This is a genomic window from Gluconobacter sp. P5B12 (genome assembly GCF_018812035.1).
In the GTDB taxonomy this organism is placed as follows: Bacteria; Pseudomonadota; Alphaproteobacteria; order Acetobacterales; family Acetobacteraceae; genus Gluconobacter.
This window is the reverse complement of sequence record NZ_JACRVV010000001.1, coordinates 406201-463871: the sequence shown is the minus strand read 5'-3', so window position 1 is coordinate 463871 and position 57671 is coordinate 406201. Positions and strand designations below refer to the sequence as shown.

Genomic DNA, 57671 nt, shown 5'->3' with positions numbered 1-57671 from the left:
CACAATGCGGACCTGCGTCGTATCCGTTCCAACCCGGACTACTGGTATCCTGTCGCGTGGTCTCATGAGCTAAAAAGTGGGAAAACCATAGGCACGCGCTACGCTGGCCAGCCAATTGCGCTCGTTCGCCCTCTGGACGGCAGTGTGTTTGCTCTGGAAGACCGTTGCGCACACCGTCAGGTTCCTCTCAGCCTTGGCCGTGTGAGTGGTGAAGCGGTACAGTGCTGCTATCATGGCTGGGCCTATGGCCGCTCCGGTCGGTGCATTGACGTCCCCTATCTTGGGAAGAACAAGCTTCCGAATGGTGTGCGAACCTATCCCTGCCGGGAGGAAGGCGGCCTGATCTTCATTTTCCCGGGTGATCCGGCAAAAGCAGAGACCACGCCCTTCCCGTCACTCGGCTCCGTTCGTGACCCAGCCTACAAGACGCGCCGTTTCGGCAAGAAAGTCGCCTGTCACTACAGTTTCATGCATGAGAACCTGATGGATATGAACCATCAGTTCATGCACATGAAGCAGATGGGCCAGATGAAGCCTCGCTTTTTGGGTGGCAAGGACGAGCCCACCCTCGTAGAGGCTCGCTACAGCTTCGCGCGGACAAGTGGCAAGCAACCCTGGGGCGAAGCGCTGATCTTCGGTGAACGGCGGGACGCAAGCGAGCGCTACGCTCACCGCGACGTCATGACGATCCGGACAGAGTATCCTTATCAGACCTTGAGGATCGCCACGGGTGACGAACCGCCCGTCATGGATCTGTGGATCGTCTACGTGCCGCAGGATGCAGAAGAGAAAACCTGTCGCGTTTTCGGCCTCCTCTCAGTGCGCAAACCGAAAGTCGGCGTTGTGCTGGATATGGCATGGCCTTTCCTTGTCGCCTTTACGGAACGGATCTTTAAGGAAGACCGTGATATCGTGGAACTCGAGCAGGCTGCCTGGAACGAACTGGGCGGAGACCACAATCAGGAAGTTTTCCCTGTCATCAATACGCTGCGCCGACTGTTGGCACGTTGCGGTGTTCCTGAGGAGCAGGATACAACAAGGCCGACATGACACCTGAACTGAAAGCGGGGGATTTTCTTTTACGTCCCCTTCGCCCGGAAGACGCGCCAGCCGTCCATCGCCTCGTGAACGACTGGAGCGTGGTCCGCATGCTCAGTCGTCTTCCCTTCCCTTACCCGCGTGACCTTGCTGAGAAATGGATTGCCTCCACGCTGGAGGACAGTTCCCGGGGAATCGCTCACCATTTTGCCATCACGCGCGACGGCATCCTTCTGGGAGCTGTCGGGCTGGTCCTGTCGGACGACAAGCGTTCTGCTTCTCTAGGTTACTGGGCGTCCCCCGCCACATGGGGACAGGGCATGACAACATCTGCGGCCCGGCGTGTCACGGAATGGGCCATTCAGGTGCTCAAGCTTGAGAAGCTCACGGCAGACGTCGCGGTTGATAACCCCGCATCCTCCGCCGTCCTCCGCAAACTTGGCTTTCGAGAAACTGGTCGTTCAAGCCGTCGCTTTGTGTCACGTGGGGCCGAATGTCCCATCATTGTGCACGAATTGGCGCGGTCAACCTTCCTTCAACTCGACATACCGGACCCCGTTGAAACGGCTTCTCCGGCTGCACTGGAAGATCAACCGTCTACTCCCGCACCAACACGCAAACCACGGACTCTTCTGGTCGTCGCAGCAGCTCTGCTGGATGCGCAGGGGCGTATTCTTCTCGCCCGCCGCCCCGAAGGGAAACGTCTGGCTGGACTTTGGGAATTTCCTGGCGGAAAGGTCGAGCGGGACGAGACACCGGAACAGGCCCTCATCCGGGAAATGAAAGAGGAGCTGGATGTCGACCTGACAGGAGCCTGCCTCGCCCCTTTCACTTTCGTCAGTGAAAATGCAGGCCCGTTTCATCTTCTGATGCCACTGTATGTTGTGCGGCGGTGGCGCGGCGTTCCTGCCCCACGGGAAGGGCAGGCACTGGCGTGGGTGGAGGCAGCCGATCTGGCAAAATATCCAATGCCAGATCCGGATCTACCACTCATCCCACTCCTTCAGGAACTTCTGGGATAAACAGCCGGAACCGCTTCAAACATTCCGGCTGCCCGTTAAGGATCAATCGTTCAGCTGAAACTGATTCTGCGGCACACCTGCAATGTCGGTACGAAACGCAAACAGCGATCCGGCCTGCGGCTCCTTGGCAAGAGCGTCCTCATCCAGACCTTTGCGCGCCGTTGTCACAAAGACCGTCTTGAGATCATCCCCGCCAAACGCAACCTTCGTTACGTTCGTCACGGGCATATCAATGGATGGCAATTCTGTGCCGTCGGGACGGAAACGCGCGACGCGACCGCCTCCCCAGGTGCCACACCACAGATTGCCTTCGCTATCCGTGACGATTCCATCCGGGTAACCCTTCGCCAGCGTGGCAAAGATGCGCTCGTTCGAGAGATCTCCGTTCTCATCAATATCGAAAGCATAAATCGTCTGCTTCGGGCTATGACAAACATATAAGACACGCCCGCATGGCGAGACAGCCGGACCGTTCGAGACAATATACCCCTCGGTATGGTGCGTGATTTCCAGCCCCTCTTCCGTATGGATCACACGATAGATGGAGCCAGTCGGTTCTTCTTCTCCGTCATCCATCGTACCAAACCACACACGGCCCAGCGGATCCACACAACCATCGTTCAGACGGTTCCCTGGCATGTCAGGCTCAATCCTGGGGCCAGCTTCGAAGTCTCCGCTTTCAGGATCAAAACCATGCAGGCCATCGCGAAGGCCTGCAAGAAAAGTGCCGTTGGCAACAGGCAGCAGGAAGCCCAGACGGTCCGGAGCATCCCATGTCTTGTGATCGCCTGTTTCCGGCGTAAAGCGATGAACCTTGGCGGCAATGATATCGACGAAATAAAGCGACTTTTCAGCCTCACTCCAGACGGGTCCCTCACCCAGCGTTGCACGCAGATCGAGAATACATTCAGGGAGATGGTGCTTCAGAGTGCTCATGGGTGTCCTGTTTGAAATGAGGCATGGCCAGACGTTCGGCCCTGCTCGACAACGCTGCACAACGCGCTACGTTCGCTGCACAGACTATCAGGACGAGACTCATGCTTCAAAAAAACGCCTGCCTGCTCGTCATAGGCAACGAGATCCTTTCCGGTCGCACACAGGATGCCAACACGCAGGTTCTGGCGCGCGCGCTGAACGCCCAGGGTATCCGGCTTCTCGAAGTCCGTGTCATTCCGGACATCGAAGACCACATCATCCGAACCGTCACGGAATGTCGGGAGCGATTCGACATACTCTTCACATGCGGTGGCATCGGCCCCACCCATGATGACATCACGGCTGAATGCATCGCCAAGGCCATGGGCGTTCCGTTGCTGCGTCACGAGCCGACATTCCAGAAGCTTGAAGCCATCATGGGGAAAGAAAAGTTCAACGCAGCCCGCCAGCGCATGGCCATGCTCCCGAAAGGCGCAACACCCATTGAAAATGCTATTTCAGCGGCGCCCGGCTTCAGCATTGGCAACGTGCACGTCATGGCCGGAGTCCCGTCCATTTTCGCCTCCATGGTGGAAACGTTAGTTCCCAAGATGGAAAAAGGCCCACCCCTGACGTCCGTAAGCTGGCATGCGGCGGGATTGAAGGAGGGGGACTTCGCGGACGATCTGCGCCATTTGCAGGAACAGTTCCCGAAAATTGATCTTGGGTCATATCCGTATGGCCTGACGAACGGCACAACGGGGACAGCGCTGGTCGCCAAAGGATACGATGCGTCAGCAGTTAAGAATGCAGGCTCTCTCCTGCATGATCTGATCATGGCGCATGGGCGCGATCCGATCAGCGGAGATCCGCCTCACAAGGCGTAAAGACCAAAAAAAACCGCTGCTCCGAAGGGCAGCGGTTTTTCGTATCAGTTCAGAGACCCTCGGGTCATGGCCAGGAACTTGTCCCGCCGCTTCTGAACGAGAGCTGGGCCTGTCAGCTTCTGGAGTTCCAGCAGCTCTTCGGCAATCACATTACCCACCGCATGCACGGCGTCATCCGGAAGGCGCTGCGCCCCACCGATGGGCTCAGGAATGATACGGTCAATCAGACCAAGCCCCAGAAGATCCTGCGCTGTCAACTTCAGGGCTTCAGCAGCGGCCGGAGCGAGCTTCGGATCACGCCAGAGAATGGACGCTGCGGCCTCAGGCGAAATAACGGAATAGATCGAGTTCTCAAGCATCAGAACACGATCGCCCGCGCCGATAGCAATCGCACCACCGGAACCACCCTCACCAATCACGGTTGCGATCAGAGGGACAGGAGCCTTGAGGCAGATATCGATCGAGCGCGCGATAGCCTCGGCCTGGCCGCGCGCTTCGGCGTCGATACCCGGCCATGCTCCAGCCGTATCGATGAAGCTCAGAATCGGCAGCCCGAACCGGCCGGCCATTTCCACAAGGCGCTGTGCCTTCCGGTAACCTTCCGGGCGGGCCATGCCAAAATTATGAAGCAGACGCGTTTCCGTGTCGTGACCACGCTCCGTCCCAACCACGACGACCGGCTCACCACGGAATCGGGCAAGACCACCAATCATGGCCTTGTCGTCCCCGAAAGCACGATCTCCGGCCAGCGGCGTAAAGTCTGTTGTCAGAAGACGAACATAGTCCAGAGCCTTGGGACGCTGGGCGTGACGGGCAACCTGCACCTTCTGCAGCGGCGTAAGCTTTGCATAGGTTGCACGAAGCTGTTTGTCCGCCTTGTCAGAAAGACGGGCAACCTCGTCATCGATGTTGATGCCGCTGGTGCTGGAGTCCTTCTCCTGGCTGCCCATCTGGCGGAGTTCGTCGATTTTGGTCTCGAGTTCGGCGACCGACTTCTCGAAATCTAGGAATTGGCGCATGGCTGCCGGATAGCACGGCAACGCATCCGGAAACAGCCCCCCGGTTTTTTACGGGGCAGATCAGTCCCCGGACTGGATTTTCGCCAGTGGATGATGCGCCGTCACAAGCTGCCTCAGACGTTCCGCCATGACCTGTGTGTAAATCTGGGTCGTCGCGATATCCGCATGCCCCAGCAGCATCTGAAGCGCTCTTAGATCCGCGCCATGAGCCAGAAGATGGCTAGCAAAGGAGTGCCTGAGCACATGCGGGCTCACACGTTCAGGGTCAATTCCCGCCTTTAGCGCGCAGGCCAGCAGAATTTTGTCGAACCCCTGCCGGGTCAGTGGCTTGTCAGGATTTCTGCCTGGGAAAAGATACGGACTTCCCAAATCCCGGTCATAGTGAACCAGAGATTCAGCAGCCTCCCGCGCACTTTGAGACAGAGGAACCAACCGCTCACGGCCGCCTTTGCCTCTCACGAGAAGCATTTCACCCTTTGCCTTCACACATGTCGCAGGCAAAGACAGGAGTTCTGAAATTCGGAGGCCCGTTGTGTAAAGAAGTTCCAGAGCTGCACGGGACAGCAGATCACGCCGTTCGCTGTCGTGCCCTCTGGTGCCTTCTTCCAGAAGCAGTCGAATTTCTTTCTCATCCAGAGGACGAGGAAGAGAGGAACTGACTTTCGGAGCCTGCTGACGATCCGTTGGATCATCGGACCGAATCGATTCCAACATCAGGAATCGATAAAATTGCTTGAGACAGGACAGTCTGCGCGCTGCTGTACGGGCAGCCATCCCAGCCTGTGACAGAGATGTCAGGTAACTTCTGACCTGCTCTCCCGTCGCCTGCGCCAAAGACGTTGGAGCACAATGACGGGAAAAATCCGCGAGGTCAGAGGCATAGGCCTGACGCGTTTTCAGAGCTGCGCCCCGCTCTGCCGCAAGCATTTCAAGAAATGCCTCGACATGCCGATCAACCACCTCTGACATGCGTCAGGCCAACCTGATCAGTGCGCGGGAACGCCAGCAGGTGCTGGAGCAGCAGCCCCCTGCAGAGGAGCAGGCTTGGGTGCAGGCATTGTGGGCAGCGGCGTGGATGGCGTCAGAGCGGGAGCGGCTGGAGCCACGGGTGCCGCAGCAACCGGAGCCGGAACAGGCGCAGGCTGAGCAGCCCCCGCGGCAGGAGTGGTCGGAACCGGGGGCATCGCCGGGAGAGCCGCAGCAGCAGAACCGGACGTAGCGAACATCGCCGCTGGCAGCTCTTTGTGAACCTGTGTCTGCTCAGGCGGGACAACCCCCATCCCCAGACGCAGGAAAAGTCCGCCCAGAACCACCACCAGAACCAGAGCACCAGCTCCAGCAATCATGGGCAAACGGGAAGATGAACGATCAGATTGTGCCATTATGTTCAGGTCTCAAAGTGCGGGCAGGACGTGATGCCCTCTCCTATGATAGGTAGCAGAGCATGTCACCTCTGCCACCCTCACTTTCCGCCGATCCGGCGGTATCTCTTCCCGTCCCGACCTGCACTGTTGTTCTGGTTGGCATGATGGGAGCTGGAAAAACCACCGTAGGCCGCCGTCTGGCGCAGCTCTACCGCCTGCCCTTCGTCGATGCGGATGCAGAAATCGAACGCGCCGCAGGCTGCACGATTCCGGAAATTTTCTCCCGTCATGGAGAAGCCTATTTCCGTGCTGGCGAACGCCGGGTCATCGAACGCCTGATCAAAGGCCCTCCCTGCATTCTCGCCACGGGTGGCGGAGCATGGATGGACGCCCAGACGCGCCATCTCGTTCGTAAGCATGCCGTGTCGATCTGGCTTCGCGCGCCTGTGCACGTTCTGCTCAGACGCGTTCAGGGCCGCGGCGGCAGACCCCTCCTCGCTCAAGGCAGCCCGGAAGAGGTCATGACCCGACTGGTGGGCGTTCGTTACCCTGTCTATGCGGAAGCAGACATCATTATTGATTGCGGAGACGAAACCGTGGAGCAAGGCGTGCAGCGCGTCCGTGAAACCCTCGCAGAATACCAACATCCTCAAAAAGTGCCTGTGGCTCTTGCACAGCACAGCTACGATGTTCTGGTCGGGCCGGATCTGATTTCGCGGGCAGGAGCTTGGGTTGCCCCATATCTGCGCCAGAAGAGGGTTGTCGTCATCACGGACGACACCGTTGCCACTCTCCACCTCTCCCGCCTGCTTCTGTCCTTCCAGGAGACAGGCATCCAGGCAGACGTCATCTCTGTGGCCGGAGGCGAGGAGAGCAAATCCCTGCACTGCTACGGCGAGGTCATGACGCGCCTCCTGTCGCTGGGAATCGAACGTGGCACGACAATCGTCGCCCTTGGTGGCGGCGTTGTCGGTGATCTGGCCGGTTTCGTAGCCGCAACAGCTTTACGCGGGATTCCCTTCATCCAGATTCCCACGACTCTTCTCGCGCAAGTGGATAGTTCCGTCGGCGGAAAAACCGGTATCAATTCACCCTCCGGCAAGAATCTGATCGGCGCATTCCATCAGCCCGTCATCGTTCTCGCAGACAACTCCGCACTCGCGACTCTACCGCGCAGACAGCGAGTTGCGGGTTATGCCGAAATTGTGAAGTCAGGCCTGATCGCAGACCCGGATCTTTTCGCATGGTGTGAAACCAATGGACGATCTGTTCTTGACGGAGACCCGGCAGCTCTTGCGGAAGCGGTTCAACGTGCCTGTACTTTCAAGGCCGCTATTGTCGCCGCTGATGAACGTGAGCAGGCGAAACTGAATGGTCGCGCCCTGCTAAACCTTGGTCACACCTTTGGTCACGCCCTTGAGGCAGAGCTCGGTTATGACGGGCGCCTTCTGCATGGCGAAGGAGTTTCAATAGGTTTGCACCTCGCAATGGCTCTTTCCGTTCAGCTCGGATATGCGCCAGAGGAAGACCTTTCTCGCCTGGACGAACATTTACGCACCCTCGGCATGCCAGTCAGCTTTGACTGGTTTGATATTCCGTTCTCAGCGCAGGTACTTCTCGATCACATGACTCGGGACAAGAAGATGCAAGACGGGAAAATTTCCTTTGTTCTTCTGCACGGTATTGGCAAAGCATTCACAAGTCGTGACGTTCCAATGGATACCGTCCGTAACTTACTGATAAATGAAGGCTGCACAGCATAAGGACCGTTACAGTCCTTTATGGTTTAGCCTAACTTTTTGTTTTTTAACTGCATTTGAGCAGCACAAATTCCCGGAAGACGCTGGCGTCCCTGCAAGTGTTCAGCTATGGCAGCAGGGACGCGAGGCGTAGATCGTGAAGCGGGCGGAATGAAATGTGACTTTTTTGTCACTCCTTCCACCCGAGTAGGTCTGGAAGGCTCTGTCTGGCTTTGTCCTAGGGAACTCCCCGATCTATATGCGCTTATGCATCGCGCTGGGTCCGTTGGTTGAAGCAGTTTTTCCAACGGCTCGAAACGTTAGTCACTAAGAGGACGAAAACATGCGTCTCCGCACGGCACTCCTTGCCATGACGTCGATGGTCGCCGCACCGTCGCTTGCCATGGCCAGCACGATCACCGGCCCGTACGTCAACATCGGCGGTGGTTACAACCTGGTTCAGCAGCAGCACGGCCGCTTCTCACCAACCACGCAGGCTGACGGCACGTCTAGCAACAACGCTAGCAGCTCACGCCTCCGCCACAAGGACGGCTTCACGGGCTTCGGTTCGTTCGGCTGGGGCTTCGGCAACGGTCTGCGCGTTGAAGTGGAGGGTGTGTACAACTACTCCCAGATCAACCACCGCACGCCGACGGCCGTTCACGGTTCCACGAACGGTTCTGACCAGGCTTATGGCGGTTTCGTCAACGTCCTGTATGACATCGATCTGGCCCACTTCGGCCTGAACGTTCCTGTCACGCCGTTCGTTGGTGTTGGCGCTGGCTACCTGTGGCAGCACTACAACCCGATCACGACGAACTATGCCAATGGCTCCGTCAACCGTATCGGTGGCACGCAGGGCAGCTTCGCGTACCAGGGTATCGTCGGTGCAGCTTACGACATTCCGGGCGTTCCGGGTCTTGCTGTCACGACCGAATACCGCTTCATCGGTCAGCAGTTTGCTGATGGCCCGTACCGCTCCACAGCCTACAACGGCTCTGGCGTTCACAAGGGCAACGTGAACTTCGACCCGCGCTTCTCGCACCAGTTCATCCTGGGTCTGCGTTATGCGTTCGACACGGCTCCGCCGCCGCCGCCGCCGGCTCCGGTCATCGTTCCGCCGGCTCCGACGCCAGCTCGCACGTACCTCGTGTTCTTCGACTGGGACAAGTCTGACCTGACGGGCCGCGCTCGTGAGATCGTTGCTCAGGCAGCTCAGGCTTCCACGCACGTCCAGACGACACGCATCGAAGTTAACGGTTACACCGATAACTCCGCAGCCCACCCGGGCCCGCGCGGTGAGCGTTACAACATGGGTCTGTCCCTCCGCCGCGCACAGAGCGTTAAGGCTGAGCTGATCCGTGATGGCGTTCCGGCAGCTGCTGTGGACATCCATGGTTACGGTGAGCAGAAGCCACTGGTTCCGACCGGCCCGAACACCCGCGAGCCGCAGAACCGTCGCGTCGAAATCATCCTGAAGTAATTCAGTTTGAAAAAGACGCCGGAGCCTTCGGGCTCCGGGTTTCTGGAAAAGGCGTCCTTCGGGGCGCCTTTTTCTGTTTTAAGGCCTTTGCAGCGTAAATCTGCGCACGCTAGAGCAATACCTATAGCTTACCCGGAGACGCTCACTTGCGACGCACCCGAATTTTCTATCCACGTTCACGCCCGCAGGTGATTGATCAGTTCCTTCGATTTGGCGTCGTTGGGGCATTCGGCTTCTTCGTAGACTGGGGAAGCGTGGAGGCTTTTCGGCCAGAAATTGGCCTCATCGCTGCAACCATTGCCGCCTATTTTGTTGCCGCCACCGTCAACTGGATTCTGAACCGCGCCTGGACGTTTCGAACCTCGGCGGCCGATAACCAGCACCTGATCCTTCAGTGGCTTCGGTTCCTGATCGCGAATGCCTTCGGGTTCCTTCTGAACCGCGGAGCAGTCTTCCTACTCTACGCCTTCGTACCCTTTACCGTCCGACATCCTGTTACGGCGCTCGCGATTGGTGCGGGTTGCGGCATGATGGCCAATTTCAATCTGTCCAGGCGTCTGGTTTTCAGAGCCAAAATTCCCGAAACACCAATGGAACTTATGCAGATGGCTGTGGAGATCCCGGCAGCGGGGCTGACCTCTCCTGACCCGGAACCTCAAATGCCTATTCCACAACCAACCATGGAACCCTTTGAGCACAAGGCCCCCTGAGGCGCACATTTCCAAGCTGCTCACAATGGTCTAGGAGTAACGCTGGTTTTTCCCGTTTTCTCCGGAATCTGACGCTTCATCCCATGACCAGCACAAACGACATCCGCTCAGCCTTCCTCGAATATTTCGGGTCGAACGGCCATCGCATTGTTCCTTCAGCGCCCCTCGTACCGCAGAACGACCCCACCCTGCTGTTTACGAACGCTGGCATGGTTCCCTTCAAGAACGTTTTTACCGGCCAGGAAACGCGCCCTTACTCCCGCGCCACAACCGCTCAGAAGGTTGTCCGCGCAGGCGGCAAGCATAACGATCTCGACAACGTCGGTTACACCGCGCGCCATCACACATTCTTCGAGATGATGGGCAACTTCAGCTTCGGTGATTATTTCAAGGCCGAAGCCATCGAGTTCGCCTGGAACCTGCTCACGAGAGACTTTGGCCTCCCCAAGGAAAAGCTTCTCGCCACGGTTTACGCTGAAGATGAAGAAGCCGCAGATCTCTGGAAAAAAGTCGCCGGCCTGAGCGATGATCGCATCATCCGCATTGGTACGTCCGACAACTTCTGGCGGATGGGCGACACCGGCCCGTGCGGCCCCTGCTCCGAAATCTTCTACGATCACGGCGACAGTGTTTTTGGTGGCCCTCCAGGCACCCCGGACGAAGACGGTGACCGCTTCGTCGAGATCTGGAACCTCGTGTTCATGCAGTTTCTGGATCAGGCCGACGGTTCCCGCGACAATCTGCCGCGTCCTTCGATTGATACCGGCATGGGCCTGGAGCGTTTCGCTGCAATCATGCAGGGCAAGCGCGACAACTACGACACAGACACAATGCGTGCGCTCATTGAGTCCTCTGCTGACGTCATGCATCAGGATGCAGACGGACCGTTCAAGTCCAGCCATCGCGTCGTAGCGGATCATCTCCGCTCCACGGCCTTCCTGATCGCTGACGGCGTTCTCCCGTCCAAGGAAGGCCGGGGCTATGTGCTGCGTCGTATCATGCGCCGCGCCATGCGCCATCTGCACATCATGGGCGCCAAGGAACCAGTTTTCTACCGTCTGCTTCCTGCCCTGATCCAGCAAATGGGCGCAGCCTATCCGGAACTCGTGCAGCACCAGGCCCTCATCACTGAAACGATGAAGGGTGAAGAAGAGCGCTTCACAGCCCTTCTGGAACGCGGCCTGACCCTTCTGTCCGATGAGGTCAGCAATCTTGGAGACAAGCAGGCTCTTCCGGGAGACGTTGCCTTCAAGCTGTATGACACTTTTGGCTTCCCGCTCGATCTGACGCAGGATGCCCTCCGGGAGCAGGGTCGCACTGTCGATGAATCCGGCTTCGAAACAGCCATGGCTGAACAGCGCAAGCGTGCTCGCGCTGCGTGGGTCGGCTCCGGCGATACGGCGGCCGAAACCGTATGGTTTGACGCACGCGACAAGCATGGCCCCAGCGAATTCCTGGGCTATGTGTCAGAAAAATCCGACGCTGAAGTGCAGGGCATTTTCCGTGGAAACGACGAACTGGCCGAAGCGCCGGCTGGTGACGACATCATTGCCATCCTGCTGAACCAGACACCATTCTATGGCGAAAGCGGCGGTCAGGTTGGCGATCACGGCACACTCACAGCGAACGGTCTGCGGGTGCAAATCACAGATACCCAGAAGCGCAATGGTGATCTGATCGTCCACTATGGCAAGGTTGTCGAAGGCACACTGAAGCCTGGCATGGCCGTTCATGCAGAGATCGACCATGGTCGCCGTACGGCCGTCCGTGGCCATCACTCAGCAACGCATCTTCTGCATGAGGCTTTGCGTCGCCAGATCGGCACGCACGTTACTCAAAAGGGCAGCCTGAACGCCCCTGAACGCCTACGCTTCGACATCAGCCAGCCTCGCCCGCTGACGGACGCAGAACTTCAGGCTGTTGAAGCCGAAGTAAACGCCCGTATCCGCGAAAATGCGCCTGTCGAAACGCGTCTCATGACGCAGGAGCAGGCTGTTGCCGAGGGTGCAATGGCGCTCTTCGGTGAAAAATACGGCGACGAAGTGCGCGTTGTTTCCATGGGCGTCGGAGAGGAAGGCCGTCCCGCCTACTCCATCGAACTTTGTGGTGGCACGCATGTTGGTCGCGTGGGAGAAATCGGCCCGTTCCGGATCGTATCAGAAAGCGGTGTGTCTGCGGGCGTTCGTCGTATTGAAGCGGTCTGCGGAATTGCCGCAGAAAATCTGGCACTTGAAACTGAAAGCCGCCTGAAGCAGATCGCCGACCTTCTGAAGGTTCCTGTTTCTGAGGCCGTCACACGGGTCTCGGCTCTGCTGGAAGAGCGTAAATCGCTCAACAGCCAGATTTCAGAATTACAGCGGAAACTGGCCACAGGCGAAGGTACGGCTGCAACCGAAACCATCAACGGCATCACACTTTCAGCCCGCAATCTGGGAGACGTCAGCCCCAAGGAACTCAAAAGCCTGGCGGACAGCATCTCCAAGCAGATCGAATCTGGCGTTGTTGCTCTTATTTCGGAAGCGGATGGCCGGGGCAGCATCGTGGTTTCCGTCACGCCAGATCTCAAAGACCGACTGAATGCTGTCACGCTTGTCCGTGCGGCATCTGAAGTCATGGGAGGAAAAGGTGGCGGCGGACGGCCAGATATGGCGCAGGCTGGTGGCCCCAATGCAAATGCAGATGAAGTCTTTGCAAAACTCCGCGAGCACCTTGCTGCGTCATAAACCGTAACGACAACAGATGTCAGGGCAGTAACAAATCATGAGACTACCGTTTTACTGCTTTACCTGCCCTGACAAAGCCTCCTAACTGCTCACTAGTTTATAAAAAGGAGAACACCATGGCCTGTGGTCGTGATACTCTGGCAAAACTGCTGAGCGGTGTCCGTACATTTGAGACGGACGTCTATCCTGACAGTGCGGAGCTTTTTGAGAGCCTGGCCTCCAGCCAGTCTCCTTCCACGCTGTTCATCACCTGCGCCGACAGTCGGATCAGCCCGAGCCTCATCACCCAGACTGAACCGGGTGAACTGTTCATTGTCCGGAATGTTGGCAACATCGTGCCGGCTTACGGTGAAATGCTGGGTGGCGTTTCTTCTGCCATCGAGTATGCAGTTGCGGCACTCAAGGTAAAGAACGTCGTCATCTGCGGCCACTCCAACTGCGGCGCCATGAACGCCCTGCTGGATCTGAACGCGCCGAAGCTGGACGCTCTTCCAACCGTTCGCAGCTGGCTGCGCAACGCAGAAGCAGCACGCGCGGCCATGGGTGATCTGAAGGCAGACGATGCCGGCCCGGCGGACATCCGCCAGCTGGCAGAATACAACGTCCTGCTTCAGCTTGCTCACCTGAGAACACACCCGGCGGTCGTTCGCGCCCTTTCTCAGGGCACACTGACCCTGCAGGGCTGGTTCTACGACATTCCGAAGGGTGAAATTCTCATTCTGGATGAGAAAACCCGCACGACCCGCTCCATCGAAAGCGTTCTTTCGGAAATGGGCGCAACACAGAAAGAAGCCGTCTGAGGTTTCTTTCCGCACTGACCCTCGCCGCATGTTTTCTATGCGGCGAGGCTTTTCCAGCCCAAGCCAGAGACATCAAGCTCTCAACCTGGAATCTGGACTGGCTCTCCCTTCGCCAGACGGGAGATCCAGCACTCCCCGACGATGTTCACGGTCGTAAACCCCGCGACTTCATTCGGCTGCACCAATACGCGACCCATCTGAACGCAGATCTTATTGCCTTTCAGGAAGTGGACGGCCCCGAACCTGCCGCGCAGGTTTTTGATCCCCAAACCTACCAGATCATTCTGTCCAACGCGCCCGTTATCCAGCGTGTCGGCCTAGCCGTCAGACGCCCGCTGAACGTGACGGTGAATGAAGAACTCTCAGCCCTGGATGTTACCGCTCCCGATGCGCCCCACCATCTGAGAACCGGACTTGATGTCACGGTATCAGACGGGAAAAGCCATCTCCGTATTCTGGTTGTGCATCTAAAAACCGGCTGCTGGGATCAGCCTCTCACTCAGCGCAAACATTCCTGCCCGACCCTGTATCAACAGTTCCAAGTCCTGGAAGACTGGATTGCAGAGCGTCAGGACGAAGGAGAACCCTATGCTGTTCTCGGTGACTTCAACCGCCGCCTGACCATGCACGACCCACTCATGCAGCAGATCAAGCATGATGCGCCCGTTCTTCTCACCACAGCAGGCAAAGCCAGCCCCTGCTGGAATGGAGAGTACTTCATCGACCACATCCTCCTTGGTAACGAAGCCCGCAGTTGGCTCGTCCCGGAGAGTCTACGGGTTATGACCTATCAAAACGATAGTGCGCCGGAAGGATTGTCTGACCACTGCCCCGTTTCGGTGCGCCTGCATCTGCCTTGACCGAGGCGACATCGGGGAAAGTGTTTTCCAGAACGGAATTATGCCCCATGAAGGCATGTGCTTCCCGCCCATCGTTCAAGGTTCCAACATGTCGCAGTCCCTATCCTGGCCCATCACACCACTTCAGCCAGATGTACGGGTGTTGGCTGACCGCCCTCTCCCTGCCCTGACAACGGAGCAGGAAGAGGCTGTCTCGCGCGTCTGGGCCAAGGCACTTGCGGCGTATCCCAACCTCTACAATGGCCGCGTCTTCTGTGCCGATGAAATCACCCCAGCCCGCATTCACGGCCACTGGTCCGAATACCGTCGCGTTCTTGCACAGATGAAAGAGCCAGACATTTATGGACCGCACACCCTGCGACCACTAGCCGTTGTGGGGCTGATGTTTACGCCAGACGGCATTGTCATTGGCAGACGCGCTGAGACCTCGATCTACCTTCCCGGATACTGGCAGGGCGCTCCAGCAGGAAATGTTGAAAGCCGAGCGCAGGAGAGCACCATAGATCTCTCAATGCAGCTTCTGGCGGAATGTGAAGAAGAACTTGGGCTCGTCCCAGCGGAATGCAGGGTTGGACCGTCCCTTTTGGCCTGCGAGCATCCCTCATCGCATATCGTGGATATCGGGATGCGCATTGACGTCTCCCTGACTTTTGAGGACCTTCAGAAGCGATGCTGCGAACAGGGCAACGTCGAATACGGCGCACTGCACCTGATCCGCCCAGACCACACACCTGAAGGCCCAATGGTCCCGACCCTGGCCGCTCTGCTGGAACTGTCCTGATGCCTTATTTCACTCTCGATACTTCCAGCCTTCGACACTGGCTGACAGAGCATGCCGATCTTGCATCCCGCCTTGGTGGAAACCCGGCAGACTGGACGATCCGCGAAGTCAGCGACGGTAATCTGAACACGGTTTTTATTGTGGCCGGTCCGGATGGGCAGCTTTGCTGCAAGCAGGCTCTGCCTCATGTTCGCGTGGCACCAGAATGGCCTATGCCTCTGGAACGTGCGCTGTATGAAGCCCGTTATATGCGCGCGACGGCAGACGCGGTTCGCCCAGCCGCGCCAGAGCTGTATTTCTACGATGATGAAATGTTCCTGCTCGTCATGGAATGCCTGACGCCACATGAGGTCCTACGCTCGGCCCTGATCCGCGATGACGCGCAACCAGGTTTTTCTGCCAGCATCGGCCAGTATGTCGCCCGGGGCGTACATGCAACGAGTTGGATCAGTCGCCCCTTTGAAGTCGGCTCAAAACTCCTGGAGGAGTTTTCGGGCAACACGGCCCTAACCCGCATCACTGTCGATCTGATCCTCACCGACCCATTCTGCCCTTGCTCCCGCAACCAGGAGCCCGAAGCAGCTCTTCTGCCAGATGTGCAAGCCCTGCAGGCTGATAAGCTCCTTCACCGTGCAGTCGGCACACTTCAGGATCGCTTCCTGACGGCAAGACAAGCCCTTTTGCATGGAGACCTCCATACAGGCTCCATCATGTTACATCGCGATGATGTCCGCGTGATTGACGGCGAGTTCGCCACGATGGGCCCAGTCGGCTTCGATTGCGGGCTTTATCTGGGCAATCTGGCCCTTCACGCCTGCGCCGCACCACACAAGCAGGATTTCATTAGAACCGAGATCATCGCGTTCTGGGGCAGCTTTAAAAATGAACTCCGCGCTCTGCTGAAAACGGGCGGTGGAGACGTCTGGGGGTTATCAGACGATACTCAGCGCGAAGAGATGCTTGAAGATTTCCTGACGAACATTCTACGGGACACAGTCGGTTTCTGTGGTCTCGAAATGATCCGCCGGACTATCGGGTTCGCTCAAGTCGCGGATTATACGCTTTGCTCCACGCCAGAAAGTCGTACGGAGGCGCGTCGTAAAGCTCTTCAGGCCGGTCGGCGCCTCATCTGTGAAGCACCAAGCGTAACATCGCCAGAGGGTCTTCTGGCCCTTCTGAAACTTACATAAGGGTCATTCCTCCAGAGACAACTGACCTTCGATGCAGGTCACAACATGTCCGCCAATCCAGATATCATTGCCATCCTGGGTGACGTACACCGTCCCCTCCCGCCCTAAAACCGTTCCCTGCCGCGCCGTATAAGAAGACGGCGCAATTCCACTCTTGATAAGCCACTGCGCGATACCAGCATTCAGGCTTCCCGTGACCGGGTCTTCAAAGCCGGCGGCAGAAAACGCTCGAACTTCGAAGTCGGTATCTCCGGCCTGTACAGGCGCAACGATACCCACACGAATACCCGCAATCATTGCAAAATCCGGTTTCAGCGCCAGTGCTGTCGTGTGGCTTTTCAGAAGAAGAGCAAGCCATCCGGGGCCGTTATCCACCCACTGCGCGGCAACAACATCGGCATCCGACACTCCAAGACCCAACTTGATGCGCGCCAGTACATCCTCTTCAACGGCACCCGTTCGAATAAGGGGCGGCCCCGCGAAAGCAAGTCTACCGCTCTCTCGCCGAATCCTGACCAGCCCCGCACCGCACTCCTGAACAATATCTCGCCCTTCTGACGGGGCGGTGGAAGTCAGCCAGGCATGACAGCTCCCCAACGTTGGATGCCCTGCAAATGGCAATTCGCCAGATGGCGTAAATATCCGGACACGATAGTCAGCCTGCGGATTTATGGGCCGAAGCAGAAAGCTCGTTTCGCTCAGATTCATCCAGTTGGCAAAAGCTCCCATCTTCTGTTCCGGAAAGCCATCGGCCTCCAGAACAACAGCCAACGGATTACCTTTGAGGGGGCGAGACGAAAAAACATCAACCTGTCGAAAAGAGAATTTTCCCGAACAATCCGACAGATTTTCATGCAACATGGCCGCAGCCTCACTCTTTTCATTTTGCTTAAGCAAGGAGAGTAGGCACAGAAACCACGCGCGACAATCACGATAAAAAAACCTCGCTCCCTGTGCAGGAGCGAGGTTTGAAAATCAGACCGGTGCCAGACCGATCTGTTTGATGTCATGAAATGCCAGATCAGGGTTCATTTCGATGGTGCGACGCATCATGAAAGAGGAACTGGCGAGAAAAACCGGGTCCCCATCCAGATCGTCCGCCATGGATGAGCGATTCACCATCATGAACGCCTCGATTTTCTCGCGGCTACCCGTGATCCAGCGCGCCAATGTGAACGGTGTGCTCTCAAACCCGATGGACACGCTGTACTCTCCTTTCAGCCGAGACTGAAGCACATCCAGCTGTAGCGTGCCCACAACACCGACGATCGGCGGCAGACCATCCTGCGGACGGAAAAGCTGTACGACGCCTTCCTCAGCCAGTTCCACCAGAGCCTGACGCAGCTTCTTGGCTTTCATGGCATCATCAAGACGAACACGACGCAGAATTTCAGGCGCGAAGTGTGGTACCCCCGTGAAACGCAGTTCTTCGCTCTCGCTCAGCGTATCGCCAATACGCAATGTACCATGGTTCGGAATCCCAACCACGTCTCCGCCAAAGGCTTCTTCAGCCAACTGGCGATCACGCGCAAAGAAGAACTGCGGCGTATGAAGGGCAAACTGTTTGCCAGTCCGCACATGCTTCAGGCGCATCCCGCGCGTCAGACGTCCCGAACACACACGCGCGAAAGCCATACGATCGCGATGGTTTGGATCCATGTTGGCCTGAATCTTGAAAATCAGCGCCGTCACCTGCTGTTCACTGGCCTGAACTTCACGGGTTTCTGTCGGTTGGGCACGCGGAGCCGGGCCGTAAGCAACAAGCGCATCCAGAAGATCGGTCACACCGATTTCTTTCATGGCCGAACCAAAGAACACCGGAGACAAATGCCCGGCATCAAAGGACTCACGATCGAATTCAGGTAGAGCGGCTTCTACCAGTTCCAGATCTTCCCGGAGCTGCACCATCCGCGGATCCGTCTCATCAACCGCATCCTTGGTGTGAACTTCACGCGTGCGGATATCAAACGTGCCGATAAACGTCGCAGCACGGCCAATTGGCCACGTAGCAGGCGAAACGTCCAAAGCAAGAGAGTTGGAAATCTCGTCCAGAAGCGCAAAGCAGTCCTGCGCCTCACGGTCCATCTTGTTGATGAACGTGATAATCGGAATATCGCGAAGGCGGCAGATCTCGAACAGCTTGCGTGTCCGGTCTTCAATGCCCTTCGCGGCATCGATCACCATGACCGCACAGTCCACAGCCGTCAGTGTACGATAGGTGTCTTCAGAGAAGTCTTCATGACCCGGCGTATCAAGCAGGTTGAAAACGCAGTCACCGTATTCAAACGTCATGACCGACGTCACGACGGAAATGCCACGGTCCCGTTCAATGCCCATCCAGTCAGACTTGGTACGCCGCCGCTCACCCTTGGCACGCACGTTACCTGCAAGCTGGATAGCGCCACCCGCACGAAGGATACGTTCCGTCAGGGTCGTCTTACCGGCATCTGGATGGGAAATAATGGCAAACGTACGCCGACGAGCGATCTCGCGGGTAATTTCAGCGCTCAGCGCCTCTGACATGATGCCTCCGGCAACGTAGAAAAAATCCGGGACTGGAGCTTTCGCGACGTCCAGACAGACACATAGCCTGTTAGCAAATACAGAGGACAGCCCTCATGGAAGCCTTACCCATCGGGAGGCGCAATGTGCAGAAGACCGCTTTTGCCGTCAAGCATTCCCTCATCTAACGGGTCTTTTCCGCGAATTTTTGCTTCTACGAAGCGGAAATCAGTTCACAGTATTCCCATGTGGCGCAATCCCCGTTGTCCCCATCGGGCTGGATTGGGCATAGGCTTCCCCAAACTGTCCGATCGCACTCCCAGAAACGGGATCATGCACCGCAGGAACCCTGCCCACGCCCGCACGATCTGAACCATTTCCGGAAAACTGACGCCTCAGAAACTGGAACACCTTACCACTGGCCGTCCAGGTCAGAGCGGGTGGCACAATAATTCGAGGTTGAGGCGCTTCTATATACGCACCCGGCATGACTTGCCGTGATGTTACATCATAGCGCCTTGAAACTGGAGCATGGCAAAAGACGGAGGCACAAAGGTGTTGATCCCACGCGCGTCAGCCGGGCAGCAGACTACAGTACAGATCAGAACCACACCGAGCCCAACACGCATCTTCCATTGCCTCCGCTTCACGCGATACACGAGGCATCACTCAGAAATGTATTGATACATTTTCAAGGCAGGACAGCGCAATCCTGCGCAGTCTCTTTAATCTTCTCGAAACACAAAACAAAAAACGCCGGATGGGAGACCCATCCGGCGTTTTCCGGTCGCGTTCTGATCGAGGCCCGAAAGCCCGTGATCGGAATTAGCGGGAGTAGAACTCGACAACCAGGTTCGGTTCCATCTGCACCGGATACGGCACGTCAGAGAGAACCGGCGTACGCAGGAACGTACCCTTCATCTGGCGGTGATCGACTTCAACGTATTCCGGCGTGTCGCGCTCGCCCGTCTGCACGGAGTCGAGAACGATGGCGAGGTGCTTGGACTTCTCGCGCACTTCGATGACGTCGCCTTCCTTCACGAGGTAGGACGGAATGTTCACCTTCTTGCCGTTGACCGTAACGTGGCCATGGCTGATGAACTGACGTGCTGCGAACGGCGTGATCGCGAACTTCAGACGGTACACAACGGCGTCCAGACGACGCTCCAGCAGACCGATCAGGTTCTCGGAGGTATCACCCTTACGACGGACGGCTTCGTCGTAGTACTTGCGGAACTGCTTCTCGCTGATGTTGCCGTAGTAGCCCTTGAGCTTCTGCTTGGCCATCAGCTGGATGGAGAAGTCAGAAGGCTTCTGCTTACGACGCTGACCATGCTGACCCGGACCGTATTCACGACGGTTCACAGGGGACTTTGCACGGCCCCAAAGGTTTACGCCGAGACGGCGATTGATCTTGTACTTGCTCTCAAGACGCTTTGACATGGGTTAACCCCTGTTCATACATCAGGCTCGCCCCATGCTGCATGGCGAGCCGTTTTGTTGCACCGGTAGGCCTCTCCCCGAATTGGGAAAGACGGGCGCGCACCCAAAAACCGGAGCCCGCGGGGTACAGAAACCCGCTTTATTGGTCCGGCCGGTACGTCCACGTTTCCGGCAGTGGACCCGCGCCTAACAGGTCTCACTCTGTCATGTCAATGAAAGGACGATTCTGACCCTTGTTATTTTCTCACATCGGAGGCCTATAAAGCGCGCAACCCTTCCCTGGGGATTTGCGCTAACGGTCTGGTACTCCCCCTGAATCCGGGAGCCATGTCTTTTTGAGTTTGCCCATGAAAATCTATCGCTTCAATCCCAAGGCTGGCCGCATTGCCGAGGGTTCCCTCGAAGGGCTGATCCAGTCTCTGGATTCACCGCCCCCGCCCAAGCCAGGCGAGAGCGCCATCAAGCGCGCCTTCAAGAGATTCGGCCTCGCACAGATGCACATGTCGCATCTCGTGATTGATGACCGCACGATCTATCTGCGTGGCAAGGCCGATTCCGCCAAAGCCCGTGACCAGATGATCCTCACGGCGGGCAACGTCGCAGGCGTGGCTGCTGTCGAAGCGGAAATCCAGGTGCCCCCCGGTACGCCTGATCCGAAGTTCCTCGAAATCAAGACAAGTCAGAACCTTGATGAAGTGGCTGAGAAGCTACCGGAAGATATTTCTGGCGATGAGCTGCTTGATGCAAATCAACCGCTTGTCACGAGCAAGGATGACATCTATCCGGGCCAGACAATTCGCCTGCCAACGGAGAATTGAGCTGACCGGCCCGGACGCTTCCATGTGAGTGTGTCCGGCTAGCTTTTCAGGGTCCGGATGGTAGGTGGGTTTCCCCCTATTCCGGACCTTTTCCTTATGGAATTAATCGAACCAGTCGATGTCGAGCGGGTGCGCCCACCCCACGGTGTCGAGCCAGCCATGTTTGCTCTCATGCTGGCGACATTTACGATTGGGACTGGCGAATTCGCCATGATGGGCCTTCTGCCCGAATTCTCCCATTCTCTTGGTATTTCCATTTCCCGCGCCAGTTCCGTCATTTCAGCCTATGCGCTGGGCGTCGTGGTCGGAGCCCCCCTTATTGCGGTTGCTGGTGCAAAACTCCCCCGTCGCACACTCCTGCTGGCCATGCTTGTGCTGTTCCTTGTGGGGAATATCGGCACGATCCTGATGCCGAACCTGCTCGACATTGAAGTCATGCGCTTCATCACCGGGCTTCCTCATGGTGCCTTCTTTGGTGTTTCGGCTCTTGTTGGTGCGTCCATGGTTGAGCGCGCAAGGCGCGGTCGGGCCGTAGGGCGTGTTCTCTCAGGCATCATGATCTCCACAGTCGTGGGATCACCTTTATCCACTTACGCCGCCAATCATCTTGGCTGGCGCGTGGCCTATGGCGTCATATCGGTGCTCGGACTGCTCTGCTTCCTGGCACTCTGGTACTTCGCCCCACGCGACAAACCCCATCCAGACGCAAATGCGCTGGCTGAACTTAGCGCTTTCAAACGGCCTCAGGTGCTCCTGACACTTCTGACAAGCGCTATCGGCTTTGGCGGCCTCTTCGCAGTTTACACGTTCCTCACGACTGCCCTGTCAGACGTAACGCATCTCCCGGACTGGGCCGTTGCGCTTTATCAGATCGTCTGGGGGCTCGGCATGGTTGCTGGCAATTCATTCGGTGGCGCCATGGCGGACCGGAATATCAACCGAACGATCTTGTTCTCCCTCGCAGCCAGCTGCGTGTTCATGATCGGGTTCTGGCTGCTCTTGCCGTCTGCTGTCGCCATGCTGCTGATCACGTTCCTGATCCCGGCAACACTGATCGGCATTTCTCCCGCCATTCAGACGCATCTGATGGAAGTCGCGGGCGATGCACAGACCCTTGCGGCGTCGCTGAACAATTCGGCCTTCAACATTGCCAACGCCGCGGGCACATGGCTCGGGGCCTATCTGGTCAGTTCAGGGCACGGTCTGGGATCGATCGGCTGGGGCGCCGCGCTCCTCTCCGCAGCTGGGTTCGTGGCCTATCTGATTACGATGGCACAGGCTCGGCTTTCCGCATCACGCTGAAAAGCCGAACTCCCAAAGCAACAGAGCTGACTGTGAGCGCTGCCGCCATACCAACCCAAAGGCCTTCCGCACCCCAGTGCTGCTGGAAGGCCAACCATCCGCCAAAGACAAGGCCGATCAGGCCATAGTTCGTGACAGCAATTACCATCGGCCACACGGCATCACCGCAGCCTCGCAGGGCGCCACTAAACACAACCTGAAGTCCGTCCACAATCTGGTAGATCCCGGCAATCTTCATCAGCGTGATCACCAGCGCAGCCGTAGCCGGATCCGGGGCATGACCCGTGAAATAAAGGCTCACGATCTTCTCCGGCCAGATCAGCAACAAGGCTGACGACAGCACGGACCAGACCAGTACTACCCAGATCCCGGTCCAGGCAGCCCTGCGGCTCTGATCCATCCGGCCAGACCCACGCCAGTACGCCACGCGGACATTGGTGGCCTGACCAATCGCCAGACACACCATGAACAGCAGTGCACTGACGTTCACTGCAACCTGATGGGCCGCAAGGCTTTGGGTTCCAAGCTGCCCCGCCCGAAGGCTTGTGATCTGAAACATGAGAATTTCGGCCGCTGCTCCCATCATCATGGGCAAACCGAGCTTCAACAGCTCCTTCATGATAGGCCAGCGCACAGGGGCTGGCTTCATAACGGCCCGCACTCGCGGATGCATCAGACACAATCCGGTCAGGGCAAAACTGATCGCCCAGCCTGTCAGAGTTGTGGCTGTGGCGGAGCCATACATCCCCATCGCAGGCAGCCCGAACCATCCATGAATAAGCGCCGCATTGGTGATGCCATTGCAGATCGCCATGGCAGGCATGATCCACAGCAGAAGCGTCTCCGCACCAAGCGATGGGAGCGCCACACGCAGCACGCCGATTACGGCAAGATCCGGCAGCAGGGACAGCAGAAGAATGTGAATGAAGTGGCTGCCCTGCGTTACCACATCCCCAGGTTCCGCCAGCCACGCAAACAATGGCTGCACAAACCACAATAGCAATGCACAGGGGATGAAGATCAGGAGCGCCAGAACGAACGCGGCGCTCATGACACTGCGACCGTCATGAGAATCCCGGCCGTGATCTTCCGCCCCACGACCATGAGAGAGAAGAACGCCCGCTCCGCCCAGAATGGTCTGGCAGGTCACCATGGTGGTGAAGAAAAAAGTATTGGCCAGACCACCGACGGCCACTTCAGCTACCCCCAGACCACCCAAAAGAATGGTGTCCGTCACGCCCATGGACATTTCGGAAAGCTGGGAAAGTGCAAGCGGAAGAGCCACGCGCAGCAGGGCAAGAGCATGCCCGCGTGAGGAAGTCGGATCTTTGAAGGTTCTACACATAAGCCTCACTATCGCAGTGAAGATCATACAGACAAGAGTAACAAAGCCTGTTGCACCAAAACGGTGGCTGGCGCATTGATCCCATCTATGGCCGATCCCGTTCCTCACGTGCTCCGTCTGCACGACACCCACGCGCGCGAAAAGCGACTGTTCACACCACTCGATCCGCAGAATGTGCGGGTCTATTTCTGTGGACCCACAGTCTATGACCGGGCGCATCTGGGCAATCTGCGCGCTATGATGGGCGCCGATATCCTGATCCGACTGCTCCGTGTGCTGTATCCACGCGTCACTTACGTCCGCAACGTTACGGACGTGGACGACAAGATCACAGCACGCGCGAAGGAGAACGGTGAGGACATCTCTGCCCTGACCGCCCGTACGACTGAAGCCTTTCATGAAGATTTGGCGTCACTCGGGATTCTGCCGCCGGATATCGAACCCCGCGCGACCCACCATATTGGTGAGATGCTGGCAATGATCGGGCGCTTGGTCGAAAACGGGCATGCGTATGAAGCCGAAGGGCACGTTCTGTTCGCGGTCCGGAACTTCCCGTCTTATGGCGAACTTTCCGGCCGCTCGCTGGATGACATGATCGCTGGTGCCCGCGTCGAAGTAGCGCCCTACAAACGTGACCCCGGCGATTTCGTGCTCTGGAAGCCGTCCACCCCGGATCAGCCCGGCTGGGACAGCCCCTATGGCCGTGGTCGCCCCGGCTGGCACATCGAATGCTCCGCCATGTCTCACCGGTATCTGGGAGACAGCTTCGACATTCATGGCGGCGGCGACGATCTGCTTTTCCCACACCATGAAAACGAACGTGCGCAGTCTCTGTGCTGCTATCCGGGCAGCAAATTCGCCACGCACTGGCTCCATAACGGCATGCTGCTCTCCAATGGAGAGAAGATGTCCAAGTCTTTGGGCAATTTCTTCACCATCCGTGAAGTTCTGGAAAAATCCCCGGCTGAACCACTGCGCCTGCTCTATCTAGGCGCCCATTATCGTTCGACGCTGGATTTCACCTGGGAGAAGCTGGAAGAAGCACGTCGCGTTCTGGATCGTCTCTATCGCGCCCTTGAGCGCGGTGATGCCCAACAGGGCGCAGACGTTCCAGCAACCGTGCTGGACGCGCTGTGCGACGACCTGAACACACCACTCGCCATCGCAGCCCTTCACCCGCTGGCAGACGCTGCCATGCAAGGCGATCAGCAAGCTGCCTCTGGTCTTCTGGCCGCTGGCAAACAGCTTGGTCTGTTCCAGGTTTCCCCGGCTGAATGGTTCCGCTCAGGCGTTGATGCATCCGCCATCGAAGAGCTGATCGAGGAACGTCTGGCAGCCCGCAAAGCCCGTAACTTTGCCCGCGCGGATGAAATCCGGAACCAGCTTGCCGCAGACGGCATCACGCTGGAAGACGGCCCCGGTGGCACCACATGGCGGAAGGCATAATCCCATGACCGGACGTGATGGTGGCGCCGATCTGGAACCGATCGGCGAATTTGATCCCGTTGTCATTCTTGTGCGGCCACAGCTCGCCGAAAATATCGGTACAACAGCTCGGGCCATGGCGAATGGCGGGCTGTTCCATTTGCGCATTGTGGCTCCGCGGGACGGCTGGCCACAGGAACGCGCATGGCCTGCATCTTCCGGCGCCCATCGCATCCTCGACAACGCACAGGTTTTCGAGACGGTGGATGAGGCCGTGGCTGACCTGCACCGCGTCTTCGCCACGTGCCCCCGCCCCCGCCATGTTGTGAAGCCAGTCATGACCGCACGCGGCGCGGCAGCAGAACTCCGTGTGGCCTCTACGCGCGGCCTGCGCACCGGCATCCTGTTCGGGCCGGAGCGCGCTGGCCTCGACGTCGAAGACATGGCCCGCGCCGATACGCTGGTGCGTTACCCGCTCAATCCGAAGTTCATGTCTCTCAACCTCGCACAGGCCGTGCTCGTCATGGCCTATGAGTGGTATCTGACCGAAGACATGACGCCCCCGCGTGACCTCATGACCAATGAGACGCATGTGGCCACCAAGGGCGAGCTGGAAAACTTCATGTCCCATCTGCTGCGGGAACTTGATGACTGTGGCTTCCTGCGCAACGAGCAGAAGAAACCGGGCATGATCCGCAATCTGCGGCATTTCTTCACACGAGGCGAAGTCACCGAACAGGAACTTCGCACGCTCCATGGCGTGGTCAGCGAACTGGTCAGCGCCAGAAAGGCAAGACGGTAAGACCATGATCCACTGGCGACACAGGCACCGGATGCATCCACGGCCTGAGGCGCTGGTGGCGGAAACGGCCAACCGCATCCGCGCTCACGTCCTGGAAGAAAACGGCCGGGGCGACATTATCCGTACCGGTCTGAAAGATGGCTCCTTCGGAGACCTCTACCATCACCTGATGACCATGACATGGGGGACATTCTTCTGGGCGTCCCTCCTTTTATATCTGGTGATCAACGTTGCCTTTGCAGCGCTCTATTACATGATCCCCGGCAGCGTCAGTGGTGTTCCACACGGGGATTTTCTCGATGACGTGTTCTTCAGCGTCCAGACAATCTCAACAGTCGGATACGGGACGATGGCTCCCGTAGGACGCTTAACCAACACCATTGTTTCCTTTGAAGTTCTCGCAGGGATGATGCTCAATGCGCTGGCAACCGGACTTGTCTTCGCACGCTTCTCCCGTCCCAGGGCCCGCATCCTGTTCAGCCATGTCGCCGTCGTGTCCTATGATGACCTGATCCCGACATTAACCATTCGCATCGCCAACCGCCGGCGCACGCTGATCCTGTCGGCCAACATCGAGATGACCCTGACGCGCCTGATGCCAGACGATCATAGTCGGCTTGTCCGCCGCTTTGACCGATTGGCTCTGATCCAGTCACATATGCCGATTTTTCGGATCAGCCTGAACGCCACACACATGATTGATGAGACCAGCCCGCTTTATGGCCTGTCAGCAGACACGCTGATTGACCAGAATGCGGAAATCATCATCACGATGGATGGGACAGACGAAATCTCCTCCCAGACACTCTTCGCACGACATGCCTACGAGATCGGCCATGTGAAACACGGCTACCGTTTCTCGGACATGATCCATCACCGCCCGGATGGCAGGGTCGAGGTCGACTTCACCCAGTTCCATACAACTGAACATGGCGACCACGAGCCAATTGATCCGTCCACAGCGCATGAAAGGCACCCCCACCATGTCTGATACTCAACACAGCTTCGGCAAAAACGGCCTGACGGCAACGGTTTCCGCTCACGGCGCAGAGCTAACCTCTTTACGGACGGCTTCAGGACAGGACCTTCTCTGGACCGCTGGCCCCGCCTGGAAGCGTCACTCGCCCATTCTGTTTCCCATCGTCGGGAAACCGCCGGAAAACATGACACTCAACGGCAAACCAGTCACGCTAAAGCAACATGGCTTCGCACGTGACATGACCTTCCACTGGGTTGAGCGGACAGAAACCGGCTGCGTTCTGGAACTGGAAGACACGCCCGAGACCCGCGCACTCTTTCCCGCTGCCTTCCGCCTGCATCTCATCTACCGGATGGAAGAAACCGGCCTGCATGTCGGTTATGTTCTAACCAACCCGTCCGAAGATGCCCCGCTTCATGCCTCTCTGGGCGCACATCCCGCATTTATGTGGCCTCTCAAGCCAGAAGCGGAGCGCGCAGGTCATCGCCTGACATTTGAGAGGGTTGAAACCGATCAGATCCGGCGCATCAGCCCAGACGGGCTACTGCCAGATGGTGCCCCCTCCCCGATTAAAGATCGCGTTCTTCCGCTGGAAGACAGCCTGTTTGAAGCTGATGCCATCATCATGCTGGATGTACACAGCAAGGCAGTCGATTTTACAGACCCGGACGGAAACGGCCTGCGCATCCGCTGGAACGGCTTCAGAGATCTCGGGATCTGGACCAAGCCAGGCGCGGGTTTCCTGTGCATCGAACCTTGGTATGGCTATGCCACACCCGTTGGCTTCTCTGGCGATTTTTCGGAGAAACCAGGCCTGCTGCATTTGCAGCCCGGCGAAAGCTGGGAAGCTTTCTGGAGCGTCGAACCCGTCTGACGCTCCAAATTGGGAATGCCCGGATTACCGGCATTCCCAATCATAATTCAGGCGCCGATTGCGTCCTGAAGGCGGGACACCGTCCGCGCATGGCCCATCAGGCCCAGCAGCACATGCAGTTCCGGCCCGTTATCCTCACCCGTCAGCGCCAGACGGAGCGGCATGAACAGGGCCTTCCCCTTACGACCTGACTTTTCCTTCAAAGCCGTGGTCCAGTCCTGCCATGTGGTTTCGCCCCATGGCTCGGCAGGAAGGGTTTCAAGCGCCTGCTGAAGAAATTCACGGTCTTCCGGCTGTGACGGCGGAACAATCGTGCCCTGCGTCACATCCCACCAATGCGGGATTTCTGCCGTCAGATCGACATTGCCACGCACTGCATTCCAGAATTCTTCCGTCGCCTCGGCCGGAAGATGTTCCTTCGCCACCGAGAACGGCAGATTGTGCAGAGCCTTGCGGTTCAAAGCCAGAAGCTGGCGCATATCGAACCGCGCCGCAGACTTGGAGACGTGGGAGATCTCGTATGCCGCAATCGCCTCTCCCATCGTCATGACTTCCGGATCATCGGACGTCCCAACCCGTGCCAGATAAGACACGATGGACATCGGCTCGATCCCATCCTGACGAAGCGACTTCAGGCCCAGCGCATCGAAACGCTTGGACAGCTTTCCGCCATCAGAATCCAGCAGCAGCGGCAGATGCGCGAACGTAAAGCGATCCGGCTTTGCACCCAGAGCTTCGGCGATGTCTATCTGAACGCCAGTATTTGTGACGTGATCTTCACCGCGGACGATATGCGTGATGCCCATTTCCAGATCATCAACAACTGACGCCAGCGTGTAGAGGATCGTACCATCCGCGCGGATCAGAACCGGATCGGAGATTGCCGTCAGCTTGACGGAGCAATCGTCCATGACGAGATCCTGCCACTTGCGGCTGCCATCCGTCAGCTTGAAGCGCCAGTGCGGCGTCTTGCCATTGGCTTCCGCACGAGCCCGCTGGTCCGGCGTCAGCTTCAGCATGGCGCGATCATAGATCGGTGCCTTGCCAGCCCGGATGCGCATCTCGCGCTTGGCGTTCAGTTCGTATTCGGTCTCAAAACACGGATAGAGCCGACCAGAGGCTTTCAGCTTGTCGATGGCCGCCGCATAACGCTCCATCCGCGAGGACTGACGGGCCTCTTCGTCCCAGTCCAGACCGAGCCACGCCAGATCCTTACGGATCGCGTCCTCATATTCAGGCTTGCTGCGCCCGACGTCCGTATCGTCGATACGCAGGAGGAACTTGCCGCCATGGCGGCGGGCGAACAGGAAGTTGGCGACGGCCTGACGGGCGTTACCAACATGGAGATAGCCGGTTGGCGATGGGGCAAAGCGCAGTTTCATGCCGCCTTAATGCCGCATGATTGCGCGTCATGCCAGATGCATGAAGCATCGTGTTCAGAACACCCGACACTCTCCAGTTTCTCGACGCTCCAGCGGGCAAATAAAACATGGCCATTCTACCGATATAACATAACGGGAAACCGGAATACTTGCCCCACAAACATGGACTAAAAAGAAACGTTTTTTCCTTCAGTCCATCCTGTTGTATAAAGGCGAAGAACAGACACTCACGACTGACGATTTTTTCTGCGATCGGAGTGATGATCCGTTTTTTGATTTAAGAGGACCCCTGATGAGAAAACTTCTCATTCCTGCCATTCTGGTAATCGGCATTATTGCCCTGCTGGGATCAAGCTATAACCGTTTCATGGGAGCGGACCAGAACGTCAAGGAACAGATGGGTCAGCTTCAGAACGAAGTGCAGCGCCAGACCGACCTGATTCCCAATCTGGTCAACACAGTCAAAGGCTATGCCACCCACGAGCATGACACCCTGACGGATTACGCTGCGGCACGTTCGGGTGAAACGCCCCTGAACCGCATTGATCCCCGCTCGGTCAGCGATGAAGACCTTCAGAAGAAGATCCTGGATGCACAGACCCGTAACGCACAGGAAATCAAGGCCATCAACGTTGTGGCTGAGCAGTCCCCGCAGCTACAGGCCAATCAGAACTTCACAAGCCTGATGGTTCAGCTTGAAGGCACGCAGAACCGCATCACTGTGGCGCGCCAGCGTCTGCAGCAGGCCATTTTGGCTTACAACCAGACGGTCATGCACTTCCCGGGCAACCTCGCCGCCGGGATCATGGGCTACCATCAGCGCGTCTACTACGAGGCTTCCCCAGCCGCACAGACGCCGCCAGTCGTAGACTTCTCCAAGCATTGATCTGACCGAAGGACCGGATGAACGTGCCGACTGTTTCCCGCCTGCTTCTAACGCGCACCCTGCATCTGGTCCTTGCCGTGACTGCCCTGCTGTGCCTGTCCCTGACGGGGGCGGCAGGCGCGACCACACCCTTGACCGAACTCGTCACAGATCCGCATCAGAGCCTGTCCGAGCAGGAACAGGATCAGCTCGTCCAGAAACTGACGGATCTTCGGAAAACGCTTCCAAGTCACCCGCACATTCTGATCGTTCTTCCGGGCCATGTGGACGATATCGACCAGTATGCGAATGAAACGTTCCATGCCTCCGGCATTGGTCAAAAAGGTCAGGACAATGGTCTCCTGATCGTTCTGGATATTCCGGATAATCAGGCCCGCATCGAAGTCGGATACGGATTTGAAGGCGACCTAACGGACCTTCAGACATTCAATATCCTTCATGCTGCCCAACCGGACCTGAAAGCCGGCCACTATGGCGCCGCGCTGAACGGGATGCTGGATTCCATCGCCGACATCTTGCGCAAAAGCGAGACGCAGGTTCACGAGGAGCAGGCCACATCCGATACGGACTTCAACATCAACGGATTTGATCTCGCACTCGGTGTCGGAGGAATGGTGCTGTTTGCCCTTGGCTCGGGCTTTACCGTCCGCGCTCAACGCCGCGAAGCTCAGGGCCTGCCTCTTTCAATTTTTGACAGGTTTCTGATCAGCATTCCCTGGGACGTGATCCTGAGCCTGCTGATCAATATTCTATCAGCCGCCTCACGTAATAACGCCAACTCGTCCGGCGGCGACAAGAAGAGAAACTCCTACAAATCCGGCGGAGGCGATTCTGGCGGAGGCGGCGCGAAGGACTCCTGGTAACGGACGCCTTTGTAAGTTTATCCTTCGGTCAGCGGCCAGCAGCATCAAGACGCAGTAACTGAGCCAACGCCGCATCAAGCTTCTCGGGTGTATGATTCTGCAATATCAGATCACGCCCGTGACCAACGACCGTCTCCCATCGAGAGGCCTGTGTGTAAAGCGCCACAATGGCATTCGCCATATCCTGCGGAAGATCCGCAACAGCCAGCTCTCTCAACTGCGACCCAAAGTCAAAACCTTCAGCCGCAACGGATGTCATGACACACGGCACGCCATGAGACAGGCTGGTCAGCACTTTTCCTTTCGTCCCTGCTCCATACCGAAGCGGGGCTACCGTCACCCTAAGTGTTTTCAACACGTCTGTCAGATCCGGCACATGCCCAAGCACAACCAGACGTGCATCGTCTTGCGCCCGTTCTATCAGCCAATCCGGTGAACCTGCTCCCACAATCAGGAACTTGCACTCAGGTACTTTGGCAGACAGATCCGGCCAGACGTGATCCAAGAAATAGCACACCGCATCTTCATTCGGCCGATGACCAAAATTGCCGATAAAGCCGATATTCTTGCGGTCCTCCCAGCGTACTCCTTCGGCGGATGGTCTGGGAAAGGCCAGATGCACCACATGCGCCTCTGGAAGTTCCTGCCTCAAAAGATCCTTCTCATAGCTGGACACCACAAGTGTCCCATCAGCCCGGCGGATAACCCCGAGTTCATTATCCCGCGTGACTCCAGCAGCTTTGAGCGCAGCAGCATCGCCTGACAGGCAGGCTGCCCGCTCCTCCCGCAAGAAATGCAGATCACACGTGTAGAAAATCATGCGGGCAGCGGGGAACGCGGCGCGGAGCCGATCATATGCCGCGCCTCCACAGCAAACCCGACATGGGATGCAGGTATCAATATCCGGTCCGATCTGCCGCAGGGCGTCGTCAATTCCGTCCCACCCGGGGGACACTGCGTCATGTCCAGGTGTCAGGCACCTAACCCCCAGGGATCGATAGACCGCAGCAGCACTTGCATCCCGCTGCTCTGAAGACAGAAAATATTCTCCCAGCGCCAGAAAGCTGACCCTGCATCCCAGCCGAAGCAGAGAGTGGATCATCGCATCCAGATCCATCGAGCCAGAATCATGGAGAGGCCTTGGAAAATTGCAGTCCACAATCAGGACTGATCTTTCTGACGAATGCCCCAAGCTACGGCGAAACACTCTGGAGATCGCTTTGGCCCAACGGAATTTCTCTAACACTTCTCAGGCCTTTTTCCGTTCCTGCCCGCGCAGGTCAGCACTTAAAAACGCAACTTTTTGACATGACAGGCTTTTAGCCCTGAACTGACACACAAGAACAGAAGGACATGCCCGCATGACCAAGACCCGTAAATCCACATTCGCTCGCCTGATGCTGGTCTCTGCCCTGCTCACAGGGACGGCAGTGTCCCTGTCCGCCTGCAACACGACGCGTGGCGCAGGCCAGGATGTCAGTGCCGTGGGTCATGCAACGTCCCACGCTGCAACCAGCGCACAGCAGGGCATTGCCAATGCGACGGGTGCTTCCACCCACTGATCAGCCTTTTCTTCAGGCTCGATAAGAAAGACCCGCTCCCTCACAGGAGCGGGTCTTTTTCGTTTCAGACCAGTTCCATTGTCCGAACATCAATCATTCCAAGATCTGTGATCTTGAGATGCGGGATAACAGGAAGAGGCAGGAAAGCCAGTTGCAGAAACGGCTCTTCCAGAGAAACACCCATGTCCTTCGCGGCCTTCCGCAACACGATCAGTTCGTCACGAACCTGCTCGAACGGGGCATCACTCATCAGACCAGCCACAGGTAGCTTCAATTCTGCCAGCACCTTGCCGTCCTGAACGGCCACAAACCCACCGCCCGTCGCTTCCAGTCGGTTCACAGCAGTCGCCATATCCGCATCGTTGGTACCCACAACGCAGATATTATGGCTGTCATGCCCGACTGAAGACGCCAGCGCTCCGTGCTTCAGGCCGAACCCTTTCACAAAACCCCTGCCGATATTGTCGTTATGGCCATGTCGCGCCACGACACAGACCTTGGCCACATCATTCGGAATATCTGGCACAACCTGCCCGTTCTTTTCCGGCAATGTGAGCCGCAGGTATTCTGTAATGATCTGCCCCGGAATGAGCCCCATCACCGGGCGATCTGTTCCGCTGCCTTGGATCTCCATATCTGACGCGCTAACCGCAGCCGGGAGCTTCACGCTGCCTAGCCCTACGGGGGGAATAATCTCCCTTTCAGCAAACAGGGCCTCTGTGACCAGACGCCCGGCAGAAATGACGTCCGACACCAGACAGGCCTCTAGATTATCCAGAAGCACAACATCCGCACGCTTGCCGGGAGCAATCTGCCCGCGGTCCCGCAGACCAAAGGCATTGGCAGCCGAAAGTGAGGCTGCACGATACGCTGCCAGCGGCTCAACCCCCAGTTCGATCGCACGGCGGATCAGGAAGTCCAGATGTCCTTCATGAGCAATTTCAAGCGGATTACGGTCGTCTGTGCAAAAGGCAAAGAAGGGCGACGTTGCAACATTCAACAGCGGAACCAGAGCTTCCAAATCCTTGCAGACGGAGCCTTCCCGGATCAGCACGGTCATGCCCTTGCGGACTTTTTCCAGCGCTTCTTCCGCGGCGGTTGCTTCATGGTCCGTCGAAATTCCAGCCGCCAGATACCCATTCAGCGCCTTGCCGCGCATCAGCGGCGCATGACCATCAATATGTCCGTCGGCAAAGGCAGCCAGCTTGTCCAGACACCCCGGATCGCCGTTCAGAACACCCGGGATATTCATGAATTCTGCCAGCCCGATCACCTTGGGATGGTCCCGGTAGGCCACAAGATCAACTGCATCCAGTGTGGCCCCGGATGTTTCCATAGGTGTTGCAGGAACGCAGCTCGACAGATTGACCCGCAGATCCATGACCGTCCGCTCAGCGGCCGCCAGGAAATAGTCGAAGGCTGATCGCCCAAGGACATTGGCCATCTCATGGGGATCACAGATGGCGGTCGTCACGCCATGCGGCAGCACGCAGCGATCGAACTCAAAAGGCGTGACCAAAGAGGACTCAACGTGAAGGTGCGTGTCGATGAAACCGGGGACAGCAATCCGCCCACGTCCATCAATCTCCTGCTTGCCTTCGTAGGTGCCGTAAGTCCCCACGATCCGGTCCCCGCAGATCGCAATATCCGTCGGGACCATTTCGCCGGTGACGAGGTCCAGAAGACGGACGTTGCGAACTACCAGATCCGCTGGTTCCCGCCCCTGCCCCTGAGCCACCCGGCGCTGGATTGCGTTCTGCATGCCTGAAACCTCCGAATGTCAGCAATGACCACTTATAGCGCGCAGAGGCCCCCGCACTCAAAAGAAGCTTTCACGCCACTTTTTGTTGCGGAAATATCACGATTATTTATGTCTTAATGTTTCACATCCCAAACTGTTGAAGAGTGTGACAAAGCGTGGTTTTTCCCTCCTCGCTTATTTCACTATCCAAGAAAGACCATCTTTCTGATGCGCCTTGCACGCCTTCTATCAACGTCCGCCCTCATGGCCCTGGGGGCCGCTCCTGCACTGGCGGCACCATCTTCCTCCAGCCCGGATCATAAGCCAGCCCGTCATCAGGCTGCGGCTCCATCCATGATGGGCAATACGGCACCGACAGATGAAGTGCATGAAGAGCACGTCTCCGTTAGCGGGCGTCGCAAGTACTTTGATGGTGTAACACGCCGTGACGTCGGTGGCGGTCTGATGCAGAAGCAGGACGCGGCGAAGTCCGTCTCAAGTATCTCCCGCGACTTCATCGAAAAGCAGGCACCAGGTCAGGATCCGATGCAGCTCATTGCGCTGCTGCCCGGCGCCAACGTCTCTTCTTCAGATCCTGCCGGACTGACCGGAAGCCACATGAGCTCCCGTGGCCTCGACCAGACGCAGATGGGCTTTACGCTTGAAGGCTTCCCGATCAACGACGTTGGCTCCTTTCAGACGTACTCCCAGGAAATCGTGGATTCCGAAAACCTTCAAAAGGTGAATCTGGCGCAGGGTTCTGCCGATCTGGACAGCCCCCATCTCAGCGCCGCAGGCGGCGTGGTCGACATGTACATGATTGACCCTAAGATGAAGGCAGGCGGAGCGTTCGACGTCTCTTACGGCTCTTATGACTACACCCGCGGCTTCCTGCGCCTCGACACAGGCAAGATTGGCCACACGAACCTGCGTGCATATTTCTCCGGTTCCTATGCAACCGAAGACGCTATTCACAGTGAAGCGACGAACCGCAAGCTGCACGCGGAAGGCAAAATCGTGAACGACTGGGGCGACGGAAACCGCGTCTCTCTCGCGATCGTGGGCAACCGCCTCTACAACTACCTGAACCGCTCCGTGAACATGGCATCGTGGGACGAATACGGACTGGGCGTGAAGGACAAGTACGTATCGTCCTGCTCGGCTGGTGCGACCTGTACCCGACCGAACGGCACGACATTCAAGAACACGTCCGGCGCAACGATCTCCAACACCGTCTATAACGGCGTGTACAAGGACCCGACGGGCAAGAGCACGAAGAGTGACGCGGACTACTACAAGTTCCACCAGAACCCGTTCACCAACATCTATGTCAGCGCGCCATCCACCTTCAAGCTGACGGATCACCTGACGCTAACGGAAACGCCTTACTTCTGGTACGGCAGCGGTAGCGGCGGTGGCGCATATGCCGTCCCCACCAGCTATGGTGCCACGTCCATGGGCGGGAGCCTTGAAGGCAAAACCGTTGCCAAGGGTACGCTGCTCTATGAACCGTCCATCACAACGACGTATCGTCCTGGCGCTGTCACCAAGCTGACGCTGACGACAGGCGTGAACCGTCTGATGGTTGGTTACTGGTTCGAATATTCCAAGCAGATCCAGAGCGGCCCTGCCACAGGCATTGGTGCCGACGGTACGCCGTGGAGCGTCTGGGGACAGGCTGCGAATTACGTCTTTGATAATGGCGCAACGTATCAGTATCGCTCAAACCTCACACAGACCCGCGTGCACACGATGTTCATCGGTGACAGCCTGTCCCTGCTGAACAACAAACTCACAATCGAAGGCGGCCTGAAATACGCCATCGTCACCCGTGACGCACACAACATGCTGCCCAACACATCCACGGGCCCTTACATCAAGAAAACCTATTACGAGCCACTGCCAACGGCGTCGATCCGGTATCAGATCAACCCTGAGAACCAGATCTTCATCTCAGGCGCGACCAACTTCCGGATGCCTACGAACTTCTCCCTGTTCGACGCAGGCGCCTATTACAAAGGCAGCGGCTACGCGACACATGGCATCACCAACCTGAACCCGGAAATCTCGATTTCGGAAGAAGCAGGCTGGCGCTACACCGGATCGACCGTCATGGCCTCGATCACCTACTTCCACTACGACTTCACAAACCGCTTCTTCTCCCAGAGCCAGTGCATGGATGATGCCTGCTCCAACTATTTCAGCAACAACATCAATGCTGGTGGACAGACTTCAAATGGTGTGGATGCAGAAATCGGCACACGTCCGATCTTCTACCACCTGCGTCCTTATGTTTCGTTCGAATATGTCGATGCGCGCACGACCAGCAACCTGAAGGGTGGCAGCAGCAGCTCTGTCGATTATCTCCCAACCAAGGGGAAGTTCGCGCCTGAAACACCCAAGTATCAGGTCGGCTTCAACCTGGATTACGATGACGGCAGCCTGTTCGGTGCTTACAACGTGAAATACGTTGCCAAGCAGTATTCCACATTCATGAACGACGAGGCTGTTCCGTCCTATGTCCGCATGAATCTGACGGTTGGATATCGCTTCCACAATGTCGGCTTCCTGCAGAGTCCGAACATCAAGCTCAACATCTCCAACATTGCCAACAAGCACTATCTGGGCTTCCCACTAGGCGTGCAGACGAACGCAACAGCAATGAAGGGTATCTTCGGCAACACGGTGAAGGGGACCGCCCCAACCTACGCCATTGCAGCACCCTTCGCAGCAACCGGCTCCATCAGCGCTGGTTTCTAAAACAGTGCATTCTGAGGCTGATAACCCCGGCCTCAGACGCACGTAGAACCTGACAAACGCCCCGGCTCATGGCAATCAGACAGCCATGAGCCCTTTCCCCACGCCGCCAGTCGTTGCCATCATTGGCGCAGGTCCCGCCGGACTGTTCGCCGCTGAGTATCTTTCCGCCCACGGATGTCATGTCGAAGTCTTTGAGCAGATGCCCAGCGTGGGACGGAAACTGCTCATGGCAGGCCGAAGTGGCCTCAACCTGACCCACTCTGAGCCACTCGACCTTTTCATAACACGCTATGGAACGGCCCAAGACTGGCTGACCCCAGCCTTGCTGAACTTCCCGCCAGACGCCCTGCGTCATTGGGCGGAAAACCTTGGACAGGAGTGCTTTAGTGGAAGTTCCGGGCGGGTTTTCCCCAAAAGTATGAAAGCCTCTCCTCTGCTTCGCGCATGGCTAGGCCGACTTGCAGAGCAAGGCGTTCAGATCAGGACACGCCATCGCTTCACTGGATGGGATGGTCCGCTCCTTGGCTTTGAGGCCCCTGAAGGCCCCATCACGTTTTCTGCGGATGCCACACTCATGGCCACAGGCGGGGCAAGCTGGTCCCGCCTCGGGTCAGACGGGCACTGGGCCAGTCTGTTCCCTGCGGAAACGTCCCCTTTCAAACCGTCCAACTGCGGCTTTATCCCCAACTGGCCCGATGACGTCCTGCAACGCTATGACGGACAGATACTCCATTCCGTCGGACTGTCGTTTCAGGGGACGGAAACCCGTGGGGACGTCACCATTACGCCGCGCGGACTGGAAGGCTCTGCTCTTTATGCCCTCTCGGCCTCTCTCCGTGATGCCATCACCTCTACGGGCACCGTCACCCTGTCACTGGATCTGCGCCCCACCCTTTCTGAAGACGCCATTCTCAAACGCCTTCAGAACCAGCGACCGAGAGAGAGCCAGTCTAACCGCCTCCGCAAAGCTCTGTCTCTCGATGGTGCCTCCCGAGAACTGCTGCGACAGGCAACGCCAAAACAAGCGACCCCCCTCCAGCTGGCCCGGGCCATTAAAGCCCTCCCCATCGTCCTGACCGGGACAGACACCCTCGACCGCGCCATTTCGACAGCAGGGGGATTACGTCAGGACGCATTGGACGAAAAATTCATGGTGAAGGCTCATCCTGGGGTGTTTGCAACTGGCGAGATGCTGGATTGGGAAGCCCCAACCGGGGGTTATCTTCTGCAGGGATGTTTTTCCACCGGTCTTGCTGCCGCAAAGGGCGTCCTTGGGTGGCTAGAATCGTCAGTTTCAGGTATCCGCTGACGCCATGACATCCATCGTTCTCGGACAGGGCCGCGACGGCTCAGACACCTGCATTGATTTGCCGGAACTGCTGGCCACGCGCCTGCTGGTTCAGGGTAACTCCGGCTCAGGCAAATCCCACCTTCTGCGCCGACTGCTGGAACAGACCGCAACCCTCGTTCAGCAGGTCATGATCGACCCGGAAGGCGACTTCGTCACCCTCGCAGACCGCTATGGCCATCTGGTGATTGACGTGGAAGACCAGTCCGAAGCCAGTTTGCGCGCGGCCGGTGAACGTGTCAGGGCGCATCGTGCATCTGTTGTGCTGAACCTTGAACAGGTGGACGCCGAAATGCAGTTGCGTGCAGCCGGTGCATTCCTGAACGGTATGTTCGAAGCACCACGCGCCAACTGGTATCCGGCTCTGGTTGTGGTGGACGAAGCCCAGCTCTTCGCACCGGTTGCGGGCGGTGACACATCCGATGAAGCCCGCCGCCTCTCACTCGGGGCCATGACGAACCTCATGTGCCGTGGGCGTAAACGTGGTCTGGCCGGTGTCATCGCAACACAGCGTCTGGCCAAACTGGCCAAGAACGTCGCGGCAGAAGCCTCGAACTTCCTGATGGGCCGGACCTTCCTCGACATCGACATGGCCCGCGCCGCCGATCTTCTGGGCATGGAACGCCGGGCCGCAGAATCTTTCCGTGATCTTGCCCGCGGGCAGTTCATGGCGCTCGGCCCAGCTCTCTCCCGTCGTCCGAAGCTGCTGACAATCGGCCCCGTTGAAACGGCCAGCCACAACACGGGGCCGGTGCTCGTTCCTTTACAGCCCATCGATGCCGAGGACCTGCGAGACATCATTCTCGAGCCAGTTCACGAATTCTCACCCCGCCCCCGTCGTGAGACACGTCCGCCGCCGCCGGATCTTCTCGCGCAGCTTGATGCCTATGGCGCAACGCGGGAAGCCGCCGAAGAACCTGCAGCAACGGCCGACATTACTGAAATTGATCCAGCCCAGATCTGGGACATGGTTGCTGGTGTCGCCTCTGAAGATGGCGCCGATTACAAGCCGCTTGCCACCCTTTATCAGGACTTCCAGCTTCGAGCCCGTATTCAGGGTCTGTCACGGAACATCCTTGATCTGGGCCGCTTCCAGCGCATCCTCGCTACGATCCGCGCGGGCCTGGACCGGGAGCGTGCGGAGAGCGAGGAGTGGCAGAAAGCCGAAGCTGTTGCAGTATCCCTGCCGGAAGACGTTCAGGGCGTTTTCCTGTTGCTGGCCCGTACGGCGCTCGATTCGGAAACCTGCCCGGATGACAGTGCTCTGGCCCGCGCCTATGGCACCCATTCCCTGGGACGCGCCCGCCGCCAACTGACATATCTCGAAGAAAGAGAAGTCATAGTGTTGCAGGAAACACCATTCGGCCGCCGCGTTGCGATCGTCGGCTTAGGCTGGCAAACGGCGTCATAAATCTGTCACCCCAGCTTCACACTAGGTTCACACACCCCTCACGATATTGAGACTAGTTTCCGCCCGTTCCGATTCCGCTTCGTTACGGGAAAGCTATCCATGTCATCCAAATCCCAGCGCAACCGCGCGCTGCTCTTTCTTTTCTGTTCTCCGCTGGCAGTGATCATGGCACTGCCTTCAGCCAAAGCGGCCACCGCGTCGACAAGCAGCAAGAAACACACCGCAGCGCACAAGGCTGCAGCCGTTTCCGGCGGATCGGAACAACTGGTCATCACCGCAAAGCGCACCCGCTCCGAGCAGACACTGGGCCGCGTTCAGATCCAGCGCATCATGCCGGGCATCAACCCCATCAAGGCGCTGCAGATCCTGCCGGGCGTCGTGTTCAACAATGCTGACCCCTGGGGCAACAACGAGCAGAACTCATCACTGTATGTGCATGGTTTTGCCAAGGAGCAGCTCGGTTATACGCTTGATGGAATTCCCCTCGGCGATCAGGCCTACGGTAACTACAACGGCCTCTCCCCTCAGCGCGCATCCATCAGCGAAAACATCGGATCTGCCTCCATTGCCACCGGCGCAGGCGGTCTGGGCACGGCCTCCACGTCCAACCTCGGCGGTACACTCGAATTTACGACGCAGGATCCACTGCGCAAGCGCGGCGCCCAGATCGAGCAGGTCTTCGGGAGTTGGTCCACATTCCGCACCTTCGCGCGTCTCGACACGGGTGAATTCGGAAATGGCAACTCGGCCTATGTCTCATTCGCCCGTCAGGATGCACGCGCATGGGACTTCGCTGGCCATCAGGGCGGCTATCAGGTCAATGCCAAGTTCGTTCACCACAGCGCCCATGACCGCTTCTCGGTCTTCTTTGACTGGTCCCAAAAGGTTGAACCGAACGAAGACAGCGTAACCCTGCCGCAGGGCTACGGCACATATGTCCGTCCCTTCACGTATCCCAACTTCAATTACGCGAAATCCTATATCAACTCAGCCGAGTACAGGAATGCGGGCCTGAATTACCGCAACTATTATTCTGCCGCCCAGCGGGAAGATTTCCTGGCCTATGCAAAGTGGACGCATGATTTCAATGCGAACCTGCACTGGGATAACTCGATTTATTATCATCACGATCTGGGGGAAGGTGTCGTCGCCGGCCCCATTTCTGCCGCGGGCCTGCCGACATTGTTCGCAGCGTATTTTCCGGGCCAAGACCTTAACACCGTTTTCGGTGGCTCCGGCTATGCGACCCGTACAACCGAATACTGGGACAACCGCGGCGGCCTGATCTCCACGTTGCGGTATCACCTCGGCAAGCATTCGATCGAAGTCGGTGGCTGGTATGAGCGCAACAACAATACACAAGCTCGTCGCTGGTATCCACTCGATGCCAACAACCCGACCACACCATACGAACGCCAGCAGAACGCGCTGATCGACCAGTATACGAACAACTTCTACACCAACACGTTCGTGACCCATCTGCAGGACAACTGGCAGATTTCCAAAAACTTCTCGCTGGCAGCCGGCTTCAAGTCTGAGTTGGTTTACACGAACGGCACGCTGCCTGTTGCTGCAAAGGCGGGCTCGCTCTCTCCGTCCTACGCTGTCACGGCTCCGGGTGGCACCATTGCTGCGGAACGTCCGTTCCTGCCATCCTTCGGTGCCGTCTGGAACATCACGCCCAATGAACAGTGGTTCGCCACCATTCAGGAAAACATGCGCTCCTTCCAGGACGCAGGCTACGGCAACGCCACACCTTGGGGCGCAACCAGCCAGGCTGCGTTCGAAGACTTCAAGAAGAACGGAAAGCCGGAAACATCATGGACGTATGAAACCGGTCTGCGTGAGCACCGCCAGATCCACCTCGGCCCGCTCACATCCATCGAAGGCCAGCTCTCCTACTACCACGTTCACTTCTCGAACCGCCTGCTGGCTGTTGCCACCACACAGACGCTGTCGTCCATCATCGGCTCCGCAACCACGCTGGCAAACGTCGGTTCTGTGACGACCGATGGTATGGACTTCTCGTTCACATCCCATTTCGGCGAGCATTTCTCGCTCTACAACGGCCTGTCCTATAACAAATCCACCTACAACGATAACTACAGCACCGGCACGACAACCGTGCGGACTGCCGGAAAGAACGTTGTGGGAATGCCTGCCTGGTCTGAGAAGTTCGTCTTCAGCACCAACTGGGGCAATGCTTATGGCCAGTTCATCGGTGTTGTGACCGGCAAGCGTTATGCAACCTACACCAACGACATGTACGCGGCCCCGTTCGCGCAGTTCGACATGAACGCGGGCTACACATTCCATGGCATTCCGCACATTGCAGCCCTGCGTGTTCAGGGTAACATCACGAACCTGACCAACACCCGCGCCTGGTCCACCATCAACGCGACCCAAACGTCTGGTCAGTTCAGTGCCTTCCCGGTTGCCCCGCGCAGCTTCTTCCTGACACTGAACGCCACGCTGTAAGGACTGATCCATGCTGACGCGCCGCCGCACTTTGGGCCTGCTTTCCGCCGCCCTCCCTGCTCTTCACCTGAGCCGCTCCGCACAGGCGGCTCCTTCCCTGGCTCCAAAGCCACTGGTGTTTGCTCACCGTGGCGCGTCGGCTCTCCGTCCTGAACACACACTCGCCGCCTATGCCAAAGCCATGCTGGACGGTGCTGATTTCATCGAGCCCGATCTGGTCATGACAAAAGACGGCCATCTGGTCGTCCGTCATGAAAGCAACATCGCTGATACAACGGATGTTTCAGATCATCCGGAATTTGCCGACCGCAAGAAGACCGTCACCATTGACGGCCAGAAGCAGACCGGCTGGTTCACGACCGATTTCACCCTCGCGGAACTCAAGACACTCCGTGCGCGTGAGCGCTTGGCCACCCTGCGCGTCCACAACACCCGCTACAACGACCGCTTCGAAATCCCAACATTTGAGGAGGTCATCGAAGTTGTCGCTGCTCAGGCTGCAGCCACTGGCAAGACTTTTGGTCTGATCCCGGAACTCAAGCATTCCACGCATTTTCACAGTCTTGGTCATGATCCGGAAGCGATCTTCCTCAAGACCATCGCGGCTCACGAATATACGCATCAGGCCCCGCTCGAAATCCAGTCTTTCGAGACGTCCAACCTCGCCCGCATCCGGGAGCAGGCACTAGCCATCAACCCACAGACACGGTTGATGCTTCTGATGGGCGAACGCAAACAAACCCCACCCGATCTTGCCGCAGCAGGAAAAACAACCACTTTCGGCGATCTGATGACGCCGGATGGACTCAAAGACGTCCGCCGTTACGCAGACGTCATCGGTCCTTCCAACGCGGATCTCATTCCGCGCGATTCAAAGGGCGCATGGCTTGAGCCCAGCTCGCTCGTGGATGACGCTCACCGCGCAGGCCTTCTCGTTCATTCCTATACAGCGCGCCCGGAAAACTACTTTCTTCCCGCCCAGCTTCGAAATGACGCAGGCCCCGCAGCCCGCAACCCAGAAGGCATGATCGCAGAGGTTCGCCGCTATCTGGATATGGGGATCGACGGCTTCTTTACGGATGACCCTGCGCTTGGTCGGCAACTTGTCGATACGACCTTCTAAGGTTCCAGCCCTGACCAGTCTGTCAAAACGGTGCTTTGCCTCCAGATGATTTCTCGAGCGCAAAGCACCGTTTTTTCATGAGCCAAGCCCCGAATGGTCCTGCCCTGTCTCTTTTCTGCGACCAGAACGGCTCAAAGGCGTTTCAGACAGATCAACATGATGAAGACAGGAGACGACATGTCCATTCGCTCCCTTCCCCTCCTTGTTCTGGTCTTTGCATATCCAGTGATGGCTTCTGCGGCCTGTACCAACGATGCGCTCCCTATCGCTTTACCCATCCAGAGAATGGACGAGCGGCTTCAGGATCTTGCGCATAAAACCGGTTGCTTCATGGAGGTTGACCCGTCACTCCTCCAGGATCTGAAAGCACCCGCGCTTTCGGGCAAGCTGACAGCACGGCAAGCCTTGACGAAGTCCCTGAAAGGGAGCCGGCTCAGATACCGTTTCGTCAAGGATCATTGGCGGATCACATTGATGCGTGGAGCGGACGACCACCCGATCCATGACTCTTTCGTTCAACCTTGGTGACGCTATCAATCATCCCAGCTTGAAATGCTTAATAATCGCCTTGTTGAAGGCAGGGAGATCGTCGGGGCATCGTGAGAAAACGTAAGGACCATCTGTCACAACGTCCACGTCCACCCAACTTGCGCCGGCATTCTCAAGATCGGTCTTGATCGCAGGCCACGATGTGATGGTGCGGCCTCGCAGTTCGTTGACTTCGATCAGGACCTGCGCTCCGTGACAGATCGCAGCGATCGGCTTGTTGGCCTTCACAAACTCCTTCACGAACGCCACGACATCTCGGTTCATGCGGAGGCTATCAGGAGAGGCAAGCCCTCCCGGCAGCAAAAGAGCATCAAAATCGGAAGCTTTCGCATCCGCAATACCCAGCTCTGCTTTAATTTTGCGAGACGGATAAATGTCCTTGTTGACCGCCTGAAACTCGCCAGCTTTCAACGAGATTACAGTAACAGTCGCGCCCGCTTTCTCCAGCGCCTCTTGTGGAGATGTCAGTTCGATTTCTTCCAGGCCATCAGTGGCCAGTGCAGCAACTTTAACCATGTTTCTGGTCCTTTCATAAAAAAGGGCAGCCCGATTGCGGACTGCCCTTCTGAGCATCAGGCGTTGAGATAAATCGTCTTGGTCTGCACATAGGCTTCCAAACCATGCTGACCGTCTTCTCCACCAAGGCCACTTTCCTTGTAACCATGATGGAAGCCTTGCGGCGCTTCACCGCCCGGACGGTTCACGTAGACCTCCCCGAACTCCAGTTCGCGGGTCATACGCAGGATACGACCGAGATCCTTCGTAAAGAGATAGGCTGATAGCCCATACCGGCAGTCATTGGCCCAGGCGAGCGCCTGATCGAAATCCGCCACCTTTATAAGCGACATGACAGGGCCAAACACCTCGTTATGAACAATGTCCATATCCTGTGAGACGTCCGTCAGCAGTGTAGGGGCGTAAAAATAGCCCTTATCATAGACACCGCCCGTTAAGCGTTTCCCACCCGTTTCCAGCGTTGCGCCTTGGCGAACAGCCTTTTCGACAATCTCGTGAACCTTGTTGAGTTCGTCTTCGCTCACCTTGGGGCCCATATCCGTTGAAGGGTCAGTCGGCAGACCAACCTTCAGAGCGTCGATCTTCTGACGAACCTTCTGTACGAAGTCGTCGTAAACCGCTTCATGGATGTAAGTGCGTTCATTGCACGTGCAGACCTGCCCCGTGTTCATGAAGCGGGACTGCACGGCCGCTTCCGCAGCCTTCTCCAGATCAGCATCTTCCATCACCAGGAAAGGCGCCTTGCCACCAAGTTCCAGGCGAACTTCCTTCAGCGTCTCCGCTGCGGCCGCCATGATCTTTTTCCCGGCAGGCGTTGAGCCGGTCATGGTGATGAGCTTCACATCCGGATGCGCGACCAGCGGAACTCCGACTTCCGGCCCATCACCCGTGACGATATTAACGACACCTTTGGGAATGCCCGCTTCCTCAACCAGCTTTGCCAGATGAAGCGACGCAAGCGGCGTCAGTTCGTGAGGCTTCACAACGATCGTATTGCCCGCCGCAATGGCCGGCCCAATCTTGCGAGCGCAAAGAGCCAGGGGAAAATTCCAGGCCGTAATGGCTCCAATCACGCCAAGAGGCACACGATCGATCAGAATTTTCTCATCCGGGGTACTCCCGGGAATGATTTCCCCCTGAAGACGCAGCGTGTTCTCAGCCGAAAACCGCAGCAGCCCGATTGCGAAATCAACTTCGACTTCGGCTTCCTTCAGGGGCTTACCCATTTCGGACGTAATGATCTGGGCCAGAACCTTCTTGTCCCGCTTCACCAGATCTTTCAGCGCATGGACATAATCCGCGCGCTCCGTCGCTGTCTTTCGGCTCCAGGCGGGAAAGGCCGCCTTGGCTGCTGCTACCGCCTTATCCAGATCGGCCTCACCACCCCGAGCCGCCTGGCCGACCGTTTCTTTCGTGGCGGGATTTTCGACAGGAATCCATTCTCCCGTCTGCGGGGAAACCCATTCACCGTTAATGAAGAGATCGTATTTCTGAGCCATGAGTGCTCCTGTTTTGCAGGAAGCGCATCCTGCGCCGCTTTATTCCAGACGCATGAGACCGCTGCCGGTTCAATCGATGACCCGACACTGGCAAGAGATATGATTTATTAAAAGTGATGATAAATCAGTGTTTCGTTCACTATTTATGAGTCTTTAGAGATTGAACCCAAACTATCCATGAACAGCCGGGCCAACACGCTCACTCGCGGCTCCCGCCAGACCGAATAGATATCACTGCCCTGAAGATCTGTGGGGTACTGCACAGCAATGCTTGTCTTACGAACAACCCCCAGAGTTGAAAGAACACTCTGCGGAATACACGAAATGCCCAGTCCCGCCTCTACGCAGGCCATAATGACGTCATAAGACTCAACGGTATGGATAAGGCCGCCGCCAAAGCCCTTCTGCTCCAGCCAAGCCTCAAAATACCGGCGATACAAACAGTCTGTATTGAACAGAAAGACTGCCTGACCTGACTGAAGTGTCTTCTGTCCTTCGGGCAGAATAAGTGCCAGACGCTCGCGAAAGGCAAATGCACTGCCCATCATAGGATGCTCGATTGGCCCATCCGTCAGAGCAAGATCAATCTCGCCATCAACCAGCATGCGCTCAAGCGTATCTGTCGGCCGGATCAGGATCCTGATTTCCACACCCGGTGCCGCTGCCAGAAACTGCGGCACTCGACTGGGTAAATATTCCTTCAGTGCGACGTCCAAGGCCCCGACAGTCAGTATCCCCCGAGGCACGCCTTCAGAAAAGAGATCTGTGAGGTGTCGTGCCTCTTCCACGACGCGTTTGGCCTGTTGGTGAAACAATCGTCCTTCCGGCGTCAGAAAGAGACGGTTCTTTTCCCGCGTAAACAACTCCTGCCCCAGAAGCTGCTCCAGTTCCCGCAAGCGCGCCGTCACGTTGGACGCCACACAGTTCAGTTTCCGTGACGCTGCCACCACCGTTCCTGTCTCGACGACAGCACAGAACATTTCCAGCTGTGCAAGACGCAACGGATTCATGGGCGATTTTTCCTCAGCAGCGGACTCTTATCCCCAGATTCATGGAACATCTCCGGGGACGTCCCTGTGGATGTTTTATGAAGAACTGGGGATCACTCTGGAAAGGGCAGCTTTCCTGCGGAGTCGCACGATGAGCGTATCGAGAGCGGAAAGAAACCGGCTTCGATCCGCTTTTCCAAAGGATGGATTGTACGTATTCACCACGCCGGTTTCGCGCAGGTCATGCATCAGATCCCGCATGGCCGAGACCATTCCTACGGACCGATCATCGATTTCTTCACCGTTGGGACGCAGAACGGCCGCCCCCTTTTCCAGACACCGCACGGCCAATGGCACGTCGTTCGTGACCACGATGTCTGCTGTGACAGCCTGCTCTGCAATCCAGTCATCCGCAACGTCTGGCCCTTCCGGCACGACCACACGCTCAATCAGTGGCGACTGGGGGATATTGATCCAGCGATTGGCAACAACCAGCGTCTGGAGGCCGTAACGGCCTGCCACACGGTAAATCTCATCCTTTACAGGGCAGGCATCTGCATCAACCAACAGCCGCATGGAGTTCCTTCTGGTTTTCTTCATCACGAAACTGCTGGATCAGCTTCTCCAGCACAACATCGGGGTGATCTTCACCACAGACATGAATGACCGGCTCGTCGTCACCCGGCTCTTCAAATGTGGAAAGCTGGCTCGGCAGCAGACTTGGCGGCATGAAATGACCTTTTCGATGGGTCATACGGTCAGCCAGAGTGTCACGAGCAACACGAATATGAATAAATTCAACGGGGAGATCGCGGCGCAGTTGTTCGCGATAAATACGCTTCAAGGCGGAGCAGGTGAGGACAGCACCGTGACCCGCTTTTACTTCCCTGCTCAGCCAGTCATGGCAGAGTTCCAGCCAGGGCTTGCGGTCTTCGTCCGTCAGCGGCTGACCCGAGCTCATCTTGTCAACGTTACTTTGGGGATGGAGCGCATCCCCTTCCTGAAAATGCCACCCCAGGCGGGTGGCAAGGCCGGTGGCGATCGTTGTCTTGCCTGTCCCGGAAACACCCATCACGACCAGAAAACGCGGCCGGACACCTATGGCCTTACTGACGTGCGCAGTCTCTATGGTTCCCATCGCTCCACTCCCTGTTCTGTCGCAACCAGAACTTCAGACGCCATGTTCAGGAACATGCCGTGTTCCACCACGCCCACGATCGCGTCTATTTGGCGCGCCAGATCTTCCGGGTCCTCGATCGGGCCGAACGTGCAGTCCAGGATCATGTTGCCATTGTCACTGACGAACAGGTTCCCATCACGGTCGGTCCGGGGCTTAACGCCCTTGGCACCGCAGGCTGACAACCGTTCTGCCGTGCATTCCCAACCAAAAGGAATCACTTCCACGGGAACAGGAGCACGCTCCCCAAGGTGATCAACTGGCTTGCTGCCATCCACAATCACCACAAATATCTTCGAAGCCTGAGCCACGATCTTTTCACGCAGAAGCGCCCCGCCAAGGCCCTTGATGAGGTGCAACGGCCCCCGCTGAACCTCATCCGCGCCATCAATGGCAATATCGAGCTGACGATGAGCGGAAAAATCCGTCAGCGGAATACCCGCTTTTTTAGCCTTGCGGGCACTGTCTTCAGATGTCGGAATCCCGACAATGTGAAGGCCTTCTACCACGCGTTCACCGAGCCGCTCGATCATGTAGGTGGCGGTGCTTCCCGTGCCGAGTCCAACCACCATGCCACTCTTGACCATATCGGCAGCGCGACGCGCGGCAGTGCGCTTGTGCGCCTCCATATCCGAGCTCATGCGGCGTCTCCCGTTGCGGCACGATCTGCCAGAATGACGATCCGGCCTTCACTGGTCACGTTTGCAGACGGCAGAGTTTTATCGCCCTCACGAAGACGCTGGAGCATTTCCACCTTGGATGCCCCGGTCACCAGAAAGACGACCAGCGCGCTGGAATGGATGGCAGGATACGTCAGCGTAATGCGCTCGTAGGGTGCGGTCTTCGGCGCTGCCGTTCCCACCCATGCCGTCTTTTCCTGAAGCACAGGCTCGCCTGGAAACAGGGAGGCCGTATGTCCATCCGTTCCCAGACCAAGCATCACGAGATCAAACAGCGGGCGAGCCGGGTCCAGCTCGGTCGCGCCGTATGCAGTCTCAAGAGTTTTCTGATAGGCGCGCGCATCCGCCTCGACCGTCCCACCCGTCGGGATCGGGTGAACGTTCTCGGCAGGAAGCGGAACGCGACTAATCAGAACAGATTGACCAACTGTATGGTTGCTATCCGCATGACCTTCGGGAACATGGCGCTCATCCCCGTAGAAAATCTCAATACGATCCCACGGGATACGCTTGGCCAGCTCTGGCTCAGCCAACAGTTCGAACAATCGCTTTGGCGTCGAACCGCCAGACAGAGCCACACGGAACTTGCCGTCCGTCTTGGCCAAAACACCATCTACCAGAAGATCCGCCATTCGCAGGGCTACTGCTTCAGCACTCGGCAGTGTTTCCAATGTGGCGGTACGGATATCGGTCGTCATGTGTTTTTGACCCTTGGCAGAATGTAGCGCTCGACGGCTTTGGCCCAACCATCACGCTCATTGGTGTCAGTGAGAACCTGAGCAGCGGCTTTCACGTCGTCTTCAGCCTGTCCCATGGCAATGCCCAACCCCGCGACGGCAAACATCGGCAGGTCGTTGTGGGCATCCCCCAGACAGGCCACTTCATGCGGCGCCACACCGTGAGCGAGGGCCAGCTCACGCACAGCTTCGCCCTTGTTGGCGAGCGCCGGAGTAATATCGAGCAGCATCTCGGAAGAACGGCGCACACTGGCTTCACCACGAAGCATAACAGCCAGTTCCGTCTCCACACGCTGAAGCAGGTCGTAGTTGTTGCTCACACCCATGACCTTACCGATCCCGTCAAATTCCTGACGCAGATCCGGCACTGTGTGAGGTGTCAGCCCGGTGATGCGGCGCTCATGCTCAACAAACGGCGTCGCGGCGTCGCGCACCATCCAGTAGGACTGACGCAGCAGCCAAGTCTCGATCCCATGGACATGTAGCATGTCATGCACCACGGAGAGCACATCACGCGACAGGACACGGCTTACTGTCGGTGTTCCATCTGGTGAAAAGATGATACCGCCGTTAAACCCCGCGTTCTGACCGCTCAAGCCGAGTTGTGAGATGTATTTTGTCATCGCAGCCGGAGGCCGCGCGCTTGCCAGACAGAGCGGAATACCGCGCTTCTGAAGCTCCTTTGCCATCGCCATCGTAGAGGGAGCGATTGTCTTTTCCGGTGTCAGGAGCGTTCCATCCATGTCGGATACAACCATCCGGATCGTCTCCGGAAGCGCTGGAAGTTCCGCGTGAATGGTATCTAGGTCAATGGACATACAAGCCCCTGTCGGTCGGCCATATTGAATGGGGGAGTGAGCATACTGTGCCCACTCCCCCTTGCCCATCCGTCAGAGGGGCTTATTTCTGCTCGACGTGACCGCCAAAGCCGAAACGCTGCGCCGAAAGAATCTTCTCGGCGAAGTTGTTGCCCGACCGCGAACGGAAACGGGTAAACAGGGCCGCCGTCATCACTGGCGCCGGCACATTTTCTTCAATGGCGGCTTCGATCGTCCAGCGACCTTCACCAGAGTCAGCAACTTCACCAGAGAACTCGGACAGTTCGCCCGACTTCGCGAGCGCTTCCGCCGTTAGATCCAGCAGCCAGGACGACACGACACTGCCGCGACGCCAGACTTCTGCAATATCCGCCATGTTCAAGTCGAAGCGTTCACCTTCGGCCAGAACGGGCGAGTTCTTGCTCTTCATGATGTCAAAGCCTTCAGCGAAGGCCTGCATCATGCCGTATTCGATCCCGTTGTGGATCATCTTCACAAAATGCCCGGAACCGGATGGGCCACAGTGCAGATAACCCTGCTCGGCACGCGGATCGAGATTGGTCGCGTCCCGGTTCGGCGTGACGGGAACATCACCCTTTCCAGGGGCCAGAGCCGCCAGAATTGGATCGATATAATCCGCAGCCTCTTTCGGCCCGCCATACATCATGCAGTAGCCACGTTCGAGGCCCCACACACCGCCGGACGTGCCAACGTCAACGTAGGAAATCCCCTTCGCTGCCAGCTCTTCCGCACGACGGACGTCATCCTTGTAGTAGCTGTTGCCACCATCAATGATGACATCTCCCTTGCCGAGAAGCGTGCCGAGCTGCTTCACGCAGGCTTCGGTAATCGCACCAGCCGGAAGCATGACCCAGACGACACGATGCGTGTCACCTTCAAGACCCTTTACAAGCGCCTCGACGCTGTCCACGCCTGTGGCGCGACCCTTTTCGGATCGCTCCACAGTCGCTGCCGTCACGGCAGCCGTGCGGTCATGCACAACAACATCATGTCCATGCCGGGTCAGACGGACGGCAATATTGCCGCCCATACGACCCAGACCAATGATACCGATCCGCATGTTTATGCTCCTGCCACCGCTTTATGGATTGCCGTGGCAAGGGTCTTCAGGCCCTCTTCCAACGGTCCATCGATATGCACCCGGAGGGCACGACGCCCACGGGCCGAGAGAACTTCAAAGTCACCGCGTGCCTGTGCCGCCTTGACGACACCGAAGCTGAAACCATGCCCCGGAACCGGAACGTCGGCAGCATCAGCCGCAGTTACCTGAAGGAAAACACCACTGTCGGGGCCGCCCTTGTAGGCCTGGCCTGTCGAGTGAAGGAAGCGCGGGCCGAACTCGGCTGCTGTGGCAACCTTCAGCGCATCCCGCAATTCCATCCGAACGTCCTGCGCCCAGTCCCGTGTTTCACGGTTGCGCTCGATATAGGCCAGAAGGCCAACATAATCGCCCGCACCAACACGGCTGAAGTGCTTCTTGAGAACGGAAACAGCGTCTCCTCCCCCAAGAACACCCGCATTCTTTTCATCTGCGTAGAAAGACAGCTTTCCGTCGATTGCGAACGGCTCTTCTGCTGGCAGTGAACCAGTTTCAGCATAGGCGTTCGTCAGCTTGCGGGTTTCAACCTTGCTGAACTCGACATCCGGCTGATCAAACGGGTCAATGCCCAGAACCGCACCTGCAACAGCAGTTGCAAATTCAAAGACAAAGAAGGCCTGCCCGATCTCGTTTTTGTCTGCCAGACGCACCGTAATCACCGGAGCTCCAGCTTCACGCAGTGCTCCAAGACGACTATCCGGAACGTCGTCGCCCAGCAGGATGTCCACGAAAACGCGGTCCTTGCCGTAGACGTCAGGCGTGCCGAGCACTTCCTCGTCAATCGGGATCAGACCTGTGCCCTTCTTACCGGTGCTTTCCGCAATAAGCTGCTCAAGCCAGGCCCCGAAGGACGCAATGCCCTTGGAAGCAAGGATTGTCACCTTGTCACGGCCGAAGCACTTGGCGGAATGACCAAGGATCAGACCCAGCGTCACACCGGGGTTAACGTGTGCCGGTGCGCTTGGACCACAGCTCTCGACCATCAGATTGGTAATGGTCAAGAACTTGCGAACATCCAGACCGCTGACGGCGGCTGGCACCAGTCCAAAGTTTGACAGGACAGAGAACCGTCCGCCGATTTTTGGATCGCCGTAAAAAATGCGCCAGAAGCCGTTCTCTTCAGCGACCTTCTGCATGTGGGAATCAGGGTCCGTGATGGCGATGAAGTTATCGCCCGGAGCCTTGCCCAGAGCCTGACCGGCAACCGTCCAGAAATGCGCGAACAGAATGTTCGGCTCCAGCGTACCGCCAGACTTGCTGGCCACGATGAACAGGGTCTTCTTGAGATCAACGGCCTTCTCATAAGCCCGAACCTGCTGCGGGTCGGTGCTGTCGAGAACATGCAGCTTCGGCCAACCTTCCTGCTGACCGAAGGTTTCGGCCAGGACCTCTGGGCCAAGGCTCGAACCGCCCATACCCAGAAGCAGGATGTCAGAGAAACCACGACTGCGGACATCACGAGCCAGAAGTTCCAGCTCTTCGATGTGCCACAAACGATCCTGAACGATGGTCAGCCAGTTCAGCCAACCGGCTTCAGCACCATTCGTCCAGACAGAGGCGTCCTTCGCCCAAATGCGACGGACCAGACCTTCCTTGCTCCACGCCGTCTCGGATTCAGCAACATCGTCGCGGATATCCGAGGGAAGGTCAGCTGTGACGTGGAGCAACCGTTTTCCCAGCACAGACTCCCGCTTTTCAGCGACCGCACCGAGAAGAGTGTCGAAGGACTCAGAGAAGGACGCACAGCCATCCTTCACCAGCTTCGCCGTGACACCGGCCAGATCCAGACCAAGGCGCTCGGCCTCAGCCAGAACGTGACGGGCTTCTTCAACGTTTTCCGTCAGGCTCTCACGGAGCTTACCGTGATCACGGAACGCATCGAACGTTGCTGGCGGAATGGTGTTGACCGTCTCCGGACCAATCAGCTCTTCGACGTACAGGACGTCAGAGTAAGCCTTGTCCTTCGTGCCGGTGCTGGCCCAGAGCAGACGCTGCGGGTTTGCACCCTTGGCAGCAAGTGCCTGCCAGCGCGGGCTCTTCTTGACGTCAAGGTAATACTGATAGGCGGCCTTGGCGTTTGCGATGGCAACCTTGCCACGCAGAGCCTTGAGCGCTTCGGCATCCTTGTCACCCGCAGCGACGCGGCGGTCGATTTCGCCATCGATCTTTGCGTCAATACGACTGACGAAGAAGGAAGCAACGCTGGAGATGTGGGAAATGTCTTCCCCACGGGCTGCGCGGGCTTCAAGACCGGAAATGTAAGCTTCCAGAACGGCCTTGTACGCATCCAGAGAGAACAGCAGCGTCACGTTGATGTTGATGCCGTCTGCAATCGCTTCGCGGATCGCACCCGTGCCTTCTTCCGTACCCGGAATCTTGACCATCAGGTTCTTACGACCGACAGCCTTCCACAGGCGACGGGCTTCCGTGATGGTGCCGTGCGCGTCAAAGGCCAGATACGGAGAGACTTCGAGGCTGACGTACCCGTCCAGACCCTTTGTCTTTTCGAACACCGGATAAAGGACACCGCAGGCAGCGCGGATGTCATCAATCGCGAGGTGCTCGTAAAGGTCTCCAGCAGAGAGACCTTCCCCTTCGAGAAGCTTGCGGATCTGAGGATCGTATTCCGTCCCCTTACCGATGGCCTTCTCGAAAATGGCCGGGTTGGAGGTGACCCCGCGAAGCCCGTCTTCCTCGACAAGCTTCTTGAGGCTGCCATCTTCCGTAAAACTGCGCTGGATAAAGTCCAGCCAGGGGGACTGGCCATGCTTTTCCAGATCCCGCAGGACACTGCCCACTTTGTCTAGGCCGGTGTTAGAGATTGTGTCCGCCACAGGTTCTCTCCTTACTTGCTACGGGCAGCCTGACGCTTCGCGGCGCCATAAACTGCTTCCGGCGTAAAACCGAACTTGGTCAGAAGTGCAGAGGCAGGAGCCGATGCACCAAACGAATTCATGGCAATGATCGAGCCGCCAAGACCGACATAACGGTCCCAACCGAAGGCCGCAGCCTGCTCGACAGCTACGCGGCCGATCACGTCAGGCGGCAGAACGGAATCGCGGTATTCCTGGCTCTGCTCTTCAAACAGATCGAAACTCGGGATCGACACCACGCGGGCCTTCACACCTTCTGCCGTAAGCTTTTCATAAGCTTCGACAACCAGCGATACTTCAGAACCCGAAGCCATCAGAATCACATCCGGCTTACCTTCACAGGAGGCCAGAACGTACGCGCCCTTGGCCAGACCGGAAGCCGCTGCATACTTCGTGCGGTCAATGGTTGGCAGATTCTGGCGGCTTAGAGCCAGAACAGCAGGCTTGTGCGTCATCGGGATCAGCGTGCGCCATGCCTCTGCCACTTCGTTGGCGTCGGATGGGCGGATCGTCATGATGCCTGGGGTCGCGCGAAGTTGAGCAAGTTGCTCGATCGGCTGATGGGTCGGGCCATCTTCACCGACGCCGATGGAGTCATGCGTAAAGATATACGTGACCGGCAGTTCCATGATGGCCGACAGACGGATCGGAGCCTTCATGTAATCGGAGAAGATCAGGAAGCCGGAGCCATAGGCGCGGATGCCGGACAGCGCGATACCATTACAGATCGAGCCCATCGCGTGTTCACGCACACCGAAGTGCAGGTTGCGGCCACCATAGGTGCCACCCCACTGCGGCGGCTGGAACGATCCACCACCCTTGATGTCCGTCTTCGTGGACGGCGTCAGGTCAGCAGACCCACCGATCATCCAGGGCAGGTTCTTGGCAACGGCATTCAGCACTTGGCCAGAACTTGCGCGGGATGCAACGCCCTTGGCATCAGCCTCATAAACCGGAATGTCCTTGTCCCAGCCTTCTGGCAGACGGTGCTCGAAGATTGCTTCAAGCTCGGCGGCTTCCTTCGGATGCGCTTCCTTGTAAGCCGAGAACAGTTCGCGCCACTGGGCACTGGCTGCTGCACCGCGCTTGCCGAGACCTTCAGCGAAATGTTCCTGGACACCATCCGGAACATAGAAATCACCGGCATTTTCCGGCCAGCCATAAGCTGCCTTCGCGCCCTTGATTTCATCTTTGCCCAGCGGTTCACCATGAGCAGAAGCTGTGCCGGCCTTCTTCGGCGCACCGTAACCAATGACCGTCTTCAGAACGATCATGCTCGGGCGGTCCGTGACCTTCTTTGCTTCCTGAAGGGCCTTCAGGATTGCCTGAACGTCGTTACCGTCCGTCAGCGTCTGAACATGCCACTTATAGGCCTCGAAACGCTTGCCAACGTCTTCGGTCAGGGCAAGGTCGGTCGAGCCTTCAATAGAGATCTGATTGGAATCGTAAACCCAGGTCAGGTTGCCGAGGCCCAGATGACCGGCCGTTGAAGCCGCTTCCGAAGCCACACCTTCCATCATGTCGCCATCACCACAGAAAACCGTGACATGATAGTCGAACAGCTTGAAACCGGGGCGGTTGTACGTTTCAGCCAGCCACTTTTCAGCAATGGCCATACCCACGGAGTTGCCACAGCCCTGACCCAGCGGGCCGGTCGTTGTTTCAACGCCTGAGGTGAAACGATATTCCGGGTGGCCCGGCGTCCGGGAGCTCAGCTGGCGGAACTGCTTCAGGTCCTCGACAGTGAGAGCTGGCTGGTCCACGACCTTTCCATCCTGGATGTCCCGAACGCCTGTCAGGAACAGCGTCGAGTACAGGAGCATGGAGGCGTGTCCGACGGACAGGACGAACCGGTCACGGGCTGGCCATAGCGGATCGGCAGGATCGTAGTTCAGATCATGCTGCCAAAGCGCATACATGGCCGGGGCGAGAGCCATTGCGGTTCCGGGATGCCCGGAATTCGCACGCTCGACGGCGTCCATGGAAAGGGTGCGGATGGTATTGATACCGAGTTCAGGAAGCGTACTCATCGGTATGGGGTCTCCGGCTTGTGACGAGCGGGGGAAAGGTCAATGATGCCCCCGCACCTTCTGCAGCCACGGCATGACGCGATATCACGTCTGACGCAATGCTTGATGGGTAAACCATATTGTGAAACACGGTCTTGTGCTTGACGACAACCCGCCTCACTTCGATGGAACACGTTATTTCAACCCACCTTCGTGGCGCCCGGATAACGCTGTTTCAGGACGAACCCCTGCCCAGCGCTTCCGCAATATCCTGAAGTGGCAGCTCAGCCTGCGTCCCCGCTGGCCTGATGCCCTGCCCCCTCAGAAACCCCACACCCTGACTGCTCCCGCGCCCGGTGAATGTCTCGCAACGTTCATCGGCCATGCCACCGTTCTGCTTCAGTTCGGCCGGCAGGGACGTGAACCATTACGCATCATCACGGACCCGGTGTTTTCAGAACGCTGCTCCCCGTTCCGGAGTTTCGGCCCCCGACGCGTCCGGCCACCCGGCATCTGTTTTGAAGACCTGCCGCCGATCGATCTCATTCTGGTTTCACATTGCCATTACGACCACATGGATCTCCCGACCCTGCGCATTCTGGCGCGCAAAGGTGATCCGCTGTGCATTACGTTGCCGGGAAACCGTAGCCATCTGGAAAAAGCTGGCTTGCCCCGCATTGTCGAACTTGACTGGTGGAACAGCACGCAGGCTGAAGGTGCGCGTATTTCTGCAACTCCAGCCCTGCATGGCAGCGCACGCACTCCATTCGACCAGAACAAGGCGCTCTGGGGTGGCTTCGTGATCGAAGCACAGGACAAAACCGTGTTCTTCGCCGGAGACACAGCGTGGGGCCGTCACTTTGACGCGATCCATAATCGCTGGAACACGATTGACCTCGCAATCCTCCCAATCGGTGCCTACGAGCCACGCAATTTCATGCGTCGCGTTCACATGAACCCGGAAGAGGCGGTTATGGCCTTTGATACGCTCAAGCCCACCCAGGCGATGGCCATTCACTTCGGGACATTCCAGTTGACTGATGAAGCTATTCTGGAGCCTGCGGCACGCCTCCATCTGGCCTTTCAGGACCGTGCCCGTCCCTTTAAAGCTCTGGAAAACGGGGAAACC

51 protein-coding genes (2 of these 51 only partly in view) are annotated in these 57671 nt (G+C 57.6%); 27 read left to right on the top strand and 24 right to left on the bottom strand.

Translation table 11 applies throughout. The features are described from left to right. A protein-coding gene (locus KP702_RS02090) for a Rieske 2Fe-2S domain-containing protein (protein WP_215768435.1) crosses the window boundary here: on the top strand, window positions 1–1050 show its 3' portion. 63 nt of this gene lie to the left of the window's left edge; 1050 of the gene's 1113 nt are visible here — the last part of the coding sequence; its start codon lies off the left edge, out of view; the stop codon is at window positions 1048–1050. Beyond that, window positions 1047–2060 carry a bifunctional GNAT family N-acetyltransferase/(deoxy)nucleoside triphosphate pyrophosphohydrolase gene (locus KP702_RS02085; RefSeq protein ID WP_202206457.1) on the top strand — a complete coding sequence of 338 codons (1014 nt, stop codon included), beginning with the start codon at window positions 1047–1049 and terminating at the stop codon, window positions 2058–2060. The genes KP702_RS02090 and KP702_RS02085 overlap by 4 nt, the downstream gene beginning before the upstream one ends. A gap of 42 nt (window positions 2061–2102) precedes the next feature. Here the strand turns inward: KP702_RS02085 and KP702_RS02080 are convergent, their stop codons facing one another. Further along, window positions 2103–2996, bottom strand: a complete 894-nt coding sequence (locus tag KP702_RS02080) for an SMP-30/gluconolactonase/LRE family protein (protein ID WP_215768434.1) — start codon at window positions 2994–2996, stop codon at window positions 2103–2105. 101 nt (window positions 2997–3097) lie between these two features. Between KP702_RS02080 and KP702_RS02075 the strand changes: the two genes are divergently transcribed. Then, entirely contained in the window at window positions 3098–3862 is a 765-nt protein-coding gene (locus KP702_RS02075) for a molybdopterin-binding protein (RefSeq protein WP_215768542.1), read from the top strand. 44 nt (window positions 3863–3906) lie between these two features. Here the strand turns inward: KP702_RS02075 and KP702_RS02070 are convergent, their stop codons facing one another. Genes KP702_RS02070 through KP702_RS02060 form a run of 3 tightly spaced genes read right to left on the bottom strand, consistent with a single transcriptional unit; the run spans window position 3907 to window position 6263 of the window. Beyond that, complete coding sequence (locus tag KP702_RS02070) at window positions 3907–4881, bottom strand: acetyl-CoA carboxylase carboxyltransferase subunit alpha (RefSeq protein WP_215768433.1); 975 nt, start codon at window positions 4879–4881, stop codon at window positions 3907–3909. A 60-nt stretch (window positions 4882–4941) separates the two neighbouring features. Next, window positions 4942–5850 (bottom strand): tyrosine recombinase, encoded by a 909-nt coding sequence (locus tag KP702_RS02065; protein WP_215768432.1) that lies wholly within the window; start codon window positions 5848–5850, stop codon window positions 4942–4944. 17 nt (window positions 5851–5867) lie between these two features. After that, window positions 5868–6263, bottom strand: a complete 396-nt coding sequence (locus tag KP702_RS02060) for a hypothetical protein (RefSeq protein ID WP_215768431.1) — start codon at window positions 6261–6263, stop codon at window positions 5868–5870. Window positions 6264–6325: 62 nt separating this feature from the next. On the opposite strand from KP702_RS02060, the gene aroB reads away from it, so the two are divergent. The 8 genes from aroB (at window position 6326) to mtnK (ending at window position 16531) form a co-directional block, all read left to right on the top strand. Further along, window positions 6326–8008 (top strand): 3-dehydroquinate synthase, encoded by a 1683-nt coding sequence (aroB, locus tag KP702_RS02055; protein WP_202206452.1) that lies wholly within the window; start codon window positions 6326–6328, stop codon window positions 8006–8008. Window positions 8009–8327: 319 nt separating this feature from the next. Then, window positions 8328–9467 (top strand): OmpA family protein, encoded by a 1140-nt coding sequence (locus KP702_RS02050; RefSeq protein ID WP_202206451.1) that lies wholly within the window; start codon window positions 8328–8330, stop codon window positions 9465–9467. A gap of 146 nt (window positions 9468–9613) precedes the next feature. After that, a complete protein-coding gene (locus tag KP702_RS02045; protein ID WP_202206450.1) occupies window positions 9614–10177 on the top strand; it encodes a GtrA family protein in 564 nt (187 codons plus the stop codon). Window positions 10178–10260: 83 nt separating this feature from the next. Next, window positions 10261–12900 carry an alanine--tRNA ligase gene (gene alaS / locus KP702_RS02040; protein WP_202206449.1) on the top strand — a complete coding sequence of 880 codons (2640 nt, stop codon included), beginning with the start codon at window positions 10261–10263 and terminating at the stop codon, window positions 12898–12900. Between the two features lie 116 nt (window positions 12901–13016). Beyond that, window positions 13017–13700 (top strand): carbonic anhydrase, encoded by a 684-nt coding sequence (locus KP702_RS02035; RefSeq protein WP_086634437.1) that lies wholly within the window; start codon window positions 13017–13019, stop codon window positions 13698–13700. A 14-nt stretch (window positions 13701–13714) separates the two neighbouring features. Further along, on the top strand, window positions 13715–14560 hold the full coding sequence (locus KP702_RS02030) for an endonuclease/exonuclease/phosphatase family protein (protein WP_202206784.1): 846 nt from the start codon (window positions 13715–13717) through the stop codon (window positions 14558–14560). 88 nt (window positions 14561–14648) lie between these two features. Continuing rightward, the gene (locus KP702_RS02025; protein ID WP_215768430.1) at window positions 14649–15341 is read left to right on the top strand and encodes a hypothetical protein; all 693 of its coding nucleotides are present in this window, start codon (window positions 14649–14651) and stop codon (window positions 15339–15341) included. Then, entirely contained in the window at window positions 15341–16531 is a 1191-nt protein-coding gene (mtnK, locus tag KP702_RS02020; protein WP_202206447.1) for an S-methyl-5-thioribose kinase, read from the top strand. Before KP702_RS02025 ends, mtnK begins: the two co-directional genes overlap by 1 nt. Window positions 16532–16534: 3 nt before the next feature. Here mtnK and KP702_RS02015 read toward each other — a convergent pair whose 3' ends face one another. The 5 genes from KP702_RS02015 to rpsD form a co-directional block, all read right to left on the bottom strand. Next, window positions 16535–17392, bottom strand: coding sequence for a PhzF family phenazine biosynthesis protein (locus tag KP702_RS02015; RefSeq protein ID WP_202206446.1), 858 nt, complete (start codon window positions 17390–17392; stop codon window positions 16535–16537). A 114-nt stretch (window positions 17393–17506) separates the two neighbouring features. Next, the gene (locus KP702_RS02010) at window positions 17507–19054 is read right to left on the bottom strand and encodes a peptide chain release factor 3 (RefSeq protein WP_202206445.1); all 1548 of its coding nucleotides are present in this window, start codon (window positions 19052–19054) and stop codon (window positions 17507–17509) included. 207 nt (window positions 19055–19261) lie between these two features. Next, window positions 19262–19522, bottom strand: coding sequence for a hypothetical protein (locus KP702_RS02005; protein ID WP_237389830.1), 261 nt, complete (start codon window positions 19520–19522; stop codon window positions 19262–19264). A gap of 14 nt (window positions 19523–19536) precedes the next feature. Then, the gene (locus tag KP702_RS16375; protein ID WP_255494174.1) at window positions 19537–19662 is read right to left on the bottom strand and encodes a hypothetical protein; all 126 of its coding nucleotides are present in this window, start codon (window positions 19660–19662) and stop codon (window positions 19537–19539) included. 196 nt (window positions 19663–19858) lie between these two features. Beyond that, a complete protein-coding gene (gene rpsD / locus KP702_RS02000) occupies window positions 19859–20476 on the bottom strand; it encodes a 30S ribosomal protein S4 (protein ID WP_007282513.1) in 618 nt (205 codons plus the stop codon). A 347-nt stretch (window positions 20477–20823) separates the two neighbouring features. Here rpsD and KP702_RS01995 point away from each other — a divergent pair, with 347 nt between their 5' ends. Both KP702_RS01995 and KP702_RS01990 read left to right on the top strand, forming a co-directional pair. After that, window positions 20824–21294 carry a BON domain-containing protein gene (locus tag KP702_RS01995; protein ID WP_202206444.1) on the top strand — a complete coding sequence of 157 codons (471 nt, stop codon included), beginning with the start codon at window positions 20824–20826 and terminating at the stop codon, window positions 21292–21294. A gap of 57 nt (window positions 21295–21351) precedes the next feature. After that, window positions 21352–22596 carry an MFS transporter gene (locus KP702_RS01990; protein ID WP_202206443.1) on the top strand — a complete coding sequence of 415 codons (1245 nt, stop codon included), beginning with the start codon at window positions 21352–21354 and terminating at the stop codon, window positions 22594–22596. On the opposite strand, the gene KP702_RS01985 is transcribed toward KP702_RS01990, so the two are convergent. Beyond that, window positions 22559–23941: an MATE family efflux transporter gene (locus KP702_RS01985; protein WP_202206442.1), complete on the bottom strand. Its 1383-nt coding sequence runs from the start codon at window positions 23939–23941 to the stop codon at window positions 22559–22561. The genes KP702_RS01990 and KP702_RS01985 overlap by 38 nt on opposite strands. 87 nt (window positions 23942–24028) lie before the next feature. Here KP702_RS01985 and cysS point away from each other — a divergent pair, with 87 nt between their 5' ends. Genes cysS through KP702_RS01965 form a run of 4 tightly spaced genes read left to right on the top strand, consistent with a single transcriptional unit; the run spans window position 24029 to window position 28021 of the window. Further along, window positions 24029–25387 carry a cysteine--tRNA ligase gene (gene cysS, locus KP702_RS01980; RefSeq protein WP_202206441.1) on the top strand — a complete coding sequence of 453 codons (1359 nt, stop codon included), beginning with the start codon at window positions 24029–24031 and terminating at the stop codon, window positions 25385–25387. Between the two features lie 4 nt (window positions 25388–25391). Continuing rightward, window positions 25392–26168, top strand: a complete 777-nt coding sequence (locus KP702_RS01975) for an RNA methyltransferase (protein WP_010501168.1) — start codon at window positions 25392–25394, stop codon at window positions 26166–26168. Between the two features lie 31 nt (window positions 26169–26199). Beyond that, the gene (locus KP702_RS01970; protein ID WP_202206783.1) at window positions 26200–27159 is read left to right on the top strand and encodes an ion channel; all 960 of its coding nucleotides are present in this window, start codon (window positions 26200–26202) and stop codon (window positions 27157–27159) included. Continuing rightward, the gene (locus KP702_RS01965; protein WP_237389827.1) at window positions 27152–28021 is read left to right on the top strand and encodes an aldose 1-epimerase family protein; all 870 of its coding nucleotides are present in this window, start codon (window positions 27152–27154) and stop codon (window positions 28019–28021) included. The genes KP702_RS01970 and KP702_RS01965 overlap by 8 nt, the downstream gene beginning before the upstream one ends. 47 nt (window positions 28022–28068) lie before the next feature. Here KP702_RS01965 and gltX read toward each other — a convergent pair whose 3' ends face one another. Next, window positions 28069–29403, bottom strand: coding sequence for a glutamate--tRNA ligase (gene gltX / locus KP702_RS01960; protein ID WP_202206439.1), 1335 nt, complete (start codon window positions 29401–29403; stop codon window positions 28069–28071). A 292-nt stretch (window positions 29404–29695) separates the two neighbouring features. Here gltX and KP702_RS01955 point away from each other — a divergent pair, with 292 nt between their 5' ends. Together KP702_RS01955 and KP702_RS01950 are read left to right on the top strand one after the other, a co-directional pair. Then, window positions 29696–30289: a LemA family protein gene (locus KP702_RS01955; RefSeq protein WP_046900877.1), complete on the top strand. Its 594-nt coding sequence runs from the start codon at window positions 29696–29698 to the stop codon at window positions 30287–30289. A gap of 23 nt (window positions 30290–30312) precedes the next feature. Next, window positions 30313–31152 carry a YgcG family protein gene (locus KP702_RS01950; RefSeq protein WP_237389826.1) on the top strand — a complete coding sequence of 280 codons (840 nt, stop codon included), beginning with the start codon at window positions 30313–30315 and terminating at the stop codon, window positions 31150–31152. 28 nt (window positions 31153–31180) lie between these two features. Here KP702_RS01950 and KP702_RS01945 read toward each other — a convergent pair whose 3' ends face one another. After that, window positions 31181–32254, bottom strand: coding sequence for a glycosyltransferase family 4 protein (locus tag KP702_RS01945; protein WP_215768429.1), 1074 nt, complete (start codon window positions 32252–32254; stop codon window positions 31181–31183). A gap of 259 nt (window positions 32255–32513) precedes the next feature. Between KP702_RS01945 and KP702_RS01940 the strand changes: the two genes are divergently transcribed. Next, window positions 32514–32714 (top strand): entericidin A/B family lipoprotein, encoded by a 201-nt coding sequence (locus KP702_RS01940; protein WP_046899903.1) that lies wholly within the window; start codon window positions 32514–32516, stop codon window positions 32712–32714. 64 nt (window positions 32715–32778) lie between these two features. On the opposite strand, the gene ade is transcribed toward KP702_RS01940, so the two are convergent. Continuing rightward, complete coding sequence (ade, locus tag KP702_RS01935; protein WP_215768428.1) at window positions 32779–34476, bottom strand: adenine deaminase; 1698 nt, start codon at window positions 34474–34476, stop codon at window positions 32779–32781. 207 nt (window positions 34477–34683) lie between these two features. On the opposite strand from ade, the gene KP702_RS01930 reads away from it, so the two are divergent. From KP702_RS01930 to KP702_RS01905, 6 genes are all read left to right on the top strand, one after another. Continuing rightward, the gene (locus tag KP702_RS01930; protein WP_215768427.1) at window positions 34684–37215 is read left to right on the top strand and encodes a TonB-dependent receptor; all 2532 of its coding nucleotides are present in this window, start codon (window positions 34684–34686) and stop codon (window positions 37213–37215) included. Between the two features lie 85 nt (window positions 37216–37300). Further along, on the top strand, window positions 37301–38524 hold the full coding sequence (locus KP702_RS01925) for a TIGR03862 family flavoprotein (protein WP_215768426.1): 1224 nt from the start codon (window positions 37301–37303) through the stop codon (window positions 38522–38524). 4 nt (window positions 38525–38528) lie between these two features. Then, window positions 38529–39974, top strand: coding sequence for an ATP-binding protein (locus KP702_RS01920; RefSeq protein ID WP_215749017.1), 1446 nt, complete (start codon window positions 38529–38531; stop codon window positions 39972–39974). Window positions 39975–40073: 99 nt separating this feature from the next. Next, window positions 40074–42452, top strand: coding sequence for a TonB-dependent receptor (locus KP702_RS01915; protein ID WP_215768425.1), 2379 nt, complete (start codon window positions 40074–40076; stop codon window positions 42450–42452). Between the two features lie 10 nt (window positions 42453–42462). After that, window positions 42463–43575, top strand: a complete 1113-nt coding sequence (locus tag KP702_RS01910; RefSeq protein ID WP_215768424.1) for a glycerophosphodiester phosphodiesterase — start codon at window positions 42463–42465, stop codon at window positions 43573–43575. A 177-nt stretch (window positions 43576–43752) separates the two neighbouring features. Beyond that, a complete protein-coding gene (locus tag KP702_RS01905) occupies window positions 43753–44103 on the top strand; it encodes an STN domain-containing protein (protein ID WP_252348487.1) in 351 nt (116 codons plus the stop codon). A 9-nt stretch (window positions 44104–44112) separates the two neighbouring features. Here the strand turns inward: KP702_RS01905 and KP702_RS01900 are convergent, their stop codons facing one another. The 11 genes from KP702_RS01900 to tkt form a co-directional block, all read right to left on the bottom strand. After that, complete coding sequence (locus KP702_RS01900) at window positions 44113–44640, bottom strand: type 1 glutamine amidotransferase domain-containing protein (protein ID WP_215768423.1); 528 nt, start codon at window positions 44638–44640, stop codon at window positions 44113–44115. Window positions 44641–44696: 56 nt separating this feature from the next. Then, on the bottom strand, window positions 44697–46139 hold the full coding sequence (aldA, locus tag KP702_RS01895) for an aldehyde dehydrogenase (RefSeq protein ID WP_215768422.1): 1443 nt from the start codon (window positions 46137–46139) through the stop codon (window positions 44697–44699). Between the two features lie 143 nt (window positions 46140–46282). Continuing rightward, window positions 46283–47149 carry a LysR family transcriptional regulator gene (locus KP702_RS01890; protein ID WP_215768421.1) on the bottom strand — a complete coding sequence of 289 codons (867 nt, stop codon included), beginning with the start codon at window positions 47147–47149 and terminating at the stop codon, window positions 46283–46285. A gap of 75 nt (window positions 47150–47224) precedes the next feature. After that, complete coding sequence (locus KP702_RS01885) at window positions 47225–47704, bottom strand: YaiI/YqxD family protein (RefSeq protein ID WP_046899914.1); 480 nt, start codon at window positions 47702–47704, stop codon at window positions 47225–47227. Continuing rightward, window positions 47688–48266, bottom strand: coding sequence for a gluconokinase (locus tag KP702_RS01880; protein ID WP_046899915.1), 579 nt, complete (start codon window positions 48264–48266; stop codon window positions 47688–47690). The genes KP702_RS01885 and KP702_RS01880 overlap by 17 nt, the downstream gene beginning before the upstream one ends. Continuing rightward, window positions 48254–48946: a ribose-5-phosphate isomerase RpiA gene (gene rpiA / locus KP702_RS01875; RefSeq protein ID WP_215768420.1), complete on the bottom strand. Its 693-nt coding sequence runs from the start codon at window positions 48944–48946 to the stop codon at window positions 48254–48256. Before rpiA ends, KP702_RS01880 begins: the two co-directional genes overlap by 13 nt. Further along, window positions 48943–49683 carry a 6-phosphogluconolactonase gene (gene pgl, locus KP702_RS01870; RefSeq protein ID WP_215768419.1) on the bottom strand — a complete coding sequence of 247 codons (741 nt, stop codon included), beginning with the start codon at window positions 49681–49683 and terminating at the stop codon, window positions 48943–48945. The genes rpiA and pgl overlap by 4 nt, the downstream gene beginning before the upstream one ends. Then, complete coding sequence (locus KP702_RS01865) at window positions 49680–50540, bottom strand: Cof-type HAD-IIB family hydrolase (protein WP_252348486.1); 861 nt, start codon at window positions 50538–50540, stop codon at window positions 49680–49682. Before KP702_RS01865 ends, pgl begins: the two co-directional genes overlap by 4 nt. A gap of 82 nt (window positions 50541–50622) precedes the next feature. Continuing rightward, window positions 50623–51621: a phosphogluconate dehydrogenase (NAD(+)-dependent, decarboxylating) gene (gene gnd, locus KP702_RS01860; protein ID WP_046899919.1), complete on the bottom strand. Its 999-nt coding sequence runs from the start codon at window positions 51619–51621 to the stop codon at window positions 50623–50625. A 2-nt stretch (window positions 51622–51623) separates the two neighbouring features. Beyond that, window positions 51624–54494 carry a bifunctional transaldolase/phosoglucose isomerase gene (locus KP702_RS01855; RefSeq protein WP_202206423.1) on the bottom strand — a complete coding sequence of 957 codons (2871 nt, stop codon included), beginning with the start codon at window positions 54492–54494 and terminating at the stop codon, window positions 51624–51626. Between the two features lie 11 nt (window positions 54495–54505). Then, complete coding sequence (gene tkt / locus KP702_RS01850) at window positions 54506–56563, bottom strand: transketolase (RefSeq protein ID WP_086634411.1); 2058 nt, start codon at window positions 56561–56563, stop codon at window positions 54506–54508. A gap of 121 nt (window positions 56564–56684) precedes the next feature. On the opposite strand from tkt, the gene KP702_RS01845 reads away from it, so the two are divergent. Continuing rightward, a protein-coding gene (locus KP702_RS01845; RefSeq protein WP_373687825.1) for an MBL fold metallo-hydrolase crosses the window boundary here: on the top strand, window positions 56685–57671 show its 5' portion. It continues 33 nt past the right edge of the window; 987 of the gene's 1020 nt are visible here — the first part of the coding sequence; it begins with the start codon at window positions 56685–56687; the stop codon falls past the right edge of the window.

Excerpts from the sequence above, each read along its gene's own strand:
- KP702_RS02085 (WP_202206457.1), top strand. The coding sequence starts at position 1,047 with ATGACACCTGAACTGAAAGCGGGGGATTTTCTTTTACGTCCCCTTCGC.
- KP702_RS02080 (WP_215768434.1), bottom strand. The coding sequence starts at position 2,996 with ATGAGCACTCTGAAGCACCATCTCCCTGAATGTATTCTCGATCTGCGT.
- KP702_RS02075 (WP_215768542.1), top strand. The coding sequence starts at position 3,098 with ATGCTTCAAAAAAACGCCTGCCTGCTCGTCATAGGCAACGAGATCCTT.
- KP702_RS02070 (WP_215768433.1), bottom strand. The coding sequence starts at position 4,881 with ATGCGCCAATTCCTAGATTTCGAGAAGTCGGTCGCCGAACTCGAGACC.
- KP702_RS02065 (WP_215768432.1), bottom strand. The coding sequence starts at position 5,850 with ATGTCAGAGGTGGTTGATCGGCATGTCGAGGCATTTCTTGAAATGCTT.
- KP702_RS02060 (WP_215768431.1), bottom strand. The coding sequence starts at position 6,263 with ATGGCACAATCTGATCGTTCATCTTCCCGTTTGCCCATGATTGCTGGA.
- aroB (WP_202206452.1), top strand. The coding sequence starts at position 6,326 with ATGTCACCTCTGCCACCCTCACTTTCCGCCGATCCGGCGGTATCTCTT.
- KP702_RS02050 (WP_202206451.1), top strand. The coding sequence starts at position 8,328 with ATGCGTCTCCGCACGGCACTCCTTGCCATGACGTCGATGGTCGCCGCA.
- alaS (WP_202206449.1), top strand. The coding sequence starts at position 10,261 with ATGACCAGCACAAACGACATCCGCTCAGCCTTCCTCGAATATTTCGGG.
- KP702_RS02035 (WP_086634437.1), top strand. The coding sequence starts at position 13,017 with ATGGCCTGTGGTCGTGATACTCTGGCAAAACTGCTGAGCGGTGTCCGT.
- KP702_RS02025 (WP_215768430.1), top strand. The coding sequence starts at position 14,649 with ATGTCGCAGTCCCTATCCTGGCCCATCACACCACTTCAGCCAGATGTA.
- mtnK (WP_202206447.1), top strand. The coding sequence starts at position 15,341 with ATGCCTTATTTCACTCTCGATACTTCCAGCCTTCGACACTGGCTGACA.
- KP702_RS02015 (WP_202206446.1), bottom strand. The coding sequence starts at position 17,392 with ATGTTGCATGAAAATCTGTCGGATTGTTCGGGAAAATTCTCTTTTCGA.
- KP702_RS02010 (WP_202206445.1), bottom strand. The coding sequence starts at position 19,054 with ATGTCAGAGGCGCTGAGCGCTGAAATTACCCGCGAGATCGCTCGTCGG.
- KP702_RS02005 (WP_237389830.1), bottom strand. The coding sequence starts at position 19,522 with ATGCCGGGTGCGTATATAGAAGCGCCTCAACCTCGAATTATTGTGCCA.
- KP702_RS16375 (WP_255494174.1), bottom strand. The coding sequence starts at position 19,662 with ATGCGTGTTGGGCTCGGTGTGGTTCTGATCTGTACTGTAGTCTGCTGC.
- rpsD (WP_007282513.1), bottom strand. The coding sequence starts at position 20,476 with ATGTCAAAGCGTCTTGAGAGCAAGTACAAGATCAATCGCCGTCTCGGC.
- KP702_RS01995 (WP_202206444.1), top strand. The coding sequence starts at position 20,824 with ATGAAAATCTATCGCTTCAATCCCAAGGCTGGCCGCATTGCCGAGGGT.
- KP702_RS01990 (WP_202206443.1), top strand. The coding sequence starts at position 21,352 with ATGGTAGGTGGGTTTCCCCCTATTCCGGACCTTTTCCTTATGGAATTA.
- KP702_RS01985 (WP_202206442.1), bottom strand. The coding sequence starts at position 23,941 with ATGTGTAGAACCTTCAAAGATCCGACTTCCTCACGCGGGCATGCTCTT.
- cysS (WP_202206441.1), top strand. The coding sequence starts at position 24,029 with ATGGCCGATCCCGTTCCTCACGTGCTCCGTCTGCACGACACCCACGCG.
- KP702_RS01975 (WP_010501168.1), top strand. The coding sequence starts at position 25,392 with ATGACCGGACGTGATGGTGGCGCCGATCTGGAACCGATCGGCGAATTT.
- KP702_RS01970 (WP_202206783.1), top strand. The coding sequence starts at position 26,200 with ATGCATCCACGGCCTGAGGCGCTGGTGGCGGAAACGGCCAACCGCATC.
- KP702_RS01965 (WP_237389827.1), top strand. The coding sequence starts at position 27,152 with ATGTCTGATACTCAACACAGCTTCGGCAAAAACGGCCTGACGGCAACG.
- gltX (WP_202206439.1), bottom strand. The coding sequence starts at position 29,403 with ATGAAACTGCGCTTTGCCCCATCGCCAACCGGCTATCTCCATGTTGGT.
- KP702_RS01955 (WP_046900877.1), top strand. The coding sequence starts at position 29,696 with ATGAGAAAACTTCTCATTCCTGCCATTCTGGTAATCGGCATTATTGCC.
- KP702_RS01945 (WP_215768429.1), bottom strand. The coding sequence starts at position 32,254 with ATGATCCACTCTCTGCTTCGGCTGGGATGCAGGGTCAGCTTTCTGGCG.
- KP702_RS01940 (WP_046899903.1), top strand. The coding sequence starts at position 32,514 with ATGACCAAGACCCGTAAATCCACATTCGCTCGCCTGATGCTGGTCTCT.
- ade (WP_215768428.1), bottom strand. The coding sequence starts at position 34,476 with ATGCAGAACGCAATCCAGCGCCGGGTGGCTCAGGGGCAGGGGCGGGAA.
- KP702_RS01930 (WP_215768427.1), top strand. The coding sequence starts at position 34,684 with ATGCGCCTTGCACGCCTTCTATCAACGTCCGCCCTCATGGCCCTGGGG.
- KP702_RS01925 (WP_215768426.1), top strand. The coding sequence starts at position 37,301 with ATGAGCCCTTTCCCCACGCCGCCAGTCGTTGCCATCATTGGCGCAGGT.
- KP702_RS01920 (WP_215749017.1), top strand. The coding sequence starts at position 38,529 with ATGACATCCATCGTTCTCGGACAGGGCCGCGACGGCTCAGACACCTGC.
- KP702_RS01915 (WP_215768425.1), top strand. The coding sequence starts at position 40,074 with ATGTCATCCAAATCCCAGCGCAACCGCGCGCTGCTCTTTCTTTTCTGT.
- KP702_RS01910 (WP_215768424.1), top strand. The coding sequence starts at position 42,463 with ATGCTGACGCGCCGCCGCACTTTGGGCCTGCTTTCCGCCGCCCTCCCT.
- KP702_RS01905 (WP_252348487.1), top strand. The coding sequence starts at position 43,753 with ATGTCCATTCGCTCCCTTCCCCTCCTTGTTCTGGTCTTTGCATATCCA.
- KP702_RS01900 (WP_215768423.1), bottom strand. The coding sequence starts at position 44,640 with ATGGTTAAAGTTGCTGCACTGGCCACTGATGGCCTGGAAGAAATCGAA.
- aldA (WP_215768422.1), bottom strand. The coding sequence starts at position 46,139 with ATGGCTCAGAAATACGATCTCTTCATTAACGGTGAATGGGTTTCCCCG.
- KP702_RS01890 (WP_215768421.1), bottom strand. The coding sequence starts at position 47,149 with ATGAATCCGTTGCGTCTTGCACAGCTGGAAATGTTCTGTGCTGTCGTC.
- KP702_RS01885 (WP_046899914.1), bottom strand. The coding sequence starts at position 47,704 with ATGCGGCTGTTGGTTGATGCAGATGCCTGCCCTGTAAAGGATGAGATT.
- KP702_RS01880 (WP_046899915.1), bottom strand. The coding sequence starts at position 48,266 with ATGGGAACCATAGAGACTGCGCACGTCAGTAAGGCCATAGGTGTCCGG.
- rpiA (WP_215768420.1), bottom strand. The coding sequence starts at position 48,946 with ATGAGCTCGGATATGGAGGCGCACAAGCGCACTGCCGCGCGTCGCGCT.
- pgl (WP_215768419.1), bottom strand. The coding sequence starts at position 49,683 with ATGACGACCGATATCCGTACCGCCACATTGGAAACACTGCCGAGTGCT.
- KP702_RS01865 (WP_252348486.1), bottom strand. The coding sequence starts at position 50,540 with ATGTCCATTGACCTAGATACCATTCACGCGGAACTTCCAGCGCTTCCG.
- gnd (WP_046899919.1), bottom strand. The coding sequence starts at position 51,621 with ATGCGGATCGGTATCATTGGTCTGGGTCGTATGGGCGGCAATATTGCC.
- tkt (WP_086634411.1), bottom strand. The coding sequence starts at position 56,563 with ATGAGTACGCTTCCTGAACTCGGTATCAATACCATCCGCACCCTTTCC.